The organism is Pseudomonas lalkuanensis, assembly GCF_008807375.1.
GTDB classification, from domain to species: domain Bacteria; phylum Pseudomonadota; class Gammaproteobacteria; order Pseudomonadales; family Pseudomonadaceae; genus Metapseudomonas; species Metapseudomonas lalkuanensis.
This window is the reverse complement of the sequence record NZ_CP043311.1, coordinates 3,144,880-3,200,948: the sequence shown is the minus strand read 5'-3', so window position 1 is coordinate 3,200,948 and position 56,069 is coordinate 3,144,880. Positions and strand designations below refer to the sequence as shown.

The window sequence follows — 56,069 nt, the reverse complement described above, 5'->3', positions numbered from 1 at the left end:
GGGCCTACGCGGAGGGCCGCGACCTGGGCCAGCAGCTTCTCGACGAAGCGGTCGTGGATGTTCTCCTGCACCAGCAGACGGGTGCCGGCGCAGCACCACTGGCCGCTATTCCAGGTGAAGGCGGTGGTGGCGCCCCTGGCGGCGGCGTCGAGATCGGCGTCGTCGAAGACGATGTTGGCCGACTTGCCGCCCAGTTCCAGGGTCAATGGCAGGATGCGTTCGGCGGCGATGCGGCCGAGTTCCTGGCCGGCGGTAATGCCGCCCGTGAAGGAGATCTTGCGCATCAGCGGGTGCCGCGCCATTACCGGGCCGATGACGCTGCCCTTGCCGACGATCACATTGAATACGCCGGCAGGCAGGCCGGCTTCTTCCACGGCGATGCGGGCCAGTTCCACCAGCGAGGCGGAGGTGTGTTCGGAGGGCTTGGCGACCAGGGTGTTGCCGGTGGCCAGGGCCGGCGCGATGGCACGGGCGGCCTGATGCAGCGGGGCGTTCCAGGGCAGGATGGCGCCGATCACGCCGAAGGGATCGCGGCGGGTGTAGACGTGGTAGTTGGGGCCCTGGTTGATCACTTCGCCGTCCATGACGTTGACCAGGCCGGCGTAGAACTCGAAGTACTGGGCGGTGAGGTCCATCAGGGTGGCCATCTCGCGGCCGGGCTTGCCGGTTTCGGCGCTTTCCAGCCGGCCCAGGCGGTCTTCGCTGTGGCGCACGATGCGCGCCAGCTCCAGCAGGATTCGGCCGCGTTCGGATGGCCGCATGTCGCGCCAGGCGGGCAGCGCGTCCTGGGCGGACTGGATCGCCAGGTCCACCTGCTCGGGGCTGCTGTTGGCGACTTCGCCCAGCTTCTGGCCGGTGCGCGGATCGAGCTTGTCGACGTAGCGGCCTTCGGCCGGTGCCAGGAAGCGGCCACCGACGTAGCTCTCAACTTTCAGGAACATGCTTGGAGTCTCCTCAGTTCATGGCCCGGGTCATGTGTGGGGGCGATTCTTGTTCGTCGACCCGGACATGGGGGCAGGTTCGGCGTTCGGCTCGCCACCTTCAAAGGAATTTTCGGCTTCCGCCGCTTGAGAAAAACTCAACCATCAGGGTGCCCGGATCACGCACCACCCTGAGGCCCTGGCTTGAGTTCAGCTCAAGCGAACAGGGCGGAAATCTCGCTTCACCGCAGCCCTCGTGGCGCTGCATCTTGCTCGCCAACCAGAAGAGAACGCCCTCGGGCGATCAACAACAAGAAGTGTGCTCACGGGAGCGACGCAATGAACAACGACAATAGTGCGATTGGCGGTCTCATGCCTGAAACCAGCCCGGCCGACCTGGGCCGCAGCCTCACCCGGACCGAGAAGAAGGCCATAGTCGCCGCCACCCTAGGCACCATAGTCGAGTACACGGACTGGGTGATCTACGCGACCTTCTCCTCCATTCTCGCCAAACAGTTCTTCCCGGCCGGCAACAGCCTCACCGCGCTGCTCTCGGTGCTGGCCGTTTTCGCGGTGGGCTTCCTGATGCGCCCCATCGGCGGTGCGGTACTCGGCGTGTTCGCCGACCGCTACGGCCGCAAGAAGGGCCTGGCCCTTTCGATCCTGCTGATGTCGCTGGCCTCGCTGGTGATCGGCATCTGCCCCAACTACGAAAGCATCGGCATCGCCGCGCCGATCATCCTGGTTCTCGCGCGCCTGACCCAGGGCTTCTCCGCCGGGGGTGAGTTCGGTTCCGCCTCGGCCTTCCTGATCGAATCGGCGCCGTCCAATCGTCGAGCCTTCGCCGGCTCCTGGCAGTGGTTCGCGATCAACGCCGGGACCCTGGTGTCCTTCCTGCTGGGCTTCGTGCTGGCGTCTGTCGGCAGCGATACCGCGCTGGAAGACTGGGGCTGGCGCGTGGCGTTCATCATTGCTGCGGCGATGGGTGTGCTGACGCTGTGGATTCGTCTGTCGGTGAAGGAGACCGACGTGTTCAAGTCGCGCGTGGCGAAGAAGGCCGTCGAGAAGCGCCCGATCCGTGACATCTTCACCACCCACCGCAAGGACGTGCTGCGGGTGATTGGCGTCGCCATGGCCGGCAACCTGCTGAACTACGTGTGGATGGTGAGCTACCCCTCCCAGGTCCACCTGGTCACCGGCATGCCCATTCGCGAGACGTTGCTGGCCGGCGCCATCGCCGTGGGCGTGTCCCTGCTTCTGATGCCGCTGGTGGGCATGCTGGCCGACCGCATTGGCCGTCGCCCGGTGCTGATCGCCTTCGCAGCCGCTTCGATCCTCTGGGCCTGGCCAAGTTTCGGCCTGCTTTACCAGGGCATCAGCCTCGGTGAGGTGGTGCTGCTGCAGACCATTTCCATGGTGATCCTCACCGGCTTCGGCGCCGCGTCGGCGGTCACCATGGCCGAGCAGTTTCCGGCGGAGGTCCGCGTCACCGGCATCGCCTTGCCCTACGCGTTGTCGGTCACCCTGTTCGGCGGCACCTCGCCCTACATCATGACGGCGGTATCGGGCGCCGGCTACGGCCACCTGTTCTGGCTCTACGTGGCGGCGGTGTGCATGGTCAGCCTGGTGGTGTACATCCGCATGCCGGAGATGAAGGGCCAGCCGCTGCGTTGACGACAACGGCCGGGGCCCCGGTGCGCGCGGCGCACCCTGACCGGTCGCGTAGGGTGGACCACGCTTCACCGGTCCACCACCGGTAGTCGGGGTGAGATTCGAATGGTGGAAACAAGACGCGATTTTCCCCCTACGGGCTGGCATGTACGACGCACCCTTCGCGAAGGCGCACCGCCCTTGGCGGTCATTGCTCCTGCCGGGCGGCGCGGGCGAAGTCGATGAAGGCCTTGAGCACCGCTGGCACCTGTCGGCGGCTGGGGTAGTAGAGGTGCAGGCCGGGGTAGTAGGGGCACCAGTCGCCGAGCACCTGCACCAAGCGGCCTTCGGCAATGTGTTCGGCGACCATCTCCTCGAACACGTAGGCCAGCCCCACGCCCTGCAATGCCGGTCCCACCATCAGGCCCACGTCCCCCAGGGTCAGCGGGCCGCCCACTTCTATCTCCAGTTGCATGCCACCACGCTCGAATTCCCAGCGGTAGAAGTTGCCGCTGGGGAAACGGTGGCGGATGCAGGGCAGGCCGTGCAGGTCCTCGGGCTTCTGTGGAACCGGATGGCGTTCGAAGAAGCCTGGCGCCGCTACCACCACCGAACGCAGGTAGGGGCCGATGGGCAGGGACACCATGTCGGCCTCCAGCCGTTCGCCGAAGCGCACGCCGGCGTCGTAGCCGGACGACACCACGTCCACCAGGGCGTCGTCGGCGGAGATTTCCAGGGTCACATCCGGATAGGCCTCGAGGAAGCGGCTGGCCAGCGGCAGCAGCACCAGTTGCGCGGCGGCGCGGCCGGCATTGATGCGCAGGGTACCGGACGGCGTATCGCGGAACTGGTTGAGGTCTTCCAGGGCGTCGTCGATGTCGCGGAACGCCGGCTTGATCCGGGAGTAGAGGCGCTCGCCGGCTTCGGTGAGGGCCACACTGCGGGTGGTGCGGTTGAACAGACGCACGCCCAGGCGCTCCTCCAGGGCGCGCAGGGCATGGCTCAGGGCAGACGGGGAAAGCCCGAGTTCGACAGCCGCGCGGCTGAAACTGAGGTGGGCGGCGATGCTGAGGAAGACGTTCAGGTCGGCGGCGGATACGGGCTTCATTGCTGAATCCTGTTCGAGGATTCAGGCGATTCTAGTGACGGCTGCACAGGAGTAAAGGTATTGCCGGCGGTCATCGCGTGCCAGCGCGCGGCTTTACGTCGGCTGGGCATCGTCTAGAGTGGGTAGCCATTCCCACAGGCAAGGAGGCCATCATGCCCAGTCTTCCGATGTACTTCCCCTCTGCGTTTTCTCTGTCCCAGGCCCTGCAATGCGCCGGTCTGGTGGAGGCGGCCTACGACCAGTACGAGCAATGGCTGCAACAGGACAAACCGCGCAAGCCTTCGGACTTCAACTGGCAGGCGCCAAGCATGAGCGGGTGGAGTTTCTCCGCGCCGGTCTGGAGCATTCTCAGCGAGCTGAAATACATCAACGAGTCCGAGCCTTTCGGCTTTGCCGCCATGGACCCGACCGGCGCGGTGTACCTGGTATTCCGTGGCACCGAATCGGCACAGGACTGGGTGGACGACCTGGACGCCAAGCAATCGGCCTACCCCTGGCAGTCGGGGGTAGGCCAGGTGCACGCAGGCTTCCTCAAGCTCTATACGTCCCTGCGCGATCAGGCCTTGCAGGCCGTTGACGGCCTTCAGCCCGGCGGTAATCTCTGGGTCTGCGGCCACAGCCTGGGCAGCGCGCTGTCCAGCCTGGCAGTGCTCGACCTGCACACCCAGTGGCCGGACCAGCCGCTGCAGCATTACAACTTCGCCAGTCCCCGAGTGGTCGACCCCAGTTTTGCCGCTTACTACAACGGCCTGAGCATACCCACCTACCGGGTAGTCAACGACAGTGACCTGGTGCCCGAAGTCCCGCCGGGCGTGACCGACTCCTGGGTCTACCAGCACCTGGGACTGGCCGTGACCTTCACGGCCAGCTACTCCAGCTTTGCAGGCGACCACAGCATGGCGGACTGTTACCTGTATGCGATCAACAATCCCAATGCACCCATGAACGGGTGAGGGGCGGCTACAGCGATTTCGCCGCCTCATCGATCAACTCGAATATCGCCCTGGGCCGCGATGCCAGCGAGGCGTGGCTGGCATCCAGGGTGATGGTTTCACGTGCCTGGATGCGCTCGGCCATCCAGGCCTGGGTAGCCGGCGGGATCATGTGATCGCCCGATGACACCTGATACCAACTGGGTTTGCCGCGTCAGGCCGGCGCTCCGGCCTTGTCTTCGAAGCAGCGCGCGGCGATGGGTTTCTGGGTGACCGCCATGATCTGGGCGTCGCGCTCGCGCAGGTCCGCGCAGAAGTTGGCGTGGCAGCTGTCGCCCGCCAGCCGGAGGAAACCTTCCGCGTCAGGGCGGATGCCGCCAGCGCCTTGCGGCGGTTCGGCGCGGGCGAAGATGCCGCCCAGGCTGTCGCCTTCATCCGGCGCGAAGGCGGCCACGAATACCAGACCGACCACATTGGCCGCGTGTCCGGCTCCCGAGATCACCGCGCCGCCATGGGAATGGCCCACCAGCACTGTCGGCCCGCCAAGGGATTCGGCCAGCTTGCGGGTGCGCGCCACTTCGTCGGCCGGTGAGGTGAGCGGGTTCTGCACCGCGCGGACCGGGTACCCAGCGTCGAGCAGCAGGGGAATCAGGTAGCGCCAGTGCGAGGCATCGCCCCAGGCACCGTGTACCAGCAGGATATTGGGTTTGGCAGGCATGACAGGTGTCCTCGAAAAATGGGTTGGGCAATCGCCAAGTCTGGTCGGATGGGGAACCGCTGCCGGCTCGCTGGCGACCAGCCCTCGGTGACCTTGTTCTGATCCGTATTTCGTACCGGGTTCTGCTGCTGTTTTCGCCCGTGACCTGCTTCTAGAGTCGAGATTCCGCCGCCTTCGGGATGGAGTCCCATGTACAGCACTCTCGCCACGCCCTTCGACCCCCACGTGTTTCAGTCCCGCATCTACGCCGGGGAGATCCTGCGCTTCGAACGCTCGCCGGACATGGCAGCGCTGGTGGCTTTCAGCCGGGAGCTGCTGGAGGCTCGGCTGCAGCCGTTCCATCCGGAGGAGATTCATCTGCATTTGTCTCACGCCGAGCAGGTGCGTTGCTTCGAACGGTGCCAGCGGGAGTTCGCGACGTCGCCCGAGGTGCGGCGGCTGTGGTGTGAATTGCTGGCAAGCATGGGCTTCTACCCGGAGCGATTGGCCTGCGACCGCTTGCATCTGCGCTTCCAGCCCCACCAGGAACCCGGTCAGCCGACGTCCCGAGCGCGGACCACCGCCACCATCGCCTTCCACCGGGACACCTGGGCTTCCAATCTCTACAGCCAGACCAACTGGTGGGCGCCCATCTACCCGATCACGGAGGAGCGCACCTTCGCGATCTATCCCGGCCTGTGGCGAAGGCCGCTGCCGAACACCAGCGCGGGCTTCGACATGCAGGCGATCCTGCAGCGCTCCCATCGCGACGGGCGCAACTCGGTGGATGCAGACGAAGCCATCCCCCATCTGCTGGCTGAACCGGAGGAGCAGGGTGTGCCGGTACTGATCGAGCCCGGCGAGCTGATCGCGTTCTCCGGTGCCCACGCTCACGCAGGGGTGGGCAACAGCAGCGGACTCACGCGGATTTCCTTCGAGACCCGGACCTTGCTGATCCAGGACCTGAAAGACGGACGCGGGGCGCCCAACGTGGATGGGCACGCACCCTGGATGACGCCCGGACTGTTTCGCCGCCTGAGCGACGGCAAGCGCCTGGATGAGTTGCTGGGGTGCTGGTTCATCGAGCCCTACGTGGCGCCCTGAACGGCATCAGGTCAGGACATGGTCCACTGGTTCGAGCGGCGGAGGCAGGTCACGCTGGCCGAGCGCATCGAGGATTTCCCGCTCCAGGGTGCGCACCATCGAGTCGGTGGCCAGGTCGTTCTCATCACGCCCGAACGGGTCTTCGAGCTGGTCGCCGATGGCGTCCAGGCCGAAGAAGGTATAGGCGACGATGATGGTGATGATCGGCGTCAGCCAGCCCAGGGCGCCGGCCATGGCAAAGGGCAGCAGCAGGCAGAAGATGTAGCTGGTGCGGTGCAGCAGCAATGTGTAGGGGAAGGGCAGCGGTGTGTTCTTGATCCGCTCGCAGGTGGCCTGGGCGCAGCTGAGGCCGGACAGGCGCGATTCGAGCAGGGTGTAGCGCCACTCGTTGATCTGTCCCTGGCTGGCCAGCCGGGCGCATTGGCCACCGATCCGCCGCAGCAGGCCGTCACTGGTATTGATTCCATGGGTATCGGGCGCGCCGCTCAGCCACGGGCGCGCTGCTGCCAGTTCATCCTCGCCGCGCAGCCGGGCATTGAGCGCATGGGCGAATCCGCACAGTTCGCGCAGCAGGGCTTCGCGCGTGGGCGCATCGTCGATGGCCACGCTCTGGCGGATGAAGGATCGGACTTCAATGATGATCTGGCCCCAGGCCTTGCGACCTTCCCACCAACGGTCGTAGCACGCGTTGTTGCGAAAGCTCAGGAAGATCGACAACGCCAGCCCGAGCAGGGTGAAGGGCATGGCGTTGATCCGAGTGAACCAGTCAGGATGCAGGCGCTCGACGACCACGATAAGGCAGGCGAGCAGGGTGATCAGCAGGGTGCGCAGGGCAATGTGCCGCGCGATGGAGCCCTTCAGTGCGGTCAGGATAATCAGCAGGTTGGGTTTTGGACGGACGATCATCGGATGCGGGTGCCAGGCGGTTCGTGGTGCGAAAGCTAAGTCCGCTCCATGCGTTACGTCCAATCGCTTTTGATGACCGCTTCATTGGTGGTGTCTATCGAGCGCCCTGGAAAGCCAAGTCTCCATAGCGGTGGGCATAGACAGGATCAATGAAGGAGCGCGACACCCTAGGGTGCCACGCAAGGGGATAAAGACCGGACATTCCTGTCCGGCCCCTGGTCACAGACCCAGTTCGGACAGGCCCGGGTGATCATCCGGGCGGCGGCCCAGGGGCCAATGGAACTTGCGCTCGGATTCCTTGATGGGCATGTCGTTGATGCAGGCGAAGCGGTGGGCCATCAGGCCGTTTTCGTCGAACTCCCAGTTCTCGTTGCCGTAGGAACGGAACCAGTTGCCCGAGTCGTCTTTCCACTCGTAGGCATAGCGCACGGCGATGCGGTTGTCGGTGAAGGCCCAGAGCTCCTTGATCAGGCGGTACTCAAGCTCTTTCGCCCATTTGCGGGTGAGAAAAGCCTTGGCTTCTTCGCGGCTGTTGGCGAACTCGGCGCGGTTACGCCACTTGGTGTCCAGGGTATAGGCCAGGGACACTCTTTCGGGATCACGGCTGTTCCAGCCATCTTCGGCCAGGCGGATCTTCTGGATGGCACTTTCACGGGTGAAAGGGGGAAGCGGCGGACGAACTTCAGCGTTAGAGGACATGGATAGTCTCCAATACAGATAGAGGTTCAAAGTTTGAAGTTGCCCGCTCGATTACTTTCTTACTTCACCAGGAGAGTGCGCATCACTTCCTTCGCACTATCCGCGGAATTGAAATCACCGAGAACATGGGCAACGGTAATGGCTCCGTCGATCAGGACCAGTAACTGCCTGGCCAGGGCATCCGGATCAGCGGCGCCATATTGCTGGCAAATCTCCTTTACGAATTCGAGCAACTTCTCTTTGTGCTCTTTGGCAACCAGGCGCACGGGGTCCTGCGGATCACCCGTTTCACCTGCGGTATTGATGAAGGCGCAGCCCCTGAAGCCGCTCGACTCGAACCAGCCCTTGAGCACGCTGAAAATCTCCAGCAGTCGCGCCTCGGGAGTTTCGGCCCTTTCGACTTCTGTCCTGAACCAGTCCATCCAGCGCTCATCGCGCCTTTTCAATACCTCTGCTACCAGTTCGTCCTTGGTTCCGAAGTACTTATAGATACTCTTTCTCGAAACACCGGAAGTCTTCACCAGGAGATCCATGCCGGTGGCGTGGATACCATTCCTGTAGATCAGGTCCTCGGTGGTTTCGAGTAGTTTTTCTCTGACTTCGGAAGTTGATTTGCTGTCCATGCGAGTGATGGTAGAACGATCGTTCTCCACGGGCAAGTCCCTTTTCTGAAAAAGTTATGAACGGTCTTTTGATAGATGAAGGAAATGAGCTTATTGCGTTCATCTATGAGCGCCGGAGTGTAACCCGGCGCTCGGCTGGAGATAGACCCGGAGGAGCAGGCAGGTCGACGCCAGCGACTATACTTGCCACCAACTTTGCCATTTGGGGGACAGGCACCGAACTTCCGGCACGGCCGGAGGCCGGAACGTGAAGCACATGCACTGCCGATGACCGTCGCACGCAGCACCCGCGCACGAGCATCCGGAACGAGGCGACGGGAACATGGCGATTGCAATCATCTTGGGTCTCATCGTTGTCGTTTCCATCCTCTTCCACCTCCTGGCGCCCTGGCACCTGACGCCCGCCGCGTCCAACTGGGGCTCCATCGACACCACGCTGTTCATCACCCTGGTCATTTGCGGCGTGTTCTTCATTGCCATCGTCGGCTTCATGGTGGTGGCGATCATCCGCTTCCGTCACCGTGAAGGCCGGCGCGCCCGCTACGAGCCGGAGAGCCGCAAGCTGGAATTGTGGCTGATCGTCGCCACCTCGATCGGCATCATCGGCATGCTGGCGCCGGGGCTGGTGGTGTACAGCGATTTCGTCCAGGTTCCGAAGGATGCCTACCCTCTGGAAGTGGTCGCCCAGCAATGGCAGTGGGCCTTCCGCTTTCCCGGCCAGGACGGCCAGCTTGGCCGTGCCGACGTGAAGTGGGTCGACGCGGGCAACCCCCTTGGGCTCGACCCTGGCGATCCGCTCGGACAGGACGATGTACTGATCCGCAGCAATGAGGTGCGCCTGCCCCTGGACCGCCCGGTGAAGGTGCTGCTGCGCTCGAAGGACGTGCTGCACAATTTCTACATCCCGCAGATACGCGGAAAGATGGACATGGTCCCCGGCATGGTCTCGCACTTCTGGTTCACCCCGACGGTGGCCGGCCAGTACGAGATCCTCTGCGCCGAGTTCTGCGGGGTCGGGCACTTCAACATGCGCGGGATGATGCGGGTCGAGCCGGTGCAGGCCTTCGACCAGTGGCTGGCCGCGCAGCCCACCTTCGCCCAGACCCTGGCCAGCGCCGGCAAGTCGGACCAGGGCGGCCTGGCCGAGAAGGGCCGGCAATTGGCGGAAACCCACGGCTGTCGTGCCTGTCACAGCCAGGATGGGAGCGAGAGTCTCGGGCCGGGCTGGCAAGACCTCTACGGCCGCGAGGAAAAGATGGCGGACGGCAGCAGCGTGAAGGTGGATGAGGCCTACCTGAGGGAGTCCATCCTCGATCCCAGGGCCAAGCTGGTGCAGGGCTTTCCGCCGGTGATGGTGCCCTATACTTTCACCCAGGATGAACTGGCCGCCCTGGTCGCCTTCATCCAGTCGCTGAGCGCTGCCGGGCAGTCTGCGCAGGGCGCTTCCGGGGCGGGGGGCGACGCCGTGGGGCAGGGCCAGCGACTTGCCCAGTCCCTCGGTTGCCTGGCCTGCCACAGCCTCGACGGCAGCAAGGGCGTGGGCCCCAGCTGGCAAGGCCTGTATGGACACCGCGTGACCCTGGCCGATGGCAGCCAGGTCGAGGCGGACGACGCCTACCTCGAGGAGTCCGTACGGGCTCCCGCCGCCAAGCTCGTCCAGGGGTTCGCGCCGGTGATGCCGGCCTTCACCCCCAGCGACCAGGAACTGGCCGCACTGATCGCCTTCATCAAGTCCAGGGCGAATCCCGACGCCACGAACCAGGAACAGGCGCCGTAAACCCAGAGGGACTCCGACCTTACGGAGGTAGTCCGATGGCCCATGTCGAGCACGCTGAAGCTGATGTACTGCACGAGCCGAAGAGCTTCCTGACCCGCTACATCTGGAGCCAGGACCACAAGGTCATCGCCATCCAGTATTCGCTGACCGCGATCTTCGTCGGCCTGATCGCCCTGGTGCTGTCCGGCCTGATGCGCATGCAGATCGGCTTCCCCGGCAGCCTGGAGTTCATGGACCCCAGCACCTACTACCAGGCTATGACCATGCACGGGATGATCATGGTGATCTACCTGCTCACGGCGCTCTTCCTGGGTGGGTTCGGCAATTACCTGATCCCGCTGATGGTAGGTGCGCGGGACATGGTCTTCCCCTACGTCAACATGCTCAGCTACTGGTTCTACCTGGTCTCGGTGCTGATCCTGCTGGCCAGCTTCTTCGTGCCGGGCGGGCCCACCGGAGCGGGCTGGACCCTCTATCCACCCCAGGCCATCACCCAGGGCACGCCGGGTACCGAGTGGGGCATCGTGCTGATGCTGGTGTCCCTGGCGGTGTTCATCGTCGCCGCCACCATGGGCGGCCTGAACTACGTGACCACGGTTCTGCAGGCGCGCACCCACGGCATGACGCTGTTCCGCATGCCGCTTTCGGTGTGGGGCATCTTCATGGCGACCATCCTCGCGCTGCTGGCCTTCCCGGCCTTGTTCGTCAGCGCGGTGATGATGCTCTTCGACCGCCTGCTGGGTACCAGCTTCTTCATGCCGGCGCTGATCTCCATGGGGCAGCCGCTGGACCACCAGGGCGGCAGCCCGATCCTGTTCCAGCACCTCTTCTGGTTCTTCGGCCATCCGGAGGTGTACATCGTCGCCTTGCCGGCCTTCGGCCTGGTATCGGACCTGATCAGCACCCACGCCCGCAAGAACATCTTCGGCTACCGCATGATGGTCTGGGCGATCATCGCCATCGGCGTGCTCAGCTTCGTGGTCTGGGCGCACCACATGTACGTCAGCGGCATGAACCCGTACTTCGGCTTCTTCTTCGCCATCACCACCCTGGTGATCGCCGTGCCCACGGCCCTCAAGGTCTACAACTGGACCCTGACCCTCTGGCATGGCGACATCCACCTGACGGTGCCGATGCTCTTCGCCCTGGCCTTCATCGTCACCTTCCTGGTGGGCGGCCTGACCGGGCTGTTCCTCGGTAACGTGATCGTCGACATCCCACTCTCGGACACCTACTTCGTGGTGGCGCACTTCCACATGGTGATGGGGGTGGCGCCGATCCTTGTGGTGTTCGGCTCCATCTACCACTGGTACCCGAAGATCACCGGGCGGATGCTCGACGACCGGATCGGCAAGCTGCACTTCTGGATCACTTTCCTCGGCACCTACGCCATCTATTTCCCCATGCACTACCTGGGCTTCCTCGGCATGCCGCGGCGTTACTACGCCTACCCGGACTACCAGTTCATCCCGCAATCGGCCCAGGACCTGAACGCCTTCATCACGGTGGCGGCGCTGATCGTCGGTGCGGCGCAGTTGCTGTTCCTCTTCAACCTGGCCTGGAGCCTGTTCAAGGGGCGCCCGTCCGGAGGCAACCCGTGGAAGGCCACCAGCCTCGAATGGCAGACCCCGGACACGCCGCCGGTGCACGGCAACTGGGGAGAGAAACTGCCGGTGGTGCACCGCTGGGCCTATGACTACAGCGTGCCTGGCGTGGAGCAGGACTTCGTGCCGCAGACGGTGTCGGAAGAGGAACTGCAGCGCCTGCGCGAAGCCAATGGCAACGCGACGACTGCGGAGAAACGGCCATGAACACGCCACTCTGGAAGCATGCCAACGGCGACGGGACGGGTGGCTGGAGTCCGGGCGAGGCCCAGCAGCCGGAAGCGCCGATCCAGGATCGGGACCGCACCGCCAGGATCGGCCTGGGCGTTTTCCTTGGTGTGGTGACGTCGTTGTTCCTGTTGTTCCTGTTGGCCTTCATCGCCCGTTCCCAGGTGTCGGACTGGCGCCCGCTGACCGATCCGCTGGCACCCCTGGCCCATCCCTGGATGCTCTGGGTGAATACCGCATTGCTGGGCGTCGGCAGCGCCTGCCTGCAATGGGCAAAGGTGTCCATGGACCGCGAGCGTGCGGGCGATGCCACACTGGCGTTCCTGCTTGGCGGGGTGTTCGCTGTGGCCTTCCTCGGTGGCCAGCTCTGGGTCTGGCAAGAGTTCGCGGCCTGGGGGTTCAAGGTGTCGGGCAACCCCGCCAACAGCTTCTTCTTCCTGCTCACCGGCCTGCATGGCCTGCACCTGGCTGGCGGCCTGGTGGCCTGGGCGATGGTGGCGCGGCGCATGCTGCGCTTTGGGCCGGGTGAACGGTTGCGGACCGGCATGGCGCTTTGTGCCTTCTACTGGCACTACCTGCTGGGGCTGTGGCTGGTGCTCTTCGCGGTGCTCACCAGCACGCCGGAAACCTACCAGGCCATCGCGGCCTTCTGCGGGCTGAGGTGATGCCATGGCCATCACGACACGGGAGCCCCAGGTGGCAAATACATCACCCAATCCATCGCCCTGGCGTGCCATAGCGCAGGACTGGTCCTCGGATCGCGACGCCTTCAAGCAGGTGCCCTGGGGCAAGGCGATGATGTGGATCTTCCTGCTCAGCGACACCTTCATCTTCTCCTGCTTCCTCACCGGCTACATGTCGGTGCGCATCAGCACCACGGCAACCTGGCCCAATCCCAGCGAGGTCTTCGCGCTGACCATCGGTGGCGCGAGTATCCCGCTGATCCTCATCGCCATCATGACCTTCGTGCTCATCAGCAGCAGCGGCACCATGGCCATGGCGGTGAACTTCGCCTATCGCCGCGACCGCGTACGTTGCGCGGCGCTGATGCTGACCACCGCGGCCTTCGGCGCCACCTTCGTCGGCATGCAGGCCTTCGAGTGGAGCAAACTGATCGCCGAAGGCGTGCGGCCCTGGGGCAACCCCCTGGGGGCGGCGCAGTTCGGTGCCTGTTTCTTCATGATCACCGGCTTCCACGGGCTTCACGTGTCGGTGGGGGTGATCTATCTCAGCATCGTGGCGTTCAAGGTGCTGCGGGGGGACTACGAGAAGCGCGGGAACTACCAGATCGTCGAGATCACTGGGCTCTACTGGCACTTCGTGGACCTGGTCTGGGTATTCATCTTCGCGTTCTTCTACCTGTGGTAGAGCAGGGGAGAGATGAGATGGCGCACGCGGAAGGTCAGCAACACCCGATCAGCCTGTACCTCAAGATATGGGGGCTGCTGTTCGTCCTCAGCACCCTGTCGTACCTGGTGGATTACTTCCATTTCACCGGGTACTTCCGCTGGTCGATGATCGTCATCCTGATGCTGCTGAAGGCGGGGCTGATCGTCTCGATCTTCATGCACATGGCCTGGGAGCGCCTGGCACTGGTCTACGCCATTCTGGTACCGCCCTTGTGTCTGCTGGTGCTGGTGGGGCTGATGGTCGCCGAGGCGGACTATGTGTTCATCAGCCGGGGAATGTTCCTGGGGCAGTAGGGCGTCGATCCATCGTGGGAGCGTATCCATCCGAGCCTGGGAAACCACGCCCGGCCAGCAGGATGAGGCTGATCCGGTAGGGTGCGCCGGGATCATCCCTCTCCCTTGTGGGAGAGGGATGGGGAGGGGGTTAGATGGTGCGTTTGAACTGATGCCAGCGATGCAGCCAGGCGACTATCCAGTGCGGTGAGGCCGAGCCCGTGCCGGCCAGCTGCAGTTGCGGGTGGTGGGTGATGACGCGGTCGAGAATGGATTCCTGATCCGGCTCCACATCGACGAAGAAGATGTGTTCACCTTCCTTCATCCTTTCCTTCAGGTTGCGGAAGTGGGCATTGGGCACCTGGATGCCGAAGAACCCGCCTTCCCAGATGCAGAAGCCCAGTACGACGATGGCCAGGAACACGAACGGCACCCAGCCTGCCGGTGTCTCGGTCCAGCCCGCCAGCCAGGCTCCGAGGAGGACCAAGGCGGCCAGCGGCACGCCGATCACCGCGCCGATCTCACCGGAGTGGACGACGTCCTGCTTCATGAAGGAATTCACATCGTGGAGATGGTGCTGTTCCACATCGGCATCCTTGTCGCTCAGCACGTGGATCTGCTCGGTATTGATGCCGTTGGCCTCGAGTTCGGATTCGAGGGTTTCCAGGTCATCGAGGTTGTTGCTGATGTAGTAATGCCGATTCATGACACACCTCCGGATTCTTGTTCGAAGTGGTATGCGGTCTCCTGCAACAGCTGGGTTTATGCCTGCTGGTTATGTTCGAACCATGAGTGAAAATTCATGGTTCTTTCACTGGGAAATTATAGCATCTGAAACTTTTGCGAACGCCTGAAGCCCTTGCAGTGCAAGGCTTTGGGCGTTCACTGACGCATTCTCCCAACGGGCTTTGTCTAAACTGCTGATTGAACATCTGGTGCGGCAACGCCCCATGTCAGGAGGTTGTCTGATGAATACCTTGACCATTAAAAGCTGGTGCAAACCCCAGGGTGCGGAAAAGTCCATTCCGATGGGGGAGCTGCACTTCCACGTCAACGACGCCGACCACCTGCGGCTCGAAGAGGCGGAAGAGAGACTGCAAAAGACCCATGAGCCGGACATGATGTTCGACGCCGACATGGAACACATGGAACTGGTCACGCCCTCCGAGTGCGGCACGCTCTCGGACCTGCAGTTCCGCGTCTACCTCAGCAAGGGTGACGAGCGCGGCCACTTCCACCTGGTGGGGCATCGGGAAAGCGACGGCAGCCTGGTGTACACCAACGCAGTGATGATCGATCAACTGGGCTAGGCAGGATCGGACTTTCTGCAGGGATGGAAAAGCGGCGGAGATGAAGCAGCTTCATCTCCGCCGTGTCGTTTCAGCGGGCCAGCAGCGCTGTCAGTTCGCCCTGGCGTTCCAGCGCCGCCAGATCGTCGAAGCCGCCAACATGGCGATCGCCGATAAAGATCTGCGGCACCGTGCGGCGCCCGGTCCTACCCATCATCTCCAGCAGCAGGTGAGGGTTGGACTCGATATCGATCTCGGTGGCGGCAACACCCTTGCGGGCCAGCAGGGCCTTGGCATTCCGGCAGTAGGGGCAGTGGCTGGTGGTGTACATCGTGACCGGGTTCATGGTCGTTCTCCTGCGTGGGTGGCTTCAGTCAGCCAGCGGAGGGAAGTCCACCTCGGTGGAGGCGACGTTGTTGAGGTAGTTGGTCAGGGTCATCACTGCGACCTGGGCGATGATCTCCACGATCTTCGCGTCATCCAGGCCAGCCACGCGGGCCGCCGCCAGCTGGTCGTCGGTCACCCGGCCTCGGCTTTCGGTGACCTGGCGGGCGAACACCGCCACGGCATTGAGTTCACCGTCACGCGCTGCACGGATTTGCCCCGCATCCAGCCCAGCCTTGCCGGCAAACTGCGCATGAGCGGCCAGGCAGTAGTCGCAGCCATTGGCCTGGGAGGTCGCCAGGGCGACGGTCTCCTTCTCGGCCGCACTCAGGGCGCTTCTCGCCATGGCCTGGGACAGCGCCATGTAGCCGTTCAACGCGGCGGGGGAGTGGGCCAGGGTCTTGAACAGGTTGGGGACGAAGCCGAGGGCCTTCTGCACCGACTCCAGGGTCGGGCGGGTACTGGCGGGCGCTTGATCCAGAGGCAGGGCGGTGATGCGGGTCATGGCGATTCTCCATCAGGTGGCGAGTGGGTCTGTCGTTGAAGCCTGGAGTGGATGCTACGGAAATGGACTGGCGCTTTGGATTCAAATAGTCCAGGTTATGCAACAGATCGTCTAAATGTGAGGGACCGTCCATGGACCGACTGTCAGCACTGCTGGGGTACTTCAGCCTGCATGCCTCGACTTTCCAGAGCGGCAGGTTCTGCGGCGTCGCCTCGTATGGGGCAGACGAACCCCGTGGCTATGTGCATCTGCTGCGCTCCGGGCGCGCGACGCTGGATTCGGAAGAGGGCGGCAGCATCGCCATCGAAGTGCCGAGCCTGGTGCTGATCGGCAGGCCCTACGCCCACCGACTGACTGCCAGCGAGGCCGACCGCGCCGATCTGGTGTGCGCGACCCTGGATTTCGACGGGGGCATCGACAACCCGCTGGCGCGGGCACTGCCGGCGCACATGCTGTTGCCCCTCGGCGCCGTGCCCAGCGTGGGCGGTATCGTCGATTGGCTGTTCAATGAAGCGTTTGGCGACGACTGTGGCAAGGAAGCCATCCTCAACCGGCTGTTCGAGCTGATGGTCATCCAGTTGTTGCGGCACCTGATGGATACCGATGGCATTTCCGGCGGCATGCTGGCGGGGCTGGCGAACCCGCGCCTGGCGCGGGCGATCACCCGGATGCACGACAGCCCGGCCAAGCCCTGGTCGGTGGCCGAGCTGGCCGAAGCGGCGAACATGTCCCGCGCCAGCTTCGCCGCGCAGTTCCGCGAGGTGGTGGGCATCACCCCGGCGGACTACCTGGTGAGCTGGCGCGTGAGCCTGGCGCAGAAGCGGCTGCGCGAAGGGCGCCCCATCGCCCTGATCGCCGACGAGGTGGGCTACGAAAGCCCTTCGGCCCTGGCGCGGGCCTTCCGCCGCAAGGTGGGCGCGAGCCCCCGGGAATGGCTGCAGCAGGGCGGCTGAGCCGGGCCGGACCTGGCTCGCTTTCCTGAACCTGGTCGCTGTTCAGAAGGCCGGCGTTCTGATAACAATTCTTCCGTTATCAGTCGGTTACCGAAGCTCTGCATGGATCAGATACTTTCCTTCCTCTCCGAGACCGTTCCCAAGGCCCAGACCGTGGAGCAGCTCACGCGGCCGCTGCTGACCCTGCTTGGCAAGGTGACGGGGATGGAGTCGACCTACCTGACCACCATCGACACTGAGCAAGGCGTACAGCGCGTCGAGTTCGCGCGCAACGTCGGTGCGATGGAGATCCCCGAGGGGCTGGTGGTGCCCTGGGCCGATACGCTGTGCAAGCGGGCCCTGGACGAAAACCGCCTGTACTCCGATGACGTCGCCGAATGCTGGGGCGACTCCGATGCCGCCAGGGCGCTCGGCATCAAGACCTACGTGAGCGCCCCGATCAAAGCCCACGATGGCCGCGTGCTGGGCACGGTCTGTGCCGCAAGCTCCGCCCAGGTCGCCCGCTCTCCGGAGGTCGAGCCGATCATGCGGCTGCTTTCCGGACTGGTGGGCTATCTGCTCGAGCGGGAGATGCTGGTGGATCGCTTGCAGGAAGCGAATGCGGAGCTGGCGAAGCTGGCCCTGACCGACTCTCTCACCGGGCTGTCCAACCGGCGTGCCATCCTGAGCGAGCTTTCGCGCCTGCTCGCCTTGGCCGGGCGCGAGCAGAAGTACGTCCTGGTCGGCGTGGTCGACCTGGATGGCTTCAAGCTCATCAACGACACATACGGCCACCAGGCTGGCGACGGGTTCCTGAAGGGCGTTTCCGCGCAGCTGAAGGACAGTCTGCGTACCAGCGACGTGCTCGGTCGTTCCGGCGGGGACGAGTTCATCGTGGTCGCGTTAGGCTCGGCCACCGGGAAGCAGGACCCTTCGGCCGACATGTGCAAGGCCGTCGAGCTGTTGCAGGCACGGCTGACGAAGGCCACGGAAGGGCAGTACGACCTGGGTGAGAGAAGCGGGACCATCCACTACCGTGGCGCCAGTGTCGGCGTGGTGGCGGTGCTGCCGGGAACCGTGGACGCGGAAGAGGCCATCAGGCTGGCGGACCACGAGATGTACAAGGTGAAGTCGCAGCGCAAGGTCGCCGACCCGCTGTCTCGCTGAGCCGGGTGCACCGGGCCCTCTGGAGTCTTCCGGCGGGCCTTCCTTGTAAGCTCGTGTATCGCCCGCGTGCCCGGACATGCGGGCTTGCAAAATCCACGGATTCCGACACAACGCCGGCAGATACCGTGGATAGGGTGAAGCCTCCATCACTGCTCTAACGAGAGGCCCCGTCCATGTTGCATTCAGCTTTCATCACCACCGCCGCGGCCCTGCTTGCATTCGCGGGTCTCGCTCAGGCCGGGGAATCCCTGCCGCAATCCGAGGTCGGCAAGGCGAGCTGGCAGAACGGAATACACCGTACCGACCTGGTCCGCCACGACCTGGAGGTGCCCGGCTATGAAACCATCCAGGCTCGCGTGGATATCGATCCGGGCGTGGCGTCTCCAAGGCACTCCCATCCGGGCGCGGAAGTCGCTCATGTGCTATCCGGCACCTTCGAATACCAGCTGGAAGGCCGTGCGCCGATCGTGCTCAAGGCGGGCGATTCCCTGTTCATCCCCGCAGGCACGCCCCACGTGGCGAAGAACATTGGCAGCACCACCGCCTCCGAGCTGGCGACCTACACGGTGAACAAGAGCAAGCCGCTGCTGAAGCTGGAGGAGTGACCGGTCAGGCAATGACCGCCTTTCCTGTGGGGCCGGGGGCAACGCAGTTGCCCTCAGGCTTCCGGGGCAGCCTTTGGGTCTGCCCGGCGATTGCAGGCCCCGCCAGAAAGCGGAGGACCGAGGCTCTGCATTTCCTGTAGGGGCGGATTCATTCGCCAAGGGCAACGCAGTTGCTCCAGGCGCTCAAGGCGTCCAGTCCACCCCATGCTCTTCCAGATAGGCATCCACCGCCGCCCCGACCGTTGGCTGGAATATCTCGTCGCCAGCACCGATACGGGCAAGCACCTCCAGGTACCGGAGCTTGTCCTTCACCGGGTCTTTCATTTCGGCGAAGCGCAATTCCACGCCCGCGTTGCGCAGGCTCTGCTCCAGCTCCACGAGCATGTCCGCCGACGTCACGTCCACGCTGGTGACCGGCTCCGCCGCGATCACGATGCGGCGTACCTCGCCCGGTGCCTGGGCCACGGCGCCCAGTACGCGGTTCTGGAACAGCTCGGCGTTGGCGAAGAACAGCGGCGCATCCCAGCGGAACAACACCAGGCCGGGAACCACGCGGGCGTGCGGATAGCGGCTGATGTCGTGGTAGCCGCGAATGCCGTCGACTCGACCCAGAATCGCGTAGTGGGGACGCCAGCCATCCCAGAGGAACTCGATCACCGCCACGACCACGGCCAGGCCGATCCCCGGGACGGCACCCAGCACCGCCACGCCGACGAAGCAGGTCATCGACAGCCAGAACTCCCATTGCTGGATGCGGTAGATGCGCTTGAGGTCCTTGAACTCGAACAGGCCGATGGCCGCGGCGATCACCACAGCGGCCAGGGCGCTGTTGGGCAGTTGCTGGAGCAGGTCGGGGGCGAGTAGCAGCAACAGGGAAGCGCACAGCGCGCCGAACACGCCGGTGAGCTGGGTTTTCGAGCCGGCCGCTTCTGCCACCGGCGTGCGCGACGCACTGCTGCTGATGGGAAAACCCTGGAAGAGCCCGGTGGCCAGGTTGGCGGCGCCCAGGCCAACCATTTCCTGGTTCGGGTCAACGGCTGTGCGGGTTTTCGCGGCGTAGGTGCGGGACAGCACACTGGTGTCGGCGAAGGAAACCAGCGCCACCGCGACGCCGCCAACGAGCACGGTGACCAGGTCGCTCGGATGCAGCCAGGGCACAGCGAACCCCGGCAGCCCCTGCGGCATCGCCCCAAGCACCTTCACCCCGTGGATGGCGGAGAGGTCCAGGCCGCCCACCACCAGGGTCGCGCCGATTACCGCAATGAGAATGCCCGGTACCCGCTCGTAGCGTTTCAGCAGCAGGATCACCACCAGCGTGCCGGCGCCCACGGCGAAGGACGTCCAGTTGGCCTGGTTCGCGAGCAACGCCTGGCCCAGTTCCCAGATATTGCGAAGCGGTCCGGAACTGTCGACGGAAATGCCGAACAGCTTGGGCGTCTGGCTGATCAGGACGGTGAAGGCGATGCCGTTCATGTAGCCATAGCGGATCGGCTTGGACAGCAGCTCGGTGATGAAGCCCAGACGCAACAAACCGGCGGCGATGCACACCAGCCCGGAAACCAGGGCCATGGCACTGGCCAGGGCGATGGCGCGCATCGGGTCGCCTCCCGATAGCTGCATCACCACGGCGAGGATGATGGCAGCCAGCGACGAATCCGGGCCGAGCACGAGGATGCGGCTGGGGCCGAAGAGGGCGTAGGCCAGCAACGGCACGATGGTGGCGTACAGGCCATAGATGCCCGGCACACCCGAAGCCTCGGCGTAGGCAATGCCCACCGGCACCAGCATCGTGGTGAGCACGAGGCCCGCAACCAGGTCCCTGGGCAGCCAGGCTGGCTGGTACTCCCGCAACATCTTCAGTCCGGGCAGCCAGCGCCGCCAGCCCGATTGCAGGGGCGTGGCGAGGGCGGCTAGCGGAGGAACTTCGGACTGGGTGTCTTTCATCGATGCTCCAGGAGAGCGGGCAGGGCACGAATGGGTGCAGTAGGGCTGGCGCAAGAATGAGGATAGTCAGCGGGTCGGGGCATGCTCCATGTCAATCCGGATGCACGGCGCGGTAGCGATCGGCGCCCCGGCCATCGGCTGGATGGTCCACTCCGATTCACACATCCTTGACGATGCCAGGAGCAGAGTGGGGCCTTTCCTGTTGAAGGAGTCGTTCATGGGCCGCGACAAAGTACGTCTGCTCGCACTGCTCGCGGGTTTGATGATGATCCCCACCGCGTTCTCCGCCACCCAGAGTCCGACCAAGGTGTTCGGATGGGTGGAAGAGGGCTGGCTGCTCCCCGAAAAAGTGTCGGTGAAGATCAAGTTGGACACCGGCGCGCTGACGTCCTCCATGGACGCGAAGGACCTGGAGCGCTTCGAGAAGGACGGCAAGAAATGGGTGCGCTTCAACGTCGAAGTGAAGGACGGAGAAACCGGAGAAGTGGTGACTATTCCGTTCGAGCGCCCAGTGGAACGGAACGTCAAGGTCAGGGGCGCGGGTGGCGCCGATCACCGTCCGGTGGTGAAACTGCAGATGTGCATCGGCGATAGCGTCTACAACGAAGAATTCTCCCTGAGGAACCGCGGCAAGATGCTCTACCCGGTGCTGATCGGCCGCCGTACCCTGGAGCACCTGGGCGCTGTGGACGTATCCCGTACCTTCACCACCGAGCCCAGATGCGCCGGTAGCGAGTGACCTGCAGGCTGCACGCGCTCCCCACAACAATCGATTCATTTGAGCTTGGGAAACCACGTCCTGGGGGCGTGGTCATGGGGCATCGGCTCTGCCCGTGACGATTCGAATGCTCAGGCTGGCAGGAAGAGGCCGATCGGGTAGGGTACGCCGTTCGCACCCGCGGTTTGGCCAGGTGCCGAAGCGGGTCCTGTAGTCGGCGCGCACAGTGCACCCTAGGGTCCAGACCGTGCTGAAGAGGTCGGCGTTGGGCACGATAGTGGATTCGCCCCCTTCCAGAGGGCTATCGCAAGTCCACGTTCTACGAGCGTGGATATTTACTCAACGCGCCGTGCATGAGGGGAAAATCTCGCCAAACGGGGCGCGCATGTGCGAGTGCGGCGAGAACGCTCGATGCTCGCGGGCGTTACAATGGCGCCTGCGCCGATCCCCCGGATTGGGCACGCCCGGAGCCAGCTTCAAATGTTCACCCTCGTAACCCTGGACACATCGCCGCCCGAATCTCTGAATAGTCAGGTTCTACAGATGGTGGTGGACTACTTCCGTGACATCAGCCCGGTGCCGTTGCCCCCTGGCAATCCGCTCTACCAGTTGTATCAGTACGTGATCGGCTACGAGGTACACCTGTATCTGCAGGCCATGAACAGCGCTCTGGACAGCAGCGCCAGGCTGATCCTGGCCCTGGATGATGAAGATCCCTCCCAGGTGCTGGGTTTTGCCCTGTACCTGCCGAGCCCGGATGATGCCGGGGCCTGCACGCTGACCTATATGGCCGTCAAGGCCAGCCACCGCCGGCGCGGTATTGCCCGGGCCATGTTGCAGCAGATGGTCAAGCATCGGCCCCATGCCGAACTGGCCTGCGTGGCGAGCAAGGTGCCGACCTTCGAGTCAATGGGGTTTCAGGTACTGGCAGCGCAGGGGCCGCACGTGCTGCTGAACACCCGCGATCAGCGCTCGGACGGCATGGTGGCGGTGCAGGACCTGGCGCCGATATTCCAATCCAAGGAAGTGCGGCAGATCCACGCTTACCTGGTGCAGCAGCACGGCAAGAAGGCCATGAGCGAGGCTGAGAGCAAACGCGACCGCCTGCTCGATCAGATGGCCTATCAGGCTCAGGCATTGCTGAAAGAGCGTTTCCCTACGATTCACTGACGACCAAGGGGAAAGTTCCATTAGTCCTGCTCCAAACGTCCGCCATCAGCCATGTGCGGCCGTTCGATTTATTCAAGTTCGCTCCGATCTCAACCGTCATCAAAGCAAATCCAACTTGCTCCATACAGCGCTCGAAGGCTGGGCAAACGGACTGGGGTCTCTACAGGGCAATCTGGCTCGAATAGCGGGCAGAAGAAGAATTGCTTCTTCGGGCACATGGAAGGCTGGTATTAAGTGTCCTTTGCTCCGCCGATTGGTCAAGAAGGATTTGCATGACCTCGTCCAACGTTGAAAGGCAATCCCGGATCCGCACCGGTTCCAGTATCTGGTTTACCCGTAAGACACTGGTGAGAATGGCTTCCCTGCTTGTCCTGGCGTTCGTTCTGATGGCGACATTCCTCATCAGAATTTCATTCAGCCAGAATGAGCAGGCACTGGCGCAAAGCAGGTTCTTTGCCGAAAAGGCGGTGAAAGCCAGGCAGGAGAACCTCCTGAGGTCTATCGGCGACTATGCATTCTGGGGCGACGCGTACCAGAACCTTCACGCGCGGGTCGACATCGGGTGGGCCTACACTCGGCGCAATCTCGGCCCTTCCTTGTTCGAGGATTTCGGCTACGAAGGCGTCTTCGTAATTGCCCCCGACAACCGGACGGTTTACGCCGTAATCGACGGGCAACTGGAGTCGACCTCTGCCCGGAGTTGGCTTCAAGGGGACGTCTCGGCCTTGGTCGAGCGTGCCCGGTTGCTGGCTGTCGAGCCGTCTCCGGCCATGGACACCTTTCAGGTATCCGGCCAGCCAGTCCTGGTCGTGGCCGCGGCATTCACCCAAGGGGGGGATCCGACGGTCCCTGCGGTTCCTGGCCCTCCTTCAGTCCTGCTCTTCGCCGATAGGCTCACGCCCGAGAAGCTGGACGCGCTCGGCAAAGATTACGCACTGCCCCAGCTTCGCAGCCCCCGGGACGCCCAGGATGCCGAGGAACAGCCGCGCCTGATGCTCACCTCCAGGCAGGAGACGCCGGTACTCTTGCGCTGGACCCCGCTGAGGCCTGGTGATGCGTTGCTCATGGTTCTACTGCCGCTATTGGGTGTCGCGGGCCTTATCGTGACCGGGCTGGGCTGGCTGGTAACACGTCAGGGCCTGACCTCGGCGCGGCGGCTGGATGAAAGCTATTCCAGATTGCAAGCCAGCGAGGCACGGTTTCAGGATATCGCGGAGGCGACCTCCGACTGGCTGTGGGAAACCGATATTGAGCTGCGTCTCACGTTCCTCTCCAGCCGCTTTGAGGCAGTTACCGGGCACAACCCTGACACCTGGATCGGACGTCCCCTTTCCAGACTGCTCCAGGCGGATACGGAGTTACACGCCGACTGGTTCGCCCGTCCAACGGAAGTCTCGACACCGAACGCCCCTTTGCAATGCCGGTACCTGTCCGCCAAGGGGAAATACTGTCTGTGCAACGTCATGGTGCGAGTGATTACGGGGCCGTCCGGCACGACCGGATATCGAGGAACCGCCTGCGACACCACTGCGCTCACGGAGAGCCAACTGCGGGTCCAGCATCTTCAGCACTTCGACGAACTCACCAGCCTGCCTAATCGCAGTCACCTGTTCGAGGTGTTGGAGCAGCGCCTGGGCTCGCCGCGACCAGAGAGAGAATTGCTGGTCTTGATCACGATCAATCTTGCGCGCTTCAAGCAACTCAACGATCACCTTGGGCGCACAGGTGGAGACCAGATACTGGTCCAGTTTGCCCAGCGACTGGAGGAGTTCTTCTCTGCGGAGGTCCAGATATTTCGCTATACCAGCGATGAGTTCGTCGTCCTGCTCGATACGGGCTACTCCAGCCGTGCGCAGGTCAACGAACTGTGCAAGCAGCTCGTGAGATACGTCGAGCGCCCGCTCTTGATCGCCAATGAAGAGTTCAGGCTCGGCATCCAGATCGGAATCGCAGTAGCACCAGAGGATGCCGTGACCGCACGTGAACTCCTGCGCTGTAGTGAGATTGCGCTTCATCAGGCGCGCAATCTGGAGCTCGGCAATTGGTGCTTCTTCAGCCGCGAACTGGAACTTCGAATGGTTTCCGAACGGCAGATGGAGTTGGAGTTGCGCCACGCCATTGCCAACGATGAACTGCGCTTGTATTTCCAACCCCGTCATCGTGCTCGTGACTTGGAACTTGGCGGGATGGAGGCCCTGGTGCGCTGGCAGCATCCGCGGCTAGGGCTCATCGGCCCCGGCGATTTCATTCAACTGGCGGAACGGAGCGGCCAGATTGTGGCGCTGGGCACCTGGGTGTTGGAAGAAGCCTGCTCGCAAGCCAGGCACTTCGGTGCCCCTCTCTTCGTTTCGGTCAACCTTTCAGCCGAACAGTTCCGCCGGCCCGGACTCGTGGCACAGGTGCGGTCTGTTCTGGAGGAAGCTGGCCTGCCAGCTGGCCGTCTGGAACTCGAGATCACCGAAAGCATGATGCTGGATGATGCCCAAGGAGCGCTTGAGACCCTGAAGGGACTGAGTGAGCTTGGGGTTCGCTTATCCATGGATGACTTTGGAACGGGATACTCGTCCCTCAGTTATCTTGGCAGATACCCATTCAACACCCTGAAGATAGATCGCAGTTTTGTTGCTCAACTGAAAGAGGGCAGTAACCTCGCCGTCGTCCGCGCGATCATCCAACTCGGTCACGCACTGTCGATGACAGTCACCGCAGAGGGTGTGGAAACTGCGGAACAACTTGAATTGCTGCGCAGCTTGGGATGCGACGAACTCCAGGGTTTCTATCTGGGGCATCCACGACCCATTGAGAATCTTCATGAACTCGGCCTGCGGGCTTCGAAGTAGTTATCGGAAGCGGTCTGAAGGCGCTGAGCCTGATAAAGCCAATCGCTTCGGAACTAGGGCTAACCTCAGCAAGCGGTGGCTAATGGACGAGAACTTTCTTTCATGAAGGGCAGTTGTCGGCCAGAAGCGGACGATGGGGTTCGCTACGCAGTCGACCGAATTTTTGCGATGTCTTTGCTGGGAGCTGCACCAAACATCCGACTGTATTCTCGGCTGAACTGCGAAAGACTCTCGTAACCCACCCTGAAGCCCGCCGTGGAGACATCCAATCCCTCTGAAATCATCAAACGGCGCGCTTCCTGTAATCGCAGTTGTTTTTGGTACTGCAGGGGACTCATGGCGGTAACGGATTTGAAGCGATGATGAAGGGTTGAGGTGCTCAAATTCACGTAGCTGGCGAGCTCTTTGATGTGCAGAGGCTTTGCGTAGTGTCGGTTGAGCCATTCAATCGCCCTGGTAACCCGGTGGGTCTGACTGTCCGCGATCACAATCTCATGCAGCCGCTGGCCCTGTTGGCCTTTGAGCAGGCGATAGAAAATTTCCCGAAGTGCCAGAGGGGCTAATGCGGGGATATCTGATGGCGTATCGAGAAGTCGGACCAGACGCAGCATGGCGTCCAGCAGCGATGTGTCGATCTTGTCGAGGTACAGCCCCCGGTTTGCCCCGTGGCCTGGAACGCCAATAGGGCTGCTATCCGCAATAAGCTGCGCGATCTCGGCAGGGTCGATGTCCAGTCGTATACACAGATACGGATGTTCTGAAGATGCCTCAATGACTTGGCCTGCCAGCGGCAAAGTGACCGATACAACGAGGTAATTCAGCGGATCGTAGACATAGCTTTCGTTCCACAGCCTTACCTCCTTGCGGCCTTGGGCGATGATGCATAAACCTGGTTTGTGGACCGTGTGGATCGTATCGGTTGGAGCATCACTGCGGATGAAGTGAAGCGGAGGGATAGCCGTCTGGTACACGCCGTACTCGGGAGCGAAGCGCTGTATGGTTTTGGCCAGCTCTGCTCTGTGTCGGGCAATTTCCACGTCCAGGTCGTTCACCTTCATCACTCCGTCAATCTGCTGCGCCAAAGGATATTGCGATTGCTTGGCGCTTGGTAGACGTACCTCTGGGTATCCATGCGCGAGGACATCCATTAGCGCCGGACCCGTGCCGGCAGATGTCCGCCTTGTTCCACTTGGGCATGGCTTTCAGTCAGCAAAAAGTCGGCTGGAAGCGGCACTAGCGGCGTTCCCGGCCCCCACAGCATTGTGCAAAACCTTCGTAGTAATCGATTAACGACACCTCGGCATGACTTCTTAATCTCACTCCAAGACCTGCTGGGCAGCAGGAACCTCTGAAGCGAAAACAGGAGTCATGAAGATGAACAATATCGAACAGAAAGTCGTCGTCATTACCGGTGCCAGCAGCGGCATTGGCGAGGCAACCGCCCGCCTTCTCGCCAGCAAAGGCGCTCGGGTTGTATTGGGGGCTCGCCGTACCGATCGCCTCGAGGCCTTGGCAGACGAAATTCGTGCCGCTGGCGGTATCGCCGATGTGCTGCCACTGGATGTAACCAGCCTGGATGACATGCAATCGTTCATCGACTTTGCCGTGGAGCTTCACGGCCGCGTGGACGTACTGGTCAATAACGCCGGGGTCATGCCGCTGTCCAAGTTGGAGGCCCTGAAGGTCAACGAATGGAACCAGATGATCGATGTGAACATTCGCGGAGTGCTGCACGGCATTGCAGCGACCCTGCCCCTTATGCAGCAACAACGATCGGGGCAGATCATCAACATCGCATCGATCGGCGCCTATGCCGTAAGCCCTACCGCTGCCGTGTATTGCGCGACTAAATATGCTGTGCGCGCCATATCCGAAGGGCTTCGTCAGGAAGTAGGTGGCGACATTCGCGTCACAGTCATCGCTCCCGGTGTCACCGAGTCCGAGTTGGCTGACAGCATTTCCGATGAAGGTGGGCGCGCGGAAATGCAAGAGTTCCGCAAGATCGCCATTCCCGCCGTAGCCATTGCTCGCGCCATCGCCTACGCCGTCGAGCAGCCTGCTGATGTGGACGTCAGCGAATTGATCGTCCGTCCCACCGCGAGCCCTTTCTGATCGTCATTTCCAGCCGAGGAGGAGAAAGTCATGGCACAGCCATCCGGAGACCAGAACAAGTACGTTGGCATGTGGGTGACCGCCGACGGTCGTATTCGCCATGAATTGTTGCCTGGCGGACGTTATGACGAGGCCCGTGGGTCGCAGAAAAGTGCCTACCAAGGACGTTACTGGCTTGAAGGCGACCATATCGAGTACGTCGACGATACAGGCTTCACTGCAGACGGCGAGTTCCGAAACAACGTGCTGTATCACGCCGGGATGGTCCTCTATCCAGAGCGTTGAAACCAAGGCCGGAATGAATGCATTCCGGCTTTTTTTTCAGGTGATGTTTCCAATATCTGATCGCCCGCCTCAGTGCGGGCGTCGACGTTTAATCCACTTCGGCTCGCAAGGTCTGAGAGTGAAGTGAGGTTTCATGACGCTGCAGTTGCAACCATTGGCCGATGGCCTGACCCATCAGGAGAGAGGTGGATGAGCGTGAACCTGACCGAGCGGACTTCTGCCGAGGGTTTGGAGGCGTACATTCGCGGCAGGCGTCTGGCTGCCTCGGACAGCCTGGCAGCACGCGATGTATTGGTTCAGATATTCAATCGTGAACGTGACCAGGACAGCTTTATCGTGCCGGCCGTGGCCGAACCGCTACTGGTGTGGATCATCTCCGGAACCGCTGCCGTGGAGGAGCGAATTCCTGGCGGCGAGTGGGAAACCAGCCATGTGGCCAAGGGGGACTTTTTCTTGACGTCCTCCGCAGAGCCCTACGAAATGCGCTGGAAAGTTTCCGGCGCAGATGCATTCGAAGTGATGCACATCTATCTCGGCATCCCGCTGCTTGAAAAAGCCGTCCGGGAAGTGCTCGGGGGATCCGGCGCCGTCCGTCTGCGTGAGGTATCGGGTGGTCGTGACGAAATCCTATCACTGCTGCTGGAGCAGGTCCGCGCGGAGCTGACCAGTCGGAATGCGGTCAGCGCACTGTTTCTCCAGGGGCTGGCCCAATGTATGGCTGTCCACCTTGCCCGCGAGTATCTGGACAGCTCGGCGGACGATATCGCACACCGTAATGCATTGCCCGCCTTCAAGTTGCGGCGAGTCTTGTCGACCATGGAAGCCAATCTGGCTTCCCCGTTCAGTCTTGGGACGCTGGCTGAAGAGGCCGGCATGAGCGAATACCATTTCAGTCGACTATTCAAGAAAGCTACCGGGTATTCACCTTCCCGATTCTTTATCCGAATGCGAATGGCCAGAGCCCGGCAGCTCCTCCTGGAAACGGATCACAGCATCATCGACATTGGTCTGGAGGTCGGCTATAGCAGCCCGAGTCATTTTTCTCAGATTTTCAAACGAGAAGTTGGCGTCAAGCCCAGCCACTACCGGAAGTGAGGATTTCGGAGCGGGGATTCAAAGGTTCTGTGCCCGAAACTTTTCGTGGAAATCCAGAGTATCTCCCGCGACCATAAACTGCCCCCTGCCTCGGTAGTGCAGTGTCTTTGGGTTCTTCACCGATAGCGCAACGTGGGCTTTCACGACTTCCCATACGAACAGGCCGTACTCGCCGATCAAGTTTGCGTCAAACAACTGGCATTCGAAATTGGCGTAGCACTCTTTGATCAGCGGCGCCTTTACCCGGTCCGCCCGGGCCGCGGTCAGAGCAAATGCGGAGAATTTGTCGACGGCTGCGCCTGTGCTGTTCCCCACCGCGACGACCTGATCAGCCAGCTCGACGGTGGGCACATTAATGACGCACTGCTGACTGTTTCGGATCAGCTCGTAACTGTGGTTTCCCGTCCAGATGTAGCACCCGAACAGAGCGGGAGAAAACTGCATCATCATGTGCCAGCCCATGGTCATGATATTGGTTTCATCTTTCCAGGCTGAGGTGACCAGTACGATAGGGCCAGTCTCCAGGTGCTGGCGTACATCGATCAGTGGAAAGTCAGACTTTCGAAGTGCGGTCATGGCGCCTCCTTTGGATATTCGACTGGAGAGGAACGCTGGGTGCAGGGCAACCCTGCACCCAGCGAATTGAGGCGAAGCATCAGCCCACCGGGATGCTCATGCCGCCGTCTGCCATGACCACCGAGCCGACGATGAAGCTGGCCCGCTCGGAGGCCAGGAAGGAAACGATCTCTGCGATCTCTTCGGGCGCAGCGGCCCGGCCAATAGGCGCTGATTTGCCGTGCTCTTCCAGAAAACCGCGACCGTCCTCCATGAAGTGGTTCAGCAGATTGGTCACCACATCGCCCACGCCGATAGCATTTACGCGGATGCCATGTTCGATCGCTTCCAGCGCCTGGGTGCGCGTCAGCTGGGCCAGGGCGCCTTTGGACGCGGTATAGGCCGCGATGCCGGGGAAGGCGAAGTACGAGGCATAGGAGGCGATGTTCACGATCGCACCAGATTTGTTTTTCATCATTTCCTTCATCGCTTCACGGGAGTGAAGGAAGGCACCGGTGACGTTGGTTTCCATTTGCCAGGTCCAGTCTTCGCGAGTCATCTCGACGACCGGTTTGTAGAGAATGCGGCCGGCGTTATTGACCAGAACGTCCAGCTTGCCGAACTTCTCGACGGCCAGGGCAACCGCTTTTTCAGCGGAGCCGTCTACGGTGATATCCGCTACAAAGGGAACAATGCCTGGGCGCTCAAGGGCAATGACGGACGGATCAATGTCCTCTGCGATAACTTTCGCACCGCGGGAATGTAGGAGCTCGGTAATGGCTTTACCGATACCGCTGGCTGCGCCGGTAACCAGAATTACTTTGCCTGCCACTTCGTTGGGGTTTGGGGTGAAGTCAGTCATGTCATGTCTCCAAGTAGTCATTGGGTCGTCGTTTTCGACGGTTCAAATTTCCCTCTTCTCGACATGCATCTCTTTGGCAGGGTTGCTCAGCCTATCGGGGTTTTGCTCCTTTCTTTGATGCGCAGTTTTTGTTGGATGGATGACAAAATCTGGCGGTTACTCGCGGAGCGAGTGGCTTTGAGCAGCAATTTCTGCGCTGTCGCCCCAGCTCAGAAATGAGAAGCCCCGGTAGTCATTTCGAACGTCCGCTGCTGGCCGATAGCCGCCCGTTAATAGAGTCAGCTATCGACCAGAAGCTGATGTTCGAAGTCACTTAAAACACAGCGCTATGGAGGGAACCGCAGGGGCTCTCCTGGACGGGTACGTGACCAGCGAGACGCCGAGGTCGCCATGGAACAGATCGCCCAGCCATTGCAGGTAGCGATTGATGGAGGTTCCCGAGATGCGGTTGGTCACGTACCAGTTCAGGCGACAGTCGACGCATGCTGCACCATGTCAACGTCTCGTCTTGCGTTCGAGCAATCGCACACCCAGGGAGAGCGGGTAGCAGAGCACGAAGTACATCGCCCCCACGAGGACGTAGATTTCCAGTGGCATGAAGTAAACCGAACTCAGGTCCTGAGCCCGGAGCATCAGGTCTGGCGCGGCAATCAGCGAAGCCACCGAGGTGTCCTTGAGTAGCGAGATCGCCACGTTGCCAATAGGCGCCAACACGATGCGAATCGCCTGCGGCAACACCACCCAGCGCAGGATCTTCATGCGGGTCATGCCGATGGCCTTTGCCGCCTCCACTTGCCCCTTGGGCACGGCCTGCAGGCCCGCTCGATAGATCTCCGAGAGGTAGGCCGCGGCATTCAGGCCCAGGCCGATCATGGCTGCCTGGAACGAGCTGAAGTGAATGCCCACTTCGGTCAGGGTGAAGTAGACGATGAACAGCTGCACCAGGGCAGGGGTGCCACGGAAGACTTCGATGTAGATCAGCGCGGCGCGGCGCAACACGGCGCTGCCCGAGAGCCGTGCCAGTGCCACCAGCAGACCGACCAGCAGGCCGATCACCAGCGCACCGAACGCCAGCTGCAACGTGGCCCAGGCCGCCACCAGCAGTTCCGCCTGTGCCGCGCTCCAGAGTTCTGCGTAGCCCATGTCAGCTCTCCTTGGCGATGCTGAGGTGCCGTTCGGTGCGAGCCGCCCAGTGGGAGAGCGCCAGGCTCAGCACCAGATAGATGATGGCCAGCAGGAAGTAGATGGTGTTGGTCTGGTAGGTCTCGCTGACCAGCATCCGCGCCTTGAAGGTGAGTTCCGGTACGGCCGCCGCCGAGGCCAGCGACGTGTCCTTGAGCAGGCCGATGGCGAAGTTGGCCATCCCCGGAATCGCCACCTTGAACGCCTGGGGCAGCACGATGTTGCGCAGCGCCATACGGCGCGTCATGCCGATGGAGAATGCGGCTTCACTCTGGCCACGGTCGATGGTGAGAATGCTGGAGCGAAACACCTCCGAGAGGATCGCCGCACCGTTCAGGCCGAAGCCGATGATTGCGGCACCGATGGCGGGCAGCGTTATGCCGATGTAGGTCAGGCCAAAGTAGAGGATGAACAGCTGCGTCAGGATGGGGATGTTGCGGAATACCTCCAGGTACAGGCTGGCAATCAGGCCGAGGGCGGGGTTGCGGGACAGTCGCATCAGGGCCAGGCAGAAACCGAGGACGGCGGCGACCACGAATGCGGCCCCCGTCAGACCTATGGTCGTCAGGGCGCCGATGCCAAGTACCTCGAGGAAGTAGGGCAACAGTTCGAGCGTTCTTTCGAGTCCACTGACTTCCAGCATCGATCAGTGCTCCTTCACGGCGCAGATGAACGCGCGGGTCCGTTCGACCTGGCTGTCGCGGAATATCTGTTGGGGTGGGCCCTGTTCGACGATGTTGCCATCAGCCATGAAGATCACCTGGTCGGAGACGCTTTCGGCGAAGCGCATTTCGTGGGTCACGATGATCATGGTCATGCCTTCTTCGGCGAGCTTGCGCATGACCGCGAGGACTTCACCCACCAGCTCCGGATCGAGTGCCGAGGTGGCTTCGTCGAAGAGCATCAGCTTGGGCCGCATCGCCAGCGCGCGGGCGATGGCGATGCGTTGCTGCTGCCCGCCGGAGAGCTGGTCCGGGTAGGCGTCCCGTTTGGCCAACATGCCCACCTTCTTCAGCAGGTCTTCGGCCTGTTCGATGGCCTCGGCGCGGTCCCGTTGCTGGACCTTGAGCGGCCCCAGGATGATGTTTTCCAGCACGCTGAGGTGGGGGAACAGGTTGAAGCGCTGGAACACCATGCCGATTTCGGCGCGCATCCGTGCCAGGTCCTTGTCGCCCATGGGCACCTTGCGGGTGCCCACCTGGCGCTGGCCGATCAGTTCATTGTCGATGTAGATGCTGCCCCGGGTTGGCTCCTCCAGGTAGTTGATGCAGCGGAGCAGGGTGGTCTTGCCGGACCCGCTGGGCCCGATAAGGGAGATTTTCTGGCCCTGTTGCACATTGAGGTCGATGCCTTTGAGGACGTCCAGGTGGCCATAGGACTTGTGCAGCCCTTCGATTCGTACCAGCGGAGTGGATTCAGCCATGAGCATTTCCCGTGGTTGAAGTGACGAGTGCGGTCAGCAGCCAGATCTCAAGAGAAGGCCTGGCTGAAATCACGCATGGGGTGCTCGAAGGGCCCGATCAGGTTGCCTTTCTCGTCCCGGTCCACGCCGATGCGCTGGTCCTTGGGCAGGGGCACGAGGTAATCGGGGTTCTTGATGCCGTACTTGGCGAGGACCGGGCGGATCTGGTCGGTGCTCTTCAACCAGCGCAGCCCCTGGTTCACGGCATCGAACAGCTCCTGGTTCTGCGGATGGATGCCCCAGATCGCCTCGAACTTGGCGGTCAGGCTGGGGAACTTCTCGTCGAACTGGATCGGTACCTGCTTCAGCTTGAGGCTGGGGTCCTGGAGGATCATGTAGTCGATTGTCGGCGCATCCAGGACGGCGAAGTCCAGGCGCCCGGCGCGTACGTCGCGCAGGCAGGCGTCGGTGCTGTCGTAGAGCTTCACCTCCTTAACGCCTTCGACCCGTTTCATGTCCGGGATGATGAAGTAGCCGGTGTTGCTGCCCAGGGTCCGGCCCTTCAGGTCTGCGATGGTGAGGCTGTCCTTGAACGGCTCGTCCTCGCGCATGATCACGTAGGCGCCGGTGTAGAACACGGCATCTGTCAGCAGCAGGATTTTCGAGCGCATGGGATTCCACGCGAAGTTGCCACCGAACCAGTCGGCACGCCCGGACCGGACGGCTTCGATCACGGCGGGGAAGCCCATGGTCAGGACGTCGAGCTTGAGTTCGAGGCGATCGGCGATGAGTTTCAGGAGTTCGAGGTCGGTGCCGATCGGCTGCCCGTCGCGCACTGCGCCAAGGGGCATGTCACCCAGGCAGGCTGCCGTCAGGTAGCCGGGGCGAATGGTCTTGATCGGCTTGTCGGCCGCCTGGATGGCGGGAAGACGTCCCATGGCGCTGCCGAGCAGTACAGCCATCGAGCCGTAACCCGTGGCCTTGAGCAGGTTGCGCCGCGAAATACCCCGTGCGTCGAATTTGAAGTCGGACATAGATCACCTGTGTGCGAATGGTTGTGGAGACTGATACAGCCGTACAACACGAGGCCATCCCTGGCCCAACCTTCCCGGGGCGTCAGGACCGTGGGGTCATGCCAGCCAGGTTGGCGTTGGCACGGGCGAGAGGCTTGTCGCCCTCCGCGCGCCGACGTTTGAGCAACAGATAGCAGCCAGACACCACGGCAAGACTCACCAGGCTGGCCAGGAATTGCGTGCGCAGGGATTCCTGGAAGGCCATGGCGGCAAGGACACCGGCAATCACCGCAACCACAGCATAGGAAAGCCAGGGGAACAGCCACATGCGGAGGGTCAGCCGCGCTGGTTCCGTGGCTTCGATGCGGCGGCGCACGCGGATTTGCGCCAGGGCGACCGCCAGGTACACGAAGAGCATCACGGCGCCGGATGCGTTCACCAGGAAGAGGAACACGCCCTGGGGCGAAATGATCGCTGCCATGATGGCGATGTAGCCGATCACGCTGCTCAGCAACACGGCCGCTCGCGGCACTTTGCGCCCGGTCAGGGTGGACAGCCCGGCCGGTGCGTCACCGCGTTGGCTGAGGCCGAAGAGAATCCGTGAAGACACGTAGAGTCCGGAGTTCAGTGCCGAGAGCACGGCCACCAGGACCACGGCTTCCATGATCATCGACGCGCCGGGGATGCGCATGACGTCCAGTGCCGCCACGAACGGCGAGTGCCCGGCCACGATCTGACCCCAGGGCACCACGCAGACGATCAGGAAGATCGAGCCGACGTAGAAGGTGATCACGCGAAAGATTACCGAGCGGGTCATGTTCGCGACGTTCTTCGAGGGATCGTCCGACTCGGCTGCAGCAATGGTGGCGATCTCGGCACCGCCTACGGCGAAGATCACTGTCGGCACGCCTGCCAGGATCGCGCTCACGCCGAAGGGCATGAAACCGCGATCGTTCACCAGATTGCCGAGCAGCGCACTGGTGCTGGGGGCAAAACCGAAGAGGTAGGCTCCCGCCACACCGATGAAGACGATGATCGCGAAGACCTTCAGCGACGCGAACCAGTATTCGAACTCACCATAGGACTTCACGGACAGACAGTTGATGGCGGTCATGATCGCCAGCAGGGCCAGGCCTATCGTCCACGCCGGCAGCGGAATCCACTGCTCGAGGATGTTGGCACCGACCACGGCCTCCACCGCGACGACAATCACCCAGAAGTACCAGTACAACCATCCGCTGGTGAATCCGACCCAGTTGCCCAGGCCGATGCGGGCGTATTCGGTGAAGGAGCCGACGCCGGGCAGCGCCACTGCCATTTCGCCGAGCATGCGCATCACCAGCATCACGACGATGCCAGCGGCGAGATAACTGAGGAATGCCGCCGGACCAATGGCCTGAATGGTGGCGCTGCTGCCGACGAAGAGTCCTGCACCAATGATCCCGCCAAGGGAAATCATCGTGATGTGACGTTGGCGCAGAGCGCCGCTGAGGCGTTGCTCACCAGCCTTGCCAGGAGATTGTCGGGTGTCGTTCATTGGATGGCCTCCGCCATGACATTCAAAGTGGAAAGGCAGGATGAAGCCGAGTTGGAAATAACGCGGGGGACGCTGCACACCGGGTATCCTGTGGCGCCTTTCAAGGCGCTGGGGCTGCGGTGCGACGGGTTTGCCAGGGGCGTGCCCGGATTGCTGGGTACGAGAGTCATGTGCGTGTCCGTTGAGGCTGAAGCTATTTTTATTGTGATGCATGACAAGCATTACAACTCCACACTAACCACCACATTTTAGCTTGTCAATCGCCTCTGTATCGGATAAAAAGCAATACAAGTTTGCTATTTGTCTCGCCTGTGGCATGACAACCAAGGGAGCACCATGAGTCAATTCGAACAACTGCTGGGCGAGCTGAAGGCCAATGCGGGATTGCACCGGGACTCGGCGGAAACCCTTTACGCCCAACTGGCAGACGCGCTGTCTGAAGCGATTCGCAGCGGCAAGCTCAAGCCGGGCGACCGACTGCCACCGCACCGTGAGTTCGCCAGCGCGCTGGAGCTCAACATCACGACCATTACCAAGGCGATGGCTGTGCTGCAGCAGAAAGGCTTGGTGGAAAGCCGGCCGGGGCGGGGGACGCAAGTCGCCCAGCCGCGGCACCCGGCGGCGCAGTTCCAGTCGGCACCCAGCAATGACCCAGGAACGGTCGACCTGAGTGTCAACCGTCCCGCCACCGATGGCTTCAACCGGGTGCTCGCGCAATTGCTGCCGCGTTTATCCAGCGATTCGCGCTTCGTCGACATGAAGGACTACCACCCTTCTGAAGGCCCGCTCTGGGCGCGGGAAGCCGCGGCGCAATGGCTGCGCCACACCGGGGTGCAGGCCGAAGCACGCCAGGTACTGATCGTCGAAGGGGCGCAGCACGGCATTGCCAGCACGTTGCGAAGCCTGACCAGCAGCGGCGACGTCATCCTGGCCGACAGCGTCACCTACCAGGGCATCAATGCGCTCTGCCGATCCCTGGGGCTGATCCTGGTCGGGGTCGACTCCGATGCGCGGGGTATGTGTCCGGATGCGTTGCGCGAAGCTTGTACCGAACATCAGCCGCGACTGCTGTTCCTGGTGCCGTCGATTCACAACCCGACCGCCATCACCCTGGACACCGAGCGCCGCGAGGAACTGGCAGCGGTGATCCGCGAGACCAACCTGCTGGTCATCGAGGATGACGTCTACCGGCCCTTGCTGGACCAGTCGCCGCCGCCCATTGCTTCAATGCTGCCGGAACGGACCATCTACGTGTCCGCCCTGTCCAAATGCATTGCGCCGGGGTTGCGCATGGGCTTCGTCGTGGCGCCGCTAGCGTTGGTGCAGGACATCGCCGCCATGCAGCGCATTGATTGCTGGAGCACGTCACCCTTCACCGCGCTGATCGCCACTCGCCTGATCGAAGACGGTCACGCCGAGCAATTGGTCGCCGAACAGCGCGAAGAGCTGCGCAGCCGCCAAGCGTTGCTGGCCGCCCACCTGGAAGGTCTGGAGTTCCAGCACAGCGCCACCGGCACCCATGCCTGGCTGATTCTTCCGGAGCCCTGGACCGGGTCGCGCTTCGCCCGTCTTTGCCAGGACCGCGGCGTGGTCCTGCTCGCAGGCGGCGCGTTCACCCTTCGCCCTGAACTTTCCCCGCAGGCGGTGCGCATCAATATCTCGGCTGCGCTGTCGCGGGAGCAACTGGTCAAGGCCCTCAAGGAAATCAGCCAACTGGCGCGCCAGGGGCACCTCTACATGCACAACCGGATCTGAGGACATGACACAACCGATTCATTGTGAAGTTGCAGTTATCGGCGCGGGCGTCGTCGGCGTGGCCACCGCGCTGTGGTTGCGCCGCCAGGGCTACCAGGTGCTGCTGCTCGAGCGTGAGGGCGTGGCATCGGGGGCTTCCTACGGTAATGCCGGTACCCTGGCGCCTTACGGCGTGATGCCGATCGCCCAGCCTTCATTGCTGAAGGCCATCCCGTCGCTGTTGTTTTCGCCGGGTTCTCCCTTTGTCATCAACTGGAAGCGGCTGCCCCGGTTGATGCCCTGGCTGTTGCGATTTCTCAATGAATGCCGTGTTTCGCGCTGCGAGTCCAACACTCAGGCGCTGGCCTGGATTCTCCAGCGAACCTATAGCGGATATGCGCCGCTGCTGGAGGACAGTCCCCAAGCGAACCAGCACCTGCGTCACAACGGTTGCCTCTACCTCTATGGCTCCGAGGCAAGCTTCGCCGGCGCCCAAGCGGCTATCGAGCTGCGGCGCTCCCTGGGTATCGCCCAGCAAGAGCTGAGTGCCGCCGAGGTGGACCAACTGGAGCCGAACCTCGCCGGCAGGGCAGTGGCTGGTCTCCTGTTCCCCGACTCATCGCACATGGATGACCCGCGAGCCTTCATCGAAGCATTGGCGGCGCCCCTGGTCGCCGAGGGTGCGTTGCAGGCGGCGACCGTCATTGATATCCAGCGCCAGGCAGCCGGGCTTTACCTGACCTGTGCCGAAGGCGCGACCTATCGCGCTGACCGTGTCGTGGTCTGTGGCGGTGCCTGGTCCGCCGCGCTGGCGCAACAGGTCGGCGACCGCATCCCGCTGGATACGGAACGGGGCTACCACATCGAGTTCGACCTGCCGGAAGCCTTGCTCGATCGTCCGTGCTGCCCGGTGGAAAGCGCTTTCTACATGACGCCTATGGCGGGTCGCCTGCGTGTAGCGGGTACGGTGGAGCTGGGTTCGATCAAGGACCCGGCCAATCCCGCACGCTTCGACTATTTGGAACGCCATGCACGTCGCGTCCTGGGGCTGACGGCGCCGGTTGCGCGCAGATGGTTGGGCTTTCGGCCGTCCCTTCCGGATTCGTTGCCCGTCATCGGCCCTTCGCCCAACGAACCTCGGCTGATCTACGCCTTCGGCCATCAGCACCTTGGCCTCACGCTGGCTGGGGCAACCGGCCAATTGGTGGCGGAGTGTGTCGCAGGCAATGCCCCGCGCTGGCTTGACAGTTTTTCAGTGCAACGCTTTTGAACCGCACCCCACGGGAGAACCGCTATGGAAAGAATCGAGCGCGCACGCACCAGCGCACGCATGAGCCAGATCGTCACTCACGGCAACACCGTGTACCTGGCCGGGCAGGTCGGCGAGCCGCACCACGACATCACTGAGCAGACCCGCGACGCCTTGGCGCAGATCGATATGTTGCTCGAGGAAGCCGGCTCATCGCGCGAAAAACTGCTTCAAGTGACGATCTGGCTTGCCAACATGAGCGACTTCGCGGCGATGAATGAGGTCTGGGATGCCTGGGTGCCAACAGGCCACGCTCCTGCTCGGGCATGCGGCGAGGCCAAGCTGGCCGATCCGGCCTTGCTTGTTGAAGTGATCGCCTGCGCATCGCGTTGACGACCATTGCGCTTTGGCCGGACGGAGTCATGGGTGCCTGTTGTTTTCGATGGACGAGCGGCAGGTAGCCAAGTCCTCGCCAGTGGGCGTTGAACGGCGCACGTGGGTCACGATTCCAACTCCGCAGCGAGGTAAAGCTGACGCCGCAACCATAGGTGGCCCGCATCCTTATGAGTGCGCGGATGCCAAACCAGCGCGAGGCGGAGCGTCGAGAGTTCCAGGGGAGGCCTGAAGAGATCCAGGCTATCCCCGAACTGCCTGAGGAAACGTGCTGGAAGCGTGCACAAGGCATCGGTGGCGGCGAGGACAAGGGGTGCGAGGAGGTAACTCTGAATCGAAGCCGAGACTCTGCGAGAACGGCCGAGCCTGAGGAGCGAATCGTCCACCACACCAGCGAAGCGTCCCCCCTGGGACGACACGATCAGATGTTCGAGTGCGCAGAAACTGTCGAGATCGAGGGGGCCTGAGCCACGTGGGTGTCCCTTGCGTTGCGCAGTCAGGAAACCATCTTCCCAGAGCGGGCGTTGCATGATGTCCCCGGGCAGGTTATCCGGAACAGTGACCAGCAGATCGATCTGTCCTTTCTCGAGCTGCTCGAATACATCTCCTGGCGGGTGAATGCAGGCCAGCCTGGCATGCGGCGCTTCGCTTGCGAGGCGTGCGCAGAGCCCGGGAGCCAGGACCGCTGCCGGTGTGTCGAACCAGGCAACGACAAAGGTGCGAGTAGTGGTGGCGGGGTCGAAGTGTTCAGGCTGGCTGGCCAACCGCTTGAGCCCTTCCAGAACCTGCAGCAACTCCTGTTCCAGAGCTTCTGCTCGCGGTGTGGGGACCACGCCTCGGCCATTCGCTGCCGGAACGAACAGCGGATCGCCCAGAATAGTGCGCAGACGTCCCAGGCGCCCCGACAAGGCGGGTTGGCTGATACCGAGCCGGGCCGCAGCCCGCGTGACGTTGCGCTCCTCGAGCAGAGCCTTGAGCGCCAGTAACAGCGCTCCGTCGATATCCGTGTAGTTCATCGCCCACTCCCTAACGCGGCCTTTGCGTAGCGGGCATGAGAGCAGAGCCGAACCTGCGTTGCCTAGTCTCTCGATGGCTGCAAAGTGGCGGGGGACATGACAACCAGACCACTCGCATCAGTCACGATTGCGATACTCGGCCGGCACCCACTCGTACTTGCCTGCATGTTCCCGAATGTGGCCGATACCAGGAAACGGAAGGTGGGCAACCGCCGACAAGCGTTTCTCGCGCGCGGCCGCCTCGAACTGCTGCAGGCGTTGCGCGCGCGCCGCGTCCTGGTTGACGTCGAAGGTAATGGTCACATCAGGCTGGGGAAACTGAATGATGCCTACATGCATGATGTCGCCCCAGAAATCGATGCTTTCGCCCTCACTTTCCACCCGGTAGAAACTATGACCGGGGGTATGGCCCGGGGTGGGGATAGCGGTAATGCCCGGGAGAATTTCCGATCTGCTGGAGAACGTCTTGAGCTTGCCGGCACGCTTGTATGGCCCAACGGTGTCCAGCGCTTCTTGCAGATGCCGCGGCTCCAGCCCCTTGGCCAGATTGGCGCGGTCGAGAAAATAGTCGACATCGGCCTGACCAACGTGGACCGTCGCATTGGGGAACATCATCCGGCCAGCGCGCGCCAGTCCGCCGGAGTGATCGGTGTGGATGTGGGTGAGCAGAATGTCGCTGACCTGTTCCGGCTGGTAACCGGCGGCTACCAGGGCCCTGGGCAGCTTGCCGGCAACGGAGCCGAACAACTCGCCGGCGCCCGTGTCGACAAGCACGAGCTGTGAGCCGGTATCGACAACATAGGCATTTATCGAGGTTTCCAGCGGGTTGCGCGCGAACCCGTCACGCAGTAGCGAATCGATCTGCTTTGGACTGATACCTTTGAGCAGAGGATGCAGATCCAGCGGCAGCGTACCGTCGCTCAGTGCCGTGACGTGCACTTTGCCAACGCTGAATCGGTAGACGCCCGCGAGCATCGGTTGACGGGTGGCGGAGGCCTCGGTGGTCGACGCCGATGGTGCTACCGCTGCTGTGGACAGGGATGGATGGAATGCACCGATGGAAAGGGTGGCGGTCAGTGCAGCCACCAGATGTAGTCGCGCGTTGCCGTACATGATCAAGCACCTGTGGAATGCAACTGTCGGGGATGGTGGTTTGCAAAATAGGTTAGCCACATAGGCTGGAGAAGCCTGACCACGCTTATACGTGCCATTGCCACGGCAAATGGCTTCTTGACCAAGGTTCGGAAGCAAGCCCCGGTTATCAGAGGAGGGGACAGATTCCCTACTCCAGACAGTCATGTCTGACTGCTTCCTGCCTGCCAGCACCGGCCGCTTCAGGGCGGACGCAGCCGGTCGCCCCATGACTGCAATCGGTCAGAATCTGCCGGTCAGCTATGCGTCATGGACGCCAATCTGTCTCGGCGTCTCCAACGCGCGCTGCCGTTACCGGCAGCGCGCGGCGTGCAATGGTCGGCCAGTTGCACTGCCGACCGATCGAAGCCTCAGGTGTGCTGCGTGAAGCCGACCTGACCCGGCTTGCGGTTCGGCGCGAAGCCGTTCCTGGCCAGGGTCTCGTCGGCGTCCTGGTAGAAGGTCCCGATCTTGTAGATCTTGCGGGCTTCCTCGCCGTTGGCCACTTCACGGCCGAATTCGCGGGAGATGCGCACCAGTTGCTCGATCTGCTCGACGGTCGTCATCTTGGCGGTCTGGCGCTGGTTCCAGATGTTGTCTTCGATGCCGCAGCGCACGTGGAGGCCGAGAGCGATGGCCATCATGTTCAGCGGCAGCACATTGCGCATGCTGGTCTCCAGCGTCAGCACCGAACCATCCGGGCAGGCGCGCACGAAGTTGGCCATGTCGTACGGATTCGGCGAGTCGAAGCCACCGCCAATCGCTACCCAGGTAAGGATCAGCGGCACGTTGCACACGCCACGGCGCATCATGCGCTCGACGGTGTTGAGTTGGGTGATGTTGGCCAACTGGAAGTGCGTCTGGATGCCATTGGCCGAAAGGCGGCGAATGTGCTCCTCGACCCAGGCCGGACCGGCCGGGATGGTCATTTCCTGGTAGGCCTTGAGCATCAGCGGGTCTTCCAGCGAGGTGCCGCGAATGTCGGCGGCGGTCATCTGCTCGCAGACGTTCATCTGGTTGGTGTTGATGGCGATGGTCACCTGGTCCGGGGTAGGGGTCAGCTCGGCCAGCATGTGGCGGGTGTCGTCGGACAGCCACTTGGCCGCCTCGCCTTCGCTCTCGGGAGCGAAGGAAATCGAGCCGCCGACCTGCAGTATCATCCCCGGGCAGGCTTCGCGGATACCCGCCAGCAATTCGTTGAACTTGGACAGGCGCTTGGAGCCCTTGCCATCTTCCTCACGCACGTGGACGTGCAGCACGGTGGCGCCGGCGTTGTAGCAGTCCACGGCTTTCTGGATCTGTGCGTCCATGCTGACCGGGATGTCTTCCGGAAAGTCGGCCGGCAGCCACTCCGGGCCATAAGGGGCAGCAGTGATGACCAGCTTTTCCATGTTTTCGACAAACAGGGAACCATCGATGAAGTTCATGACTTACTCCTGGGATCGGTGATCGGGTGGTTGTTGTGCGGTTCGATGATCAGAAGGTCTTGTCGCCGATGATCCCGGCGCGCTCCATCTTGCGGACGCAGGGCGGGTAATCCATCACGGCGTAGTGCTGGGTGGAGCGGTTGTCCCAGATGGCCACGCTGTTCTTCTTCCAGCGCCAGCGCACCTGGTACTCGGGGATGTAGGCCTGGCTGACCAGATAGCGCAGCAGGTCGCTGCCGCCCATGCTGTAGTCCTGGCCGTAGCGCACGCGCTCGGGGGTATGGAAGTTGGTGAAGTGGGTGGCGAAGGCATTGACGAAGAGAATCTTCTCGCCGGTTTCCGGGTGGGTGCGCACCACCGGATGCTCGGCGTCCGGGTACATGGCCTTGAGCGCCAGGCGCTTCTCGACGGGCATGGCCGCACCGAAGCTCGCCTCGATGCTGTGGCGGGCGCGCAGGCCCTCGATGCGCGCTTTCACATCTTCCGGCAGCTTCTCGTAGGCCAGGGCCATGTTCGCCCACATGGTGTCGCCGCCCACCGGCGGGCACTCCACGCAGCGCAGCACGCAACCCATGGGCGGGGCGTCGCGCCAGGTGGCGTCGGTGTGCCAGGCGTTCTCGTAGCGGTCGTTGGGCTGGTCAGGGTCCTTGTAGATGCGCACCAGGCCCGGATGCTCCGGGTCGCTGCCGGCCACCGGATGGTCTTCCAGCTCGCCGAAGCGACGGGCGAAGGCCACGTGCTCGGCACGGCTGATGTCCTGATCACGCAGGAACAGCACCTTGTGCTTGAGCAGCAGCGCCTTGATCTCGGCGAACAGGCCGTCGTCGTACGCCGCATCCGCGAGGTTCACGCCGATAATCTCGGCCCCGATACTGCAAGTCAGTTGTTCTACGCGCATGTTGTTGTTCTCCTCTGGCGAAGTTTTTCGGCCGGGCAAGATGCTGGGGAGCGGGGCCCTCAGCTCAGGCCGCGAGGAGGAATCTAGGGATGGAGAGGGGGCAGGCGACCATTCATTTGGTGACAGGCTTTTCGCAGTTCATGTCAGGACCCCGCCCGCCCATGCAGGATCTTGTGTGCCATTGATCTGGGTCAGTTTTTGCGGGGGCAGCACCCTCGGTCACGAAGCCTACCTGGTGGGTGGGACCGCCAATGGCGAAGTCAACATCGGCGACCGTCGCATCACTGGCCTCTCGGCCGGTGCGGACGACACCGACGCGGTCAACGTCGCCCTGCTCAACGAGACCAACGCCAAGGTCACCCGCCACGAGGCGGAGGAGCATCCATTCGGCACGTTGAAGGCCTGCATGGCCGCCACCCATTTCCTCACCAGGATGCTCGACCGGGTGAGCACGGAAATGAGCCTGCATGTGCTCGCCTGCAACTTCAAACGGGTACCGGACCTGCTGGGCAGTAATGCCCCGATGGCGGGGATGAAAGCCTGATTGGTGAGTCAGGCGCGTGTACACCCGCTCGAAGGGCAGGAAATCGACTCTCCATTTGATTCCCACCACCGGCGATGTGAAGTGGGAGCCGCTCGAGGTGGACGATGAGTCATTTAGTGAATGATTGTGATTAGCGTATGAGATAAAATCGCACAGCTATTGCTAAATTCACTTCCGGACCATGAAGTTGATGCGCCGCACGCTTATTTCTCTCTGTGTACTAAATGCCGTAACTCCAGCCGCCCTGGCAGCCCAAGTGAACCTTGAGTCCACCCAGACCCTTGAATTGGATGCCGTGAATATTGATGCGGACAGCGCAGACAGTGCTGTCGGGCCAGTCAAGGGCTATCGAGCCATTCGATCAGCTAGTGCTACGCGCACCGATACGTCGCTTCACGAAACCCCACAATCTGTCACAGTCGTGACGCGTGACGTAATCGAGGACAGCGGCGCAACGCGGCTTCAAGATGCATTGGATTACGCTGGAGGCGTCGGGCGTGCCAATAACTTCGGCGGCCAGGGACTCACGACATTTGCGGTCCGTGGCTTCACCACTGGCGAGTTCTATCGCAATGGTTTCCCCATCAACCGTGGTTATCCAAACGCTCCCGACGCCAACACTATTGAACGCTTGGAGGTGCTGCGTGGCCCGGCGTCCACCCTCTACGGTCGTGGAGATCCCGGCGGCACTTTCAACGTCGTCAGCAAGCAACCACAAGCCGAAAGCAAGGTGACCATCGGCGCTCAGGTCGATGATCAGGGCATGCACCGCAGCACGCTGGATAGCACTGGTGCGCTCGATGAGCAGGGGCGGTTGACGTACAGGCTCAATCTCCTGGGGGAGGGTGGCGAAAGCTTTCGCGATGATGTGGAGACGGAGCGCTATGACGTAGCGCCGGTCTTAAGCTGGCAGGCCACTGACTTCACCCGATTCGTTCTCGAAGCGGACTTCATGCGGAACGATCATCCGCTCGATCGGGGGTTGACTCGTTTTCCCAACCAGATGGGGAATGCCTCGCGGGACACCTACATCTGGGAGAAGGGCAGCGACAACACGCTGCACAACGACAACGATATGGTTCAGTTGCGCTTCGACCATGCATTGAACGAGAACTGGACGTTGGCGGGCGGCGTGCAGGATCTGAATGGGATGCTGGAGGGCAACGCAGTGGAGGCGAACGGCCTGCAGAACGACGGTCGGACCTTGGGGCGAAACTTCAATTACCGCAAGCTCGACTGGAACGACCGTGATTACCAGTTGAATCTGACTGGCAATTTCGATGCGCTGGGGGTTTCCCACACCTTGCTGACTGGTATCGAGCATGAGGACTACCACTACAAGTCCATCATTCATCGTTCCAGTGGTGCTCTGAGCGCGTATCCCATCGATATCCTTAATCCTGTCCTTGGTCAGCCGCGCCCGGTTCTTACCCGTATCACCACGAATGACAAAGAGAACCTCACGACCTGGGCCGCTTTCGTCCAAGACCAGGTCGCCCTTACCGAGCGATTGAAGATTCTGGCGGGTGTACGCTTCGAGCGCTTCGAGCAGGATTACCACAACCTCCTGCCAGGCAGTCGCAGCTGGAGTGCGTCTGACAATGCAACGACTCCACGACTGGGTCTCATCTACGACCTGACTGACAGCGTTGCCGTGTATGCCAATGCCTCGAAGTCGTTCAAGCCCAATAACGGGGCAAGCCGCCAAGGTGATGGCTTTGATCCGGAAGAGGGCAAAGCGTACGAAGTGGGGGTGAAGTGGGAAACTCTCGACCAGCAGCTCAGCGTCGATGCGGCCGTCTATCACATCCTCAAACAGCATGTTCTGACCGTCGACCCTGTGGACCCAACCTTCAGCACTGCCGCTGGTGAGGTGCGGAGTCGCGGTTTCGATCTGAACATTGCGGGCAACATTACCCCCGAATGGCGCGTGACCGGTGGCTATGCGTTCGTTGATGCCGAAGTGCGCAAGGACAACACGCTCAAGGCAGGTACCCGCCTCGCGAATATTCCACGCAATAGCTTCAGCCTGCTGAATGTTCATGAGTTCCAAGCTGGTCCGGCGAAAGGCCTGGGACTAGGAATGGGTGTGAGGTACGTGGACGACCGCGCCGGCCAAACATCCGCGACAGCCTACGAAATGCAGGCCTATTCGGTGGTTGACCTTTTGAGCTTTTACCAACTCACCGATCAGGTACGCATCAATCTCGATTTGAAGAACCTCTTCAATGAGGAGTATGAAGAGGGCGCCTTCAACTTTTACGCATATCCTGGCGCGCCCCGCACATTACAAGCGGGAATCGCGTACACCTTCTGATTGTGGAACGGTGCCTGGATGCACCACAGGCCATGGGTACCCTTGGAGGCGTACGGTGACTTCCGCGCACGCGCGTTTCGCGATCGAGTCAATGGTTGATCTCAGCGTCCGTGGAGGGGCCGGCGTACGGCACTACCGATGGTTCCGATAGCGTTCAGTCAAGGATTGCACGAGGGTGACGTAGGATTGCGTCTCGGCGTAGGGGGGCACCCCCTTGTACCGGACCACGGACGCTTCGCCGGCGTTGTAACCTGCCAACGCCAGCACCTGGTTGCCGTTGAAGCGCTTGAGCAGCCAGGCAAGGTAGCGTACGCCGCCACGAATGTTCTGACGGGCGTCGAACGGATCGTTCACGGCGAAGCGCTCGGCGGTGGCGGGCATCAACTGCATCAACCCCTGGGCGCCGGCTACGGAAATGACGTGGGGGCGAAACGCCGATTCGGCATGTATGACGGCGCGGACCAGCGCCCTGTCGACCCCGTACTGACCCGAAGCGGCTTCGATCTCTCGCCGATAGGAACGGGTGTTCAGGCGCAGCGAGGCCACCTTGAAATCCTTCGGCGCCCTGCACAGGTAGCAGCCCTTGATGTAATCGAGCTCAAGGACCGTGACCCGCGCGGAGATCCCGACGGGGCGCCGGCTCACGTACTTACGAACACCCTTGTGGACGAAGGTGTACACCCGAATCCGCACCTCGCCTGGGTTGTCGCCCCGCACGTGCCTGGGCTGGGCCTTTGCCCGGGTGTCGACAGCGGCGCCCGCCTGGCCATCCAGGTCAGTGCAGCGGGCGCTGGCGATGGCTTGACGGTTGTAGCTGATGGTTCCGTCCCTGGCTTGGCACTTGAACGTGGCGCTGGCGCACAGTGGAGTGACCAGCAAGGCCAGTTCGATGCAGCCAAGAAGGCTCTTGCGAGCCCGTTGCCATGCTCTGGAACTCATCACATCGCTCCGCGCCGCAGACGCCGATCGGATCTGGAGGCGCCTTTGGCGGCGACCCACCGTTTGCTCTGGTAGTTATACCCCTTGTCTTCGGCCTTGGAGCCTGCCATGACGTACGGGCTGTCGGCGCTCCTGCGTAGCAAGGGCGGATCGCTCGGACGACGCGTCGTGCCGCCTTGCCAGGGTCGAAGGCAAAGGTCTGGAGCACGAAAAATCTGCCACCTGGGCCGACGAACCTGGCCAAGACTGAATACAATTCGTGCCCGAATACCCCAGGCCATGAACATGGCTGCATCGAACAAGGAACTCGCCTCCATGGCCTCCTCTGATAAACAGCAAAAACGCGCCCAGCGGGCCAGAACCAAGGCCAAGCAGAACCGTTCGGGCAAGGCCAAGGCCAAGGTCATCCATCCGCTGCTGGCCAATCCACTGGTCAACGAGCCATTCGATGATGTCGCCATCGACCTGAGCACCTTCGACTTCAAAGACATCGAAGAGAACGGCTTCGATCCGGCGGACTTCGAGGACCTGTTCCAGGCGATGAAAGTCGCCGAAGGCATCAGCCTGCTGGCGATGTGCCTGGTGTTCCTGCAGTACCCGGTGTTGGAACTGGTGGTCGCCGAAGAAGAGGAAGACTCGGTCGTCGACTTCATGATGGGCCTGCTGATCGTCTATCGCGGAATCTTCCACGATGAAGACGAAGACGCGGCAGTCCGTTGGGTCGGCGGTGATGCTTTCCAGGCCGCCTACAACGAAGCGTCGATGATCCTGCAGAAGAAGTACGCTCGCGGCGCCTCAAGCGCCCGAGCCTAGTCGCGCGGCGAGCGGCTATTGGTGGCAAGCCGATTCGGCCGACCATAGTTGTTGCGCTGGGTCTGCCCTATGGCTGCCCTTGGCCGATTGCTGCCCTTCATGACCGGCAGCAATCGGCTAAAAGCAGACATTCAACGACAGACCAGAAGTCCTGCTTGCCGAAGCGCCCTTCGGCTTTTTGATTTGCATATGCCAGTCTGGAGACAGGCCGTAAATGGCTTATGCAAAGTGCGGAAGTAACGGCAAAGACCGTGGCGTGCCTGATCAATTCCCGATGAATGATCACCAAATTTCTTGAAAGGCAGGACGTGCCGGATCATTGGTCTTCCAAGGTGCAGCTATTCTTTTTCCATGGAGCTTCGCTAGCAGGGAGAGCTAGAGCCGTGACTATCCGGATCGCGTCGTTCGATCTTCAAAACGGCTTCACCCGCCCATTCGCAATGATGGATGGAGCTGAAGGCCAGCGCGCGCTGGACGATCATGACTTGGCCAACGCGATTGCCGCCAAGCGGGTCTACAGCGGGAGCGACAAGCGAACACTGTTGGACCTTTACCGCCCATCCCCCTTCTCCGCCCTCGATCCCTCCGCGAATGCACTGGTGTTCCTGAATAGGGTTCGTGGTGATTTGCTCCCACGAGCCCATGGCACGGTTTCGGTGACCGCGAATGGGCGAAGCGGATTTCGGCTTACTGGGCCGGTACACCATCGTCGCATCCGCTCGCACGCCGATGACAAGCATGACCGCTCGTGCATGGCTGAGCCTGAATTCCACTTCCGAACGTCCGACAGGTCCCTTTGATAGTCCCGCTCGTAGGCACGCCTGTGTACAGGCACTGCCGTCGAATGTGGGAAGTTACGGCCATAGCGCTCAAGTCGCTGAGTGGGGGCAATGGAAGGCCGCAACGACGCACCACGTGCATGCCGTCCAAATGCACGGTTCCGCGCCACCTGGCGCATCCTCCGGTCGCCATGAGGGTCCGTGGCGGCTTTTGCTGTCCTCACTTTGCGAAGGAGAACTATCGTGAATACCGTACTGCAAGCCGCACTTCCCGAATCGAAGAAGATTCCGCTCTTACCCATAGCCACGCCGCTGACCGAATGGCAAGACGTCAGCATCAGCGAGTTGGTACCGTGCGCGCCGTCCGATAGCACACTACCTATGGGTCAGTACGCAGTCTCCACCGTTATGAATTGGGCGATCCAACAAGGCTTTTACGGCGCGATTCCGACATGGGAGATCGGCAATGGCACCTGGGGTGTCATTTGCTTCCGCCCACATCCAGAGCTGCAAGTGGTGAAGATCCCGGTCACCGACCTGGGCGGATACGATCCTACCAGTCCTCAAAGCTGCGGACAGGCGGTCATGCGCTGGGCGCAACTCGAGGAAAACGGTTCGAATCAGCTCGCCATCCCGACGTACTTGAATGACGACGACGAGTTTTTCAGTGCCCTCGTGTTCACCCCAAACTATCCGACGCTGACGTTCTACGACGCGCCGAATACCCAGCTGTACTTCTCGCTTCAGCAGCCGGCCAAACTCATCAATCTGCAGGACCCGACCGTCTGGGCCAATGCGGCGATGCGCGTGGCCAATAACCTCGGCTTTGCGGCCGGCTGGCCCACTTGGGAATGCACGACTCACCGGGGCTTGATCGGCATCCCGGCCTACGACCTCGGGCCGATGCCCGACGCATGCCCTGCCAACGTGGCCACCGTGGTCGAGGTGCTGCATAAGACTTCTCAGGCGCTGCAGAATTTCGAAAACGTGTCCTCTTCGCTGACGTCCGGGGTTTTCATCGATTTTACCGCCGCACCGATCGCCGACCCGACCATGCAGATTCTCTCCGACTGCCTGTTTGGCGCCGTGCAGGCCTGCCTCAACGCCATTCCTGGGGTGGGCGGAACCTTGGCGGCGCTTGTCTCCTCGGGAGTACAGATTGCCATCGACGCGACCAACAGCAGCGGCGGTACGTTCTCCCTCGAGCAGTACCAGAAAATGCTGGTTGCCGCGTCCAACGCCACGATCGATTACGTCGCCGATTTGCACGACTCGCTGCAGAATGCCACCGGCGACGATCTGCAGAAGCTGTGGCAATCGCCCTACAAGGACCCGCTCTCGGGGCGCAGCATCGCGCTCGGGTCACTGGCCTGTACTCCGCCGGATATCGTCAATGGTGACCTCTTCTGGGCGAAAATGTCGCAGCATATGGAAGCGAGCTATCGGGAGAATCTGCAGATCCGGATAACCGCGCAACTGTACGGAATCCAGTCGCGCACCTATCACAACCGGGCGCCGGGCAAGCAATGGTGGGACGGCACGATCGCGTCGGTGACCGCCCCGGGCGGCGATTGCTCGCAGTACATTGCCAGCAGCGATAGCGATCTGTCGGTCTGGTTCAGCGGTGCGCTGCAAGTGGGTGACTATGTCGAACTCGACGAATGGTGGATGCAGGCTCTCCCGGGCAACCCCTATTACCCGCCGACCACCTTGGTGTACAACCTGTTCTCTAACGACGGCTTTGGCGTGACGACCAACTGGGCCGGGCCATTCACGAAGGAACAGTTCTATACCCAGTTCTTCGTGCAACAGAACCAAGTGGGTCTAGACGGCACCTATAATCAGGTCTGGATGTACGACCAGCCGAACGCGATCGTCGAAGCCAGGTTGAGTGAAAACCTGGTCGCGGGTTCTACGGACAACTACGGCAACCTGAGCCTTAATTCGTCCGACCCCCTGGTAATCCTCGCGAACTCTGAGTGTGAGTTCTCGCAACCGGTCATCACCAACTACTTGGCTCCACTGACCTCGTGATTGGCGCCGCCTTGTATCGATGAAGTAGAAGGTGCGCGATCGCGATATCCACTGAATGAAGGCGTCCGCGAGACTGCCCCTGGCCGGGGCGGACTCGCGGTGCTGGTCGCGGACCTGGAAGAACCATGCTGCCGTCGACTATGTGCCAAAGGACGTGAGCCACGACGATGGCTTGTCGTGCGCCAGGTGTCTTCCGTTGCGCGTGGAAGTCCATAGCGCGCAGAGGCGGATGCAGCAGCTTGCGAATGGCTGCAAAACTCCGGGAGGCAATCACAGGAATTCCCGGGAGCCAAGGCCGAAGAATTCGGGGCCGGAGGGCCGTGCAGTCAGGGGATGTAGCCGATAGGCCCCGTTGTATTGGGCATTCTCGACCATCTCAGTGCTGCTTGGAGATGTAGCAATCGAGACTGCGACGGTCGTCGGGTGCTTTCATGCCAGCGAAGGGCATGCAGTTACCGCCGACAAACGCTTGAGGTTTCGTAATGAAGGTTTCGAAAGGCTCGGCATCCCAGGTAATGCCCTTGTTCTTCATTGCGCTCGAAAAATTGAAGCCCGTCGTTGATCCGGCCCTGTGTCCGAACAAGCCATGAAGGTTTGCTTGGCCAGATACCCCCCGACGCCAACCCGCACCATTAGCGATAAACCGTCACCCTTCACCTGCAAATCATATGCAGGCCGGTACCCACGCATGACCCGGCGCACTCAGGCGTTGAAGCGCGCGACCAGTGCATGCAGGGAGTGCGCGGTGGTTGCCAGCTCGCTGCCCAACTGGGAGGAGCGCGAGGTGATGGCGGCATTGTGTTCGGCAGCCTCGGAGATGGTGCCGATCTGCCGCGAGATATCTTCGGCCACCCGGCTTTGTTCCCCGGCAGCGCTGGCCATCTGTTCGGCCATCCGGTGGATGCGCTCGACCGCTACGGTGATGCCGCCGAGGGCGGCTTCAGTCTCGACCACCCGATCCACCCCACTGCGCGCCTCGCTGCTGCCTTGCTGAGCGATGGTCACGGCCTGACCGGCCACGCCCTGCAAGTTGGCAATAATGCGCTGGATGGCCTCGGTGGACTCCTGGGTCTTGGACGCCAGGGCACGTACTTCATCGGCGACCACGGCGAAGCCACGGCCCTGTTCGCCGGCGCGTGCGGCTTCGATGGCGGCATTCAAGGCCAGCAGGTTGGTCTGTTCGGCGATGGCGCGAATCATGTCCGCCGCCTGCTGGATCGACTCGGCTTCAGTGGCCAGCCCTGTGACAGACGTGCTGATCTGGTCCACGGTTCGTGCCAACTTCTCCACTACCAGGCGGCTCTGTTGCGCCTGCCGGGAACCCTCCAGCGAAAGTTGGCTGACCTGCCGGGCTTCCTGGGCGGTCTGCTGTACGTGGCTGGATACCTGGGTAATCGACGTCGCCATCTCGTGCATGGCGGTGGCCGCCATTTCCGCCTCGACCTGTTGCGCTTGCAGGGCCTGCTCGGCTTGTTGCACCAACTGGCCATTCTGCGAGGCCTGACTGGCGGTCAGGTCGGCGAAATCGCCAAGACGACAAAGCGCGGTACGAATGCGCGCCCCCTCGCTGATCAGCGCCAACTGCAGGCTGGCCACCGCCCCGGTGTCGTCGGTATAGGTGCGCGCCACCAGTTCACTGGCGAATGCCTTGGGCGCTGCCTGCGCCACACGGGACAGGGCTCGCTTCACAAAACCCAGGGTGGCCAGGGTTTGCCCGAAGGTGAGCAACAGCACGCTGGCGATGCCGAACCCCGCATGCCCCTCGGCGTACAAGGTCACGCCCAGCAGCGCCCCGAGCAGTGGCAGCAGCAGGAAGCGCGCGGCTACGCCCAGCTTTTCTCCCATGGAGTTTGCCGCCCGGCCACTATTGAGTCGTGCATAGAGGCGCTCGGCGCGACTCACCTGCCTGGCATCAGCATGGGTCCTCACCGACTCGTAGCCCACCACATGCCCCGCCTCGAGTATCGGTGTGATATAGGCGTTGACCCAGTAGAAATCGCCATTGCTGCAGCGGTTCTTGACGATGCCCATCCAGCTCTTGCCAGCCTTGAGGTAGTCCCACATGTGCTCGAACACCTGCGCCGGCATGTCCGGGTGGCGCACCAGGTTATGCGGGCTGCCGAGCAGTTGCTCGCGGCTGAAGCCGCTGACGGCGACAAACTCGTCATTGCAGTAGGTGATGATTCCGTTGCAATCGGTGACCGAGGTCAGATGCTGGTGGGCCGGGATGTTGCGCTCCCGTTGGGTGGTCGGCATGTTCTTGCGCATCTGTATTCCTGCTGATAGCAACGCTGCGGATGGGGGCCAGGGAGTCCCGGCCCGGACGGGTCAAGGGAAACCGGAGTGCTGGGTCACGTTGACGCGTGACGCAGCCCCGGCCCGGTGCTCAAGATCCTAGGAATGATGGTTGGTCCCGACTTCGCTTTGGCTGTCAGGCACTTTTCATTTCGCGACAGACGCCCAAGGGGCCGATTGCTCAGAGACGGGTTTCAGGTACAGGGGGGGGCAGCCGCATCAGCGGCTGCAAGACGAGGGGGACGCGATACCCCATTCAGGGGGAGGGTGTCGGCACCGCAACCGCGAGTTCGTCCAGATCGATGGAGGCGCGATTGAGATAGAACTCGGGACCACCGCTGCCCGCGCTACCGCTGCTCGCCACCTGCTGCAGTTGCGGACGTACGAACAGGTAGCTGGCCCTGGCCTTCGACAACACCTCGGCATGCTCGACATGGCGCGCCATCAGCGCCTCGAAACGCTGCTCGATCGTCAGGTCGAGCTCTTTTGCCTGAGCGGGCGTCAGCGTCAGGCCGCCTTTCTGCGGCAGCGGGTAGAGGCGAACCTGATAATCCAGCAACAGCGTGGCAAGGGCCTGGCTTTGTGCCCACAGGTCGGCGGCGGCCGGATTGGGCCCTGCACTGGCATACGCGGTGGAGGCTGCCCGCCGCAACTGTCGCTGATGGCCGAGCAGTTGCTGGATCAGCTCCGGGTAACGCTCGCGTTTGGCCCGGGGCAGTCGATCGAGGGTGTCGAAAACTTCCTTCATGGCACGCAGCGGCTGCACCAACGGCTCGGGCTGCCCCAACTGCACCATGTAGGTTTCCATCATATTGAGGTGCTCGTAGGTGGCGTTCAAACCTCGTGGGTCGGGTGTGCGTTCGGCCGGATTGAAATAGACCATCGCACTGGCGCACATCAATTGGCTGCGACTGATGATTTCACTCAACTGCCCGGCGCTTCGTCCATCCCCCCAGGTCAGCGGGCAAATCAGGCACAACAGGAACAGCAGCGACCTCTTTCGCATATTCCACATCCTCAATTCTTGTTGTTATGTCGGGTTACAGCGCAAAGCCAGGCCGCCCATCCGGAAGGCTCCACAAGCGTCCAGGCCCTGGCGCAATGGGTTTCATCATGGCTCGCCAAGCCTGTCACGGCAGGGCATCAAGACTCCTGGCCGGCGAATGGTAGTCGGGAGCAAAAAGGCGGACATCCTCCAAAAGGAGGACGGAACCACCAGGGCGGCAGCTGTCGCGGGCAGCCATGGCTGCCGGAGCGGGTCTGCCGCAGGCCACTCGGAAATCGGGAAAGGAATCCAACTTCAGGTAGTACCCTCGGGCTCAAGATTCTCCTTGGCGCATTCGCATCAGGAGATGCGGCCATGAAAAAACTGCATGTCGCAGTGATCCCGGCGCTAACGGCGCTCGGCGCCTGTTTCGGCAACCCCGTAACCTATCGCGACGAGCCACTGGTGGCGAAAGCCCGAACGGGCATGAGCAGGCAGCAGGGGGACCGTTCTTCATGGACCCCGCAAGTGAACGAAGCCTTGAATCAGCTCTGTGGGTCCATCGGGAACGCGGGTAGTCGCTCTGATCAGGATGACCTTGCTGATCGCGCCGCTCATTGAAGCTACATTTCTGCATCAATGGCCCGGCTACCACCTGATGCTCTAGTCTGGCCCCGGGCGGTTCTTCAGGACGCATTGGTGAAAAGGAATTGAGGGAGCCATGACTGACCGCGAGCAACTCCATCGAGATGGCTACGTGCTGCTTCGTCGTGCAATTCCGGCAGAGTGGCTGGATGAGCTTCGCGCCGTGTTCGATGCGGGGGTGAAACCATCGAGCCAATGGCCAGTGCCGCGTGGCATGGACTGGCGCCATTCGCTGCTGGACTGCGACTCGAAGGTCCAGGCTGTGTGTCGTCTGCCTCAGGTGCTGGCAGTGGTCGGTGAGTTGATCGGCGAGCGGTTCTTCCTCTCGCAGGTGGAGGGTCGCGAGCCTCTGGCAGATGGTGGTCATCAGCGGCTGCACCGCGACTTGTCGGCGCAGCGGCCAGGCGACATGGTGAACGCCCTGGCTTATTTCGACGATTACGGCCCTGGGAACGGAGCGACACGCATCGTCCCTGGCAGCCATCGTCCCGAGCAGGGAGCGCCGCCATTCGACTTCAATGACGAGTCCCGTTCCGTTCAGCTATCCGGCTCCGCTGGTGACATCCTGGTGTTCGATGTCGATCTGGTGCACGCGGGCAGTCGGAACCCGACCGGCGCACGACGTCGTTCCATCCTGATCAGCTATTTCTCCGAGCCTCTATACGCTTCTCACCTGGAAACAGTGAGCCTCCGGGGTGTTCGGATGGACACGACCGATCGGTTCGATCCCTCGGATTTCGCCTACGGCGGCGGGCTCATCATCCGCTAGCGGGGCAGCCATGGGCGGCGCCGTCGGTTCCGACCGGACGGGGTCGACCCAAGGCTGCCAGATCGGCCAGCGGTGGCCATTCCGATCCTCGTTGGCGCCTCAGTTCTTCTCTGGCATTGCGGACGAGTGATGGCTGGTAATCAGCCACTGCTGCCCGTCCCATTTGTAGGTGTATGTATAGCGAGCTTTCACCTGGGGGCCGGAAGCGCCGAACGTGAAGGTATAGAGACCGGCATCAACTGCCGAATTGCAGTCGATCTCGATCATTCTCCAGTCGATCTTTCCAACCGGCTTGTTTTCCAGGAAGTGCTGGAAGTAATCCTCCTTTTCGGAGGGGGTCGTTCGCGGCTTGTTCGATAAGGTCGGAAGGAGGACGGAACGCTCGGCATAGTTGGCGACTACCTTGCGTGGATCGCCGGTTTGCAGAGAGCGATTCCATCGATCAAACAACGCCGAGATCTCTTGCTCACTGGTTGCCTTGCATTGTTCCGTGCTTCCGGTGCCGGAAGTCGATGAGTAGGAGGTACAGCCTGCAAGAACGAGGGCCAGCGCTGCTGGCGCAATGATTGAGTTT

Annotated in this window: 53 protein-coding genes and 2 pseudogenes (2 of these 55 only partly in view); 29 read left to right on the top strand and 26 right to left on the bottom strand. The window is 62.0% G+C overall.

The features are described from left to right. On the bottom strand, positions 1–941 hold the 5' portion of the coding sequence (locus tag FXN65_RS14870) for an aldehyde dehydrogenase family protein (protein ID WP_151133921.1). 496 nt of this gene lie to the left of the window's left edge; the window shows 941 of its 1,437 coding nt (coding positions 1–941); the start codon lies at positions 939–941; its stop codon lies off the left edge, out of view. A gap of 318 nt (positions 942–1,259) precedes the next feature. Here FXN65_RS14870 and FXN65_RS14865 point away from each other — a divergent pair, with 318 nt between their 5' ends. Beyond that, positions 1,260–2,594: an MFS transporter gene (locus FXN65_RS14865; protein WP_151133920.1), complete on the top strand. Its 1,335-nt coding sequence runs from the start codon at positions 1,260–1,262 to the stop codon at positions 2,592–2,594. 184 nt (positions 2,595–2,778) lie between these two features. On the opposite strand, the gene FXN65_RS14860 is transcribed toward FXN65_RS14865, so the two are convergent. Further along, positions 2,779–3,678, bottom strand: coding sequence for a LysR family transcriptional regulator (locus tag FXN65_RS14860; RefSeq protein WP_151133919.1), 900 nt, complete (start codon positions 3,676–3,678; stop codon positions 2,779–2,781). A gap of 152 nt (positions 3,679–3,830) precedes the next feature. Here FXN65_RS14860 and FXN65_RS14855 point away from each other — a divergent pair, with 152 nt between their 5' ends. Then, positions 3,831–4,631, top strand: coding sequence for a lipase family protein (locus FXN65_RS14855; protein WP_151133918.1), 801 nt, complete (start codon positions 3,831–3,833; stop codon positions 4,629–4,631). Positions 4,632–4,638: 7 nt separating this feature from the next. Here FXN65_RS14855 and FXN65_RS14850 read toward each other — a convergent pair. Then, positions 4,639–5,328: pseudogene (locus FXN65_RS14850) on the bottom strand (alpha/beta fold hydrolase). A 189-nt stretch (positions 5,329–5,517) separates the two neighbouring features. Between FXN65_RS14850 and FXN65_RS14845 the strand changes: the two are divergent. Then, positions 5,518–6,411, top strand: coding sequence for a phytanoyl-CoA dioxygenase family protein (locus FXN65_RS14845; protein WP_151133917.1), 894 nt, complete (start codon positions 5,518–5,520; stop codon positions 6,409–6,411). A gap of 6 nt (positions 6,412–6,417) precedes the next feature. Here the strand turns inward: FXN65_RS14845 and FXN65_RS14840 are convergent, their stop codons facing one another. The 3 genes from FXN65_RS14840 to FXN65_RS14830 all read right to left on the bottom strand — a co-directional run bounded on the left by FXN65_RS14840 (position 6,418) and on the right by FXN65_RS14830 (position 8,639). Continuing rightward, positions 6,418–7,317, bottom strand: a complete 900-nt coding sequence (locus tag FXN65_RS14840) for a bestrophin family protein (RefSeq protein WP_151133916.1) — start codon at positions 7,315–7,317, stop codon at positions 6,418–6,420. A gap of 219 nt (positions 7,318–7,536) precedes the next feature. Beyond that, positions 7,537–8,016, bottom strand: a complete 480-nt coding sequence (locus FXN65_RS14835; protein ID WP_151133915.1) for a nuclear transport factor 2 family protein — start codon at positions 8,014–8,016, stop codon at positions 7,537–7,539. 59 nt (positions 8,017–8,075) lie between these two features. After that, on the bottom strand, positions 8,076–8,639 hold the full coding sequence (locus tag FXN65_RS14830) for a TetR/AcrR family transcriptional regulator (protein WP_151138834.1): 564 nt from the start codon (positions 8,637–8,639) through the stop codon (positions 8,076–8,078). A 322-nt stretch (positions 8,640–8,961) separates the two neighbouring features. Here FXN65_RS14830 and FXN65_RS14825 point away from each other — a divergent pair, with 322 nt between their 5' ends. From FXN65_RS14825 to FXN65_RS14805, 5 genes are read left to right on the top strand one after another with little or no spacing between them, the layout of a single operon-like run. Continuing rightward, positions 8,962–10,416, top strand: a complete 1,455-nt coding sequence (locus FXN65_RS14825; protein WP_151133914.1) for a c-type cytochrome — start codon at positions 8,962–8,964, stop codon at positions 10,414–10,416. A 35-nt stretch (positions 10,417–10,451) separates the two neighbouring features. Continuing rightward, positions 10,452–12,227 (top strand): cytochrome c oxidase subunit I, encoded by a 1,776-nt coding sequence (gene ctaD / locus FXN65_RS14820; RefSeq protein WP_151133913.1) that lies wholly within the window; start codon positions 10,452–10,454, stop codon positions 12,225–12,227. Beyond that, positions 12,224–12,913 carry a cytochrome c oxidase subunit 3 gene (locus tag FXN65_RS14815; protein ID WP_151133912.1) on the top strand — a complete coding sequence of 230 codons (690 nt, stop codon included), beginning with the start codon at positions 12,224–12,226 and terminating at the stop codon, positions 12,911–12,913. The genes ctaD and FXN65_RS14815 overlap by 4 nt, the downstream gene beginning before the upstream one ends. 4 nt (positions 12,914–12,917) lie before the next feature. Continuing rightward, the gene (locus tag FXN65_RS14810; RefSeq protein WP_151133911.1) at positions 12,918–13,616 is read left to right on the top strand and encodes a heme-copper oxidase subunit III family protein; all 699 of its coding nucleotides are present in this window, start codon (positions 12,918–12,920) and stop codon (positions 13,614–13,616) included. 17 nt (positions 13,617–13,633) lie between these two features. Beyond that, positions 13,634–13,951 (top strand): cytochrome C oxidase subunit IV family protein, encoded by a 318-nt coding sequence (locus FXN65_RS14805; RefSeq protein ID WP_151133910.1) that lies wholly within the window; start codon positions 13,634–13,636, stop codon positions 13,949–13,951. A gap of 130 nt (positions 13,952–14,081) precedes the next feature. Here FXN65_RS14805 and FXN65_RS14800 read toward each other — a convergent pair whose 3' ends face one another. Further along, positions 14,082–14,636 (bottom strand): magnesium transporter, encoded by a 555-nt coding sequence (locus FXN65_RS14800; RefSeq protein ID WP_151133909.1) that lies wholly within the window; start codon positions 14,634–14,636, stop codon positions 14,082–14,084. A 262-nt stretch (positions 14,637–14,898) separates the two neighbouring features. Here FXN65_RS14800 and FXN65_RS14795 point away from each other — a divergent pair, with 262 nt between their 5' ends. Continuing rightward, positions 14,899–15,240 carry a hypothetical protein gene (locus tag FXN65_RS14795; protein ID WP_151133908.1) on the top strand — a complete coding sequence of 114 codons (342 nt, stop codon included), beginning with the start codon at positions 14,899–14,901 and terminating at the stop codon, positions 15,238–15,240. 70 nt (positions 15,241–15,310) lie between these two features. On the opposite strand, the gene grxC is transcribed toward FXN65_RS14795, so the two are convergent. Together grxC and FXN65_RS14785 are read right to left on the bottom strand one after the other, a co-directional pair. Then, complete coding sequence (grxC, locus tag FXN65_RS14790) at positions 15,311–15,565, bottom strand: glutaredoxin 3 (RefSeq protein ID WP_151133907.1); 255 nt, start codon at positions 15,563–15,565, stop codon at positions 15,311–15,313. A 24-nt stretch (positions 15,566–15,589) separates the two neighbouring features. After that, complete coding sequence (locus FXN65_RS14785; RefSeq protein ID WP_151133906.1) at positions 15,590–16,108, bottom strand: carboxymuconolactone decarboxylase family protein; 519 nt, start codon at positions 16,106–16,108, stop codon at positions 15,590–15,592. Positions 16,109–16,239: 131 nt separating this feature from the next. Between FXN65_RS14785 and FXN65_RS14780 the strand changes: the two genes are divergently transcribed. The 3 genes from FXN65_RS14780 to FXN65_RS14770 all read left to right on the top strand — a co-directional run bounded on the left by FXN65_RS14780 (position 16,240) and on the right by FXN65_RS14770 (position 18,812). Then, positions 16,240–17,061: an AraC family transcriptional regulator gene (locus FXN65_RS14780; RefSeq protein ID WP_151133905.1), complete on the top strand. Its 822-nt coding sequence runs from the start codon at positions 16,240–16,242 to the stop codon at positions 17,059–17,061. Positions 17,062–17,163: 102 nt separating this feature from the next. Continuing rightward, positions 17,164–18,207, top strand: coding sequence for a sensor domain-containing diguanylate cyclase (locus FXN65_RS14775; RefSeq protein WP_151133904.1), 1,044 nt, complete (start codon positions 17,164–17,166; stop codon positions 18,205–18,207). A 173-nt stretch (positions 18,208–18,380) separates the two neighbouring features. Continuing rightward, positions 18,381–18,812 (top strand): cupin domain-containing protein, encoded by a 432-nt coding sequence (locus tag FXN65_RS14770; protein WP_151133903.1) that lies wholly within the window; start codon positions 18,381–18,383, stop codon positions 18,810–18,812. A gap of 183 nt (positions 18,813–18,995) precedes the next feature. Here FXN65_RS14770 and FXN65_RS14765 read toward each other — a convergent pair whose 3' ends face one another. Further along, positions 18,996–20,666 carry a SulP family inorganic anion transporter gene (locus FXN65_RS14765; RefSeq protein WP_244620765.1) on the bottom strand — a complete coding sequence of 557 codons (1,671 nt, stop codon included), beginning with the start codon at positions 20,664–20,666 and terminating at the stop codon, positions 18,996–18,998. 307 nt (positions 20,667–20,973) lie between these two features. Here FXN65_RS14765 and rloA3 point away from each other — a divergent pair, with 307 nt between their 5' ends. From rloA3 to FXN65_RS14750, 3 genes are all read left to right on the top strand, one after another. Continuing rightward, positions 20,974–21,495 (top strand): retropepsin-like aspartic peptidase RloA3, encoded by a 522-nt coding sequence (gene rloA3 / locus FXN65_RS14760; protein WP_151133901.1) that lies wholly within the window; start codon positions 20,974–20,976, stop codon positions 21,493–21,495. Positions 21,496–21,954: 459 nt separating this feature from the next. Beyond that, positions 21,955–22,644 carry a GNAT family N-acetyltransferase gene (locus tag FXN65_RS14755; protein WP_151133900.1) on the top strand — a complete coding sequence of 230 codons (690 nt, stop codon included), beginning with the start codon at positions 21,955–21,957 and terminating at the stop codon, positions 22,642–22,644. Positions 22,645–22,916: 272 nt separating this feature from the next. Continuing rightward, complete coding sequence (locus FXN65_RS14750) at positions 22,917–25,484, top strand: bifunctional diguanylate cyclase/phosphodiesterase (RefSeq protein WP_151133899.1); 2,568 nt, start codon at positions 22,917–22,919, stop codon at positions 25,482–25,484. A gap of 143 nt (positions 25,485–25,627) precedes the next feature. Here the strand turns inward: FXN65_RS14750 and FXN65_RS14745 are convergent, their stop codons facing one another. Further along, a complete protein-coding gene (locus FXN65_RS14745) occupies positions 25,628–26,542 on the bottom strand; it encodes an AraC family transcriptional regulator (protein ID WP_151133898.1) in 915 nt (304 codons plus the stop codon). 316 nt (positions 26,543–26,858) lie between these two features. Here FXN65_RS14745 and FXN65_RS14740 point away from each other — a divergent pair, with 316 nt between their 5' ends. From FXN65_RS14740 to FXN65_RS14730, 3 genes are all read left to right on the top strand, one after another. Further along, positions 26,859–27,596: an SDR family oxidoreductase gene (locus FXN65_RS14740; RefSeq protein WP_151133897.1), complete on the top strand. Its 738-nt coding sequence runs from the start codon at positions 26,859–26,861 to the stop codon at positions 27,594–27,596. 30 nt (positions 27,597–27,626) lie between these two features. Beyond that, positions 27,627–27,881 carry an Atu4866 domain-containing protein gene (locus FXN65_RS14735; protein ID WP_151133896.1) on the top strand — a complete coding sequence of 85 codons (255 nt, stop codon included), beginning with the start codon at positions 27,627–27,629 and terminating at the stop codon, positions 27,879–27,881. Positions 27,882–28,070: 189 nt separating this feature from the next. Then, a complete protein-coding gene (locus FXN65_RS14730) occupies positions 28,071–28,976 on the top strand; it encodes a helix-turn-helix domain-containing protein (protein WP_151133895.1) in 906 nt (301 codons plus the stop codon). A gap of 18 nt (positions 28,977–28,994) precedes the next feature. Here FXN65_RS14730 and FXN65_RS14725 read toward each other — a convergent pair whose 3' ends face one another. The 7 genes from FXN65_RS14725 to FXN65_RS14695 form a co-directional block, all read right to left on the bottom strand. Next, positions 28,995–29,552, bottom strand: coding sequence for a flavin reductase family protein (locus tag FXN65_RS14725; RefSeq protein WP_151133894.1), 558 nt, complete (start codon positions 29,550–29,552; stop codon positions 28,995–28,997). A gap of 79 nt (positions 29,553–29,631) precedes the next feature. Next, the gene (locus FXN65_RS14720; protein ID WP_151133893.1) at positions 29,632–30,393 is read right to left on the bottom strand and encodes an SDR family NAD(P)-dependent oxidoreductase; all 762 of its coding nucleotides are present in this window, start codon (positions 30,391–30,393) and stop codon (positions 29,632–29,634) included. A gap of 495 nt (positions 30,394–30,888) precedes the next feature. Further along, positions 30,889–31,536, bottom strand: a complete 648-nt coding sequence (locus tag FXN65_RS14715) for an amino acid ABC transporter permease (RefSeq protein WP_151133892.1) — start codon at positions 31,534–31,536, stop codon at positions 30,889–30,891. Between the two features lies 1 nt (position 31,537). After that, positions 31,538–32,218 carry an amino acid ABC transporter permease gene (locus tag FXN65_RS14710; RefSeq protein ID WP_151133891.1) on the bottom strand — a complete coding sequence of 227 codons (681 nt, stop codon included), beginning with the start codon at positions 32,216–32,218 and terminating at the stop codon, positions 31,538–31,540. 3 nt (positions 32,219–32,221) lie between these two features. After that, positions 32,222–32,998 (bottom strand): amino acid ABC transporter ATP-binding protein, encoded by a 777-nt coding sequence (locus FXN65_RS14705; RefSeq protein ID WP_151133890.1) that lies wholly within the window; start codon positions 32,996–32,998, stop codon positions 32,222–32,224. 47 nt (positions 32,999–33,045) lie between these two features. After that, positions 33,046–34,011 (bottom strand): ABC transporter substrate-binding protein, encoded by a 966-nt coding sequence (locus FXN65_RS14700; protein ID WP_151133889.1) that lies wholly within the window; start codon positions 34,009–34,011, stop codon positions 33,046–33,048. An 82-nt stretch (positions 34,012–34,093) separates the two neighbouring features. Beyond that, positions 34,094–35,527, bottom strand: coding sequence for an amino acid permease (locus FXN65_RS14695; protein ID WP_151133888.1), 1,434 nt, complete (start codon positions 35,525–35,527; stop codon positions 34,094–34,096). Between the two features lie 15 nt (positions 35,528–35,542). Between FXN65_RS14695 and FXN65_RS14690 the strand changes: the two genes are divergently transcribed. From FXN65_RS14690 to FXN65_RS14675, 4 genes are all read left to right on the top strand, one after another. Further along, on the top strand, positions 35,543–35,779 hold the full coding sequence (locus FXN65_RS14690) for a hypothetical protein (RefSeq protein ID WP_151133887.1): 237 nt from the start codon (positions 35,543–35,545) through the stop codon (positions 35,777–35,779). Positions 35,780–35,863: 84 nt separating this feature from the next. Next, positions 35,864–37,282 carry an aminotransferase-like domain-containing protein gene (locus FXN65_RS14685; RefSeq protein ID WP_151133886.1) on the top strand — a complete coding sequence of 473 codons (1,419 nt, stop codon included), beginning with the start codon at positions 35,864–35,866 and terminating at the stop codon, positions 37,280–37,282. Between the two features lie 4 nt (positions 37,283–37,286). Then, positions 37,287–38,531: an NAD(P)/FAD-dependent oxidoreductase gene (locus FXN65_RS14680; RefSeq protein ID WP_151133885.1), complete on the top strand. Its 1,245-nt coding sequence runs from the start codon at positions 37,287–37,289 to the stop codon at positions 38,529–38,531. A 24-nt stretch (positions 38,532–38,555) separates the two neighbouring features. Then, positions 38,556–38,903 carry a RidA family protein gene (locus tag FXN65_RS14675; RefSeq protein ID WP_151133884.1) on the top strand — a complete coding sequence of 116 codons (348 nt, stop codon included), beginning with the start codon at positions 38,556–38,558 and terminating at the stop codon, positions 38,901–38,903. 107 nt (positions 38,904–39,010) lie between these two features. Here FXN65_RS14675 and FXN65_RS14670 read toward each other — a convergent pair whose 3' ends face one another. The 4 genes from FXN65_RS14670 to FXN65_RS14655 all read right to left on the bottom strand — a co-directional run bounded on the left by FXN65_RS14670 (position 39,011) and on the right by FXN65_RS14655 (position 43,375). Beyond that, on the bottom strand, positions 39,011–39,919 hold the full coding sequence (locus tag FXN65_RS14670) for a LysR family transcriptional regulator (RefSeq protein WP_151133883.1): 909 nt from the start codon (positions 39,917–39,919) through the stop codon (positions 39,011–39,013). A 117-nt stretch (positions 39,920–40,036) separates the two neighbouring features. After that, positions 40,037–41,032 carry an MBL fold metallo-hydrolase gene (locus FXN65_RS14665; protein WP_151133882.1) on the bottom strand — a complete coding sequence of 332 codons (996 nt, stop codon included), beginning with the start codon at positions 41,030–41,032 and terminating at the stop codon, positions 40,037–40,039. 389 nt (positions 41,033–41,421) lie between these two features. Further along, complete coding sequence (locus FXN65_RS14660; protein WP_151133881.1) at positions 41,422–42,477, bottom strand: BKACE family enzyme; 1,056 nt, start codon at positions 42,475–42,477, stop codon at positions 41,422–41,424. A 49-nt stretch (positions 42,478–42,526) separates the two neighbouring features. Next, positions 42,527–43,375 (bottom strand): TauD/TfdA dioxygenase family protein, encoded by an 849-nt coding sequence (locus FXN65_RS14655; protein ID WP_151133880.1) that lies wholly within the window; start codon positions 43,373–43,375, stop codon positions 42,527–42,529. 361 nt (positions 43,376–43,736) lie between these two features. Between FXN65_RS14655 and FXN65_RS14650 the strand changes: the two are divergent. Both FXN65_RS14650 and FXN65_RS14645 read left to right on the top strand, forming a co-directional pair. After that, positions 43,737–43,919: pseudogene (locus FXN65_RS14650) on the top strand (IS5/IS1182 family transposase); the annotation flags it as partial. Between the two features lie 190 nt (positions 43,920–44,109). Next, positions 44,110–46,236 (top strand): TonB-dependent siderophore receptor, encoded by a 2,127-nt coding sequence (locus FXN65_RS14645; RefSeq protein ID WP_151133879.1) that lies wholly within the window; start codon positions 44,110–44,112, stop codon positions 46,234–46,236. Between the two features lie 132 nt (positions 46,237–46,368). On the opposite strand, the gene FXN65_RS14640 is transcribed toward FXN65_RS14645, so the two are convergent. Further along, on the bottom strand, positions 46,369–47,175 hold the full coding sequence (locus FXN65_RS14640) for a lytic transglycosylase domain-containing protein (RefSeq protein WP_151133878.1): 807 nt from the start codon (positions 47,173–47,175) through the stop codon (positions 46,369–46,371). A 315-nt stretch (positions 47,176–47,490) separates the two neighbouring features. Between FXN65_RS14640 and FXN65_RS14635 the strand changes: the two genes are divergently transcribed. The 3 genes from FXN65_RS14635 (at position 47,491) to FXN65_RS14625 (ending at position 50,801) form a co-directional block, all read left to right on the top strand. Then, a complete protein-coding gene (locus FXN65_RS14635) occupies positions 47,491–47,988 on the top strand; it encodes a hypothetical protein (RefSeq protein WP_151138832.1) in 498 nt (165 codons plus the stop codon). A 383-nt stretch (positions 47,989–48,371) separates the two neighbouring features. After that, positions 48,372–48,788: a hypothetical protein gene (locus FXN65_RS14630; RefSeq protein ID WP_151133877.1), complete on the top strand. Its 417-nt coding sequence runs from the start codon at positions 48,372–48,374 to the stop codon at positions 48,786–48,788. Between the two features lie 222 nt (positions 48,789–49,010). Beyond that, entirely contained in the window at positions 49,011–50,801 is a 1,791-nt protein-coding gene (locus FXN65_RS14625) for a hypothetical protein (RefSeq protein WP_151133876.1), read from the top strand. 702 nt (positions 50,802–51,503) lie between these two features. On the opposite strand, the gene FXN65_RS14620 is transcribed toward FXN65_RS14625, so the two are convergent. Together FXN65_RS14620 and FXN65_RS14615 are read right to left on the bottom strand one after the other, a co-directional pair. After that, positions 51,504–53,069 (bottom strand): methyl-accepting chemotaxis protein, encoded by a 1,566-nt coding sequence (locus tag FXN65_RS14620; RefSeq protein WP_151133875.1) that lies wholly within the window; start codon positions 53,067–53,069, stop codon positions 51,504–51,506. Between the two features lie 283 nt (positions 53,070–53,352). Beyond that, a complete protein-coding gene (locus tag FXN65_RS14615) occupies positions 53,353–54,102 on the bottom strand; it encodes a hypothetical protein (protein ID WP_151133874.1) in 750 nt (249 codons plus the stop codon). Between the two features lie 354 nt (positions 54,103–54,456). On the opposite strand from FXN65_RS14615, the gene FXN65_RS14610 reads away from it, so the two are divergent. Continuing rightward, complete coding sequence (locus FXN65_RS14610; RefSeq protein ID WP_151133873.1) at positions 54,457–54,702, top strand: hypothetical protein; 246 nt, start codon at positions 54,457–54,459, stop codon at positions 54,700–54,702. Positions 54,703–54,802: 100 nt separating this feature from the next. Continuing rightward, a complete protein-coding gene (locus tag FXN65_RS14605) occupies positions 54,803–55,495 on the top strand; it encodes a phytanoyl-CoA dioxygenase family protein (protein WP_151133872.1) in 693 nt (230 codons plus the stop codon). A gap of 99 nt (positions 55,496–55,594) precedes the next feature. Here FXN65_RS14605 and FXN65_RS14600 read toward each other — a convergent pair whose 3' ends face one another. Beyond that, on the bottom strand, positions 55,595–56,069 hold the 3' portion of the coding sequence (locus tag FXN65_RS14600; RefSeq protein WP_151133871.1) for an SgcJ/EcaC family oxidoreductase. 5 nt of this gene lie beyond the right edge of the window; the window shows 475 of its 480 coding nt (coding positions 6–480); its start codon lies off the right edge, out of view — the gene reads right to left on this strand; it ends in the stop codon at positions 55,595–55,597.

Coding starts and splice junctions, on each gene's coding strand:
- FXN65_RS14865 (WP_151133920.1), top strand. CDS start 1,260: ATGAACAACGACAATAGTGCGATTGGCGGTCTCATGCCTGAAACCAGC.
- FXN65_RS14860 (WP_151133919.1), bottom strand. CDS start 3,678: ATGAAGCCCGTATCCGCCGCCGACCTGAACGTCTTCCTCAGCATCGCC.
- FXN65_RS14855 (WP_151133918.1), top strand. CDS start 3,831: ATGCCCAGTCTTCCGATGTACTTCCCCTCTGCGTTTTCTCTGTCCCAG.
- FXN65_RS14845 (WP_151133917.1), top strand. CDS start 5,518: ATGTACAGCACTCTCGCCACGCCCTTCGACCCCCACGTGTTTCAGTCC.
- FXN65_RS14840 (WP_151133916.1), bottom strand. CDS start 7,317: ATGATCGTCCGTCCAAAACCCAACCTGCTGATTATCCTGACCGCACTG.
- FXN65_RS14835 (WP_151133915.1), bottom strand. CDS start 8,016: ATGTCCTCTAACGCTGAAGTTCGTCCGCCGCTTCCCCCTTTCACCCGT.
- FXN65_RS14830 (WP_151138834.1), bottom strand. CDS start 8,639: ATGGACAGCAAATCAACTTCCGAAGTCAGAGAAAAACTACTCGAAACC.
- FXN65_RS14825 (WP_151133914.1), top strand. CDS start 8,962: ATGGCGATTGCAATCATCTTGGGTCTCATCGTTGTCGTTTCCATCCTC.
- ctaD (WP_151133913.1), top strand. CDS start 10,452: ATGGCCCATGTCGAGCACGCTGAAGCTGATGTACTGCACGAGCCGAAG.
- FXN65_RS14815 (WP_151133912.1), top strand. CDS start 12,224: ATGAACACGCCACTCTGGAAGCATGCCAACGGCGACGGGACGGGTGGC.
- FXN65_RS14810 (WP_151133911.1), top strand. CDS start 12,918: ATGGCCATCACGACACGGGAGCCCCAGGTGGCAAATACATCACCCAAT.
- FXN65_RS14805 (WP_151133910.1), top strand. CDS start 13,634: ATGGCGCACGCGGAAGGTCAGCAACACCCGATCAGCCTGTACCTCAAG.
- FXN65_RS14800 (WP_151133909.1), bottom strand. CDS start 14,636: ATGAATCGGCATTACTACATCAGCAACAACCTCGATGACCTGGAAACC.
- FXN65_RS14795 (WP_151133908.1), top strand. CDS start 14,899: ATGAATACCTTGACCATTAAAAGCTGGTGCAAACCCCAGGGTGCGGAA.
- grxC (WP_151133907.1), bottom strand. CDS start 15,565: ATGAACCCGGTCACGATGTACACCACCAGCCACTGCCCCTACTGCCGG.
- FXN65_RS14785 (WP_151133906.1), bottom strand. CDS start 16,108: ATGACCCGCATCACCGCCCTGCCTCTGGATCAAGCGCCCGCCAGTACC.
- FXN65_RS14780 (WP_151133905.1), top strand. CDS start 16,240: ATGGACCGACTGTCAGCACTGCTGGGGTACTTCAGCCTGCATGCCTCG.
- FXN65_RS14775 (WP_151133904.1), top strand. CDS start 17,164: ATGGATCAGATACTTTCCTTCCTCTCCGAGACCGTTCCCAAGGCCCAG.
- FXN65_RS14770 (WP_151133903.1), top strand. CDS start 18,381: ATGTTGCATTCAGCTTTCATCACCACCGCCGCGGCCCTGCTTGCATTC.
- FXN65_RS14765 (WP_244620765.1), bottom strand. CDS start 20,666: ATGTTGCGGGAGTACCAGCCAGCCTGGCTGCCCAGGGACCTGGTTGCG.
- rloA3 (WP_151133901.1), top strand. CDS start 20,974: ATGGGCCGCGACAAAGTACGTCTGCTCGCACTGCTCGCGGGTTTGATG.
- FXN65_RS14755 (WP_151133900.1), top strand. CDS start 21,955: ATGTTCACCCTCGTAACCCTGGACACATCGCCGCCCGAATCTCTGAAT.
- FXN65_RS14750 (WP_151133899.1), top strand. CDS start 22,917: ATGACCTCGTCCAACGTTGAAAGGCAATCCCGGATCCGCACCGGTTCC.
- FXN65_RS14745 (WP_151133898.1), bottom strand. CDS start 26,542: ATGAAGGTGAACGACCTGGACGTGGAAATTGCCCGACACAGAGCAGAG.
- FXN65_RS14740 (WP_151133897.1), top strand. CDS start 26,859: ATGAACAATATCGAACAGAAAGTCGTCGTCATTACCGGTGCCAGCAGC.
- FXN65_RS14735 (WP_151133896.1), top strand. CDS start 27,627: ATGGCACAGCCATCCGGAGACCAGAACAAGTACGTTGGCATGTGGGTG.
- FXN65_RS14730 (WP_151133895.1), top strand. CDS start 28,071: ATGAGCGTGAACCTGACCGAGCGGACTTCTGCCGAGGGTTTGGAGGCG.
- FXN65_RS14725 (WP_151133894.1), bottom strand. CDS start 29,552: ATGACCGCACTTCGAAAGTCTGACTTTCCACTGATCGATGTACGCCAG.
- FXN65_RS14720 (WP_151133893.1), bottom strand. CDS start 30,393: ATGACTGACTTCACCCCAAACCCCAACGAAGTGGCAGGCAAAGTAATT.
- FXN65_RS14715 (WP_151133892.1), bottom strand. CDS start 31,536: ATGGGCTACGCAGAACTCTGGAGCGCGGCACAGGCGGAACTGCTGGTG.
- FXN65_RS14710 (WP_151133891.1), bottom strand. CDS start 32,218: ATGCTGGAAGTCAGTGGACTCGAAAGAACGCTCGAACTGTTGCCCTAC.
- FXN65_RS14705 (WP_151133890.1), bottom strand. CDS start 32,998: ATGGCTGAATCCACTCCGCTGGTACGAATCGAAGGGCTGCACAAGTCC.
- FXN65_RS14700 (WP_151133889.1), bottom strand. CDS start 34,011: ATGTCCGACTTCAAATTCGACGCACGGGGTATTTCGCGGCGCAACCTG.
- FXN65_RS14695 (WP_151133888.1), bottom strand. CDS start 35,527: ATGAACGACACCCGACAATCTCCTGGCAAGGCTGGTGAGCAACGCCTC.
- FXN65_RS14690 (WP_151133887.1), top strand. CDS start 35,543: ATGACATTCAAAGTGGAAAGGCAGGATGAAGCCGAGTTGGAAATAACG.
- FXN65_RS14685 (WP_151133886.1), top strand. CDS start 35,864: ATGAGTCAATTCGAACAACTGCTGGGCGAGCTGAAGGCCAATGCGGGA.
- FXN65_RS14680 (WP_151133885.1), top strand. CDS start 37,287: ATGACACAACCGATTCATTGTGAAGTTGCAGTTATCGGCGCGGGCGTC.
- FXN65_RS14675 (WP_151133884.1), top strand. CDS start 38,556: ATGGAAAGAATCGAGCGCGCACGCACCAGCGCACGCATGAGCCAGATC.
- FXN65_RS14670 (WP_151133883.1), bottom strand. CDS start 39,919: ATGAACTACACGGATATCGACGGAGCGCTGTTACTGGCGCTCAAGGCT.
- FXN65_RS14665 (WP_151133882.1), bottom strand. CDS start 41,032: ATGTACGGCAACGCGCGACTACATCTGGTGGCTGCACTGACCGCCACC.
- FXN65_RS14660 (WP_151133881.1), bottom strand. CDS start 42,477: ATGAACTTCATCGATGGTTCCCTGTTTGTCGAAAACATGGAAAAGCTG.
- FXN65_RS14655 (WP_151133880.1), bottom strand. CDS start 43,375: ATGCGCGTAGAACAACTGACTTGCAGTATCGGGGCCGAGATTATCGGC.
- FXN65_RS14645 (WP_151133879.1), top strand. CDS start 44,110: ATGCGCCGCACGCTTATTTCTCTCTGTGTACTAAATGCCGTAACTCCA.
- FXN65_RS14640 (WP_151133878.1), bottom strand. CDS start 47,175: ATGAGTTCCAGAGCATGGCAACGGGCTCGCAAGAGCCTTCTTGGCTGC.
- FXN65_RS14635 (WP_151138832.1), top strand. CDS start 47,491: ATGGCCTCCTCTGATAAACAGCAAAAACGCGCCCAGCGGGCCAGAACC.
- FXN65_RS14620 (WP_151133875.1), bottom strand. CDS start 53,069: ATGCGCAAGAACATGCCGACCACCCAACGGGAGCGCAACATCCCGGCC.
- FXN65_RS14615 (WP_151133874.1), bottom strand. CDS start 54,102: ATGCGAAAGAGGTCGCTGCTGTTCCTGTTGTGCCTGATTTGCCCGCTG.
- FXN65_RS14610 (WP_151133873.1), top strand. CDS start 54,457: ATGAAAAAACTGCATGTCGCAGTGATCCCGGCGCTAACGGCGCTCGGC.
- FXN65_RS14605 (WP_151133872.1), top strand. CDS start 54,803: ATGACTGACCGCGAGCAACTCCATCGAGATGGCTACGTGCTGCTTCGT.